This window comes from Chromobacterium sp. CCUG 30098, assembly GCF_059916605.1.
Genome location: NZ_JAUCGS010000010.1, coordinates 113731 through 171401 on the forward strand (window position 1 = coordinate 113731; position 57671 = coordinate 171401).

Genomic DNA, 57671 nt, shown 5'->3' on the forward strand with positions numbered 1-57671 from the left:
TTGACGGAGCCGGCGAAGTCCAGCGCGGTGTAATGCAGGATCAGGAAACGAACGCGTTTGTTGAAGCCTTGGACCGAGCGATAGGTATTGAACAGGATGGGCGTCATGAAGAATCTCCAGGAGGGGAATGGGAAGGGATGCGCGCCGGCCAGACAGCCGGCACATAGAGTCTGAGTCCTCCCGGACGCGGGGGTTCGGCGGGGGTGACGGGCGTCAGTTCAGCACAGGCGGGCCGCGTCCCGCTGCAAAACCGGCGTCAATCGCGTCGCCCGCCCAGCGGCCGCCCGGTCTTGGCATCCAGACCCTTGGCCGCGGCCAGCTGGCTCATCAGCGCTTCCGACGGTTTTTCCGGCGCCACATTGGCCTTGAACGCTTCCAACCACTTCAACTTGCCGTCCCAGGCCGGCAGCGCGGCCGGCGGCAATGGCACGATCTCGTCCAGTTCAGGCACCTTGGGGTGGGCGTAGGAGTAGTCGCTTAACACACCCATAATGATTAGATAACGTCGCCGACGCTCATCGTCCTGTTTTAGCCCTAGATCACTCCACTGCTTATTTTCCTCTGTAATCGCCCCGAAACCATCTCCTAAATTCAACGCTGCCGTGGAGTTTCCCCACTCAACGGCAAGTTGGAGGTACTTTACGGCCTCAGGAAGTTTTTTCTCAAAGCGCAACTGGGTACCATATTCTAAAGCGCCTTTTGCATGCCCCTGCTCTCCTGCGCACTTCAACATCTGAGTCCCAATAGCAAAGGGTCCTGGCTGCGCGATCGTCAAACCCGTTAGCTTATCCCCCACCAGATACTGCGCTTCCGGGCTGCCCAAGTCCGCCGCCTTGCGGTAATAACGGTTGGCCAGTTCCTCGTCCTGCTTCACGCCGTAACCGGCCTTCAGATAACGCCCCATATCGTAATAGCCGCCGGGAATGCCGCGGTCTATCAGCTCATGGGTCAGGTCCAGCGTTTCCTTGACTGGGTCGTCGCTGCGCGCCGTGCCCCGCCCTATCATGTCGCGCAAGTCCAGATTGGCCTTGTAATGGCCGTGAGCGGTGGCAATGCGGTAATAACGCTCCATCTCCGGGAAGCGCAACGGGTCTTCCTTCTCGATCTGCTTCTTCTGCAACCAGCGGGCGTAGCGGTATAACTGCTCCGCCTCCGGGTTCAATGCCGGCAGATGGTCTTTCTCATATACGCAGTTGAAGGCCAGCCTGGCTTCGACTGCTTTCAAGTCCGGCACTGCGCGCTCCTTGGCGTCGCAGGCGGCCAGAGCCCCCAACAGCGACAAGGCGTACAGCGTTTTAACCATGCTTGCCGTTCAGCGGCCGTCCGGTCTTGGCATCCAGACCCTTGGCCGCGGCCAGTTGGCTCATCAGGGCTTCCGACGGTTTTTCCGGCGCCACATTGGCCTTGAACGCCTCCAGCCACTTGAGCTTGCCGTCCCAAGCCGGCAGCGGGGCCGGCGGCAGCGGCACGATCTCGTCCAGTTCCAGCACCTTGGGGTGGGCGTAGGAGTAGTCGCTAAGGACATCGCTAATGATTTTGTAGCGACGGCTACGCTCATCATCCGGCCCTAAGCCCAGATCCTTCCATTTCAAACTCGGGTCTTTGTTTGAGCTGAAACCATCTTCCAAATTTAAAGCCGCCGTCTCATCTCCCCCTTTAGTACCAAGCTGCAGGTATTTAACTGCTTCAGACAATTTTTTTTCAAGACGTAACTGGGTACCATATTCAAGTGCAGCTTTTCCATGCCCCTGTTCCGCCGCACACTTCTTCATCTGATTGCCAATAGCAAACGGTTCTGGCTGCGCGTTCGTCAAACCCGTCAGCTTGTCTCCCACCAGATACTGCGCTTCCGGGCTGCCCAGGTCCGCCGCCTTGCGGTAGTAGCGGTTGGCCAGTTCCTCGTCCTGCTTCACGCCGTAGCCGGCCTTCAGATAGCGCCCCATATCGTAGTAGCCGCCGGGAATGCCACGGTCTATCAGCTCCTGGGTCAGGTCCAGCGTTTCCCTGACTGGGTCGTCGCTGCGCGCCGTGCCTCGCCCTATCATGTCGCGCAGCTCCAGATTGGCCTTGTAATGGCCGTGAGCCGTGGCGATGCGGTAATAACGCTCCATCTCCGGGAAACGCAGCGGGTCTTCCTTCTCGATCTGGTTCTTCTGCAACCAGCGGGCGTAGCGGTATAACTGCTCCGCCTCCGGGGTCAAGGCCGGTAAATGGTCTTTCTCATACGCGCAGTTGAAGGCCAGCTTAGCTTCGACTTCTTTCAAATCGGGCACGGAACGCTCCTTGGCGCCGCCGCAGGCGGCCAGGCTCAGGGTCAGAATCAGGGTCAGAAATGCGGGCTTAATCACTATTGCTCCGGGCAGGGTCTGTACGCAGAAACTCGCGAAGAGGCGCGACTGGAGGCAAAGAGTTGCTAAAAGCAGCCTTGTTTTCATTCAAGATATCTCGCCATTTTTTAAAAGCTTGCTTTGCTGATGCCTCCCTATCCATCCTATCCGGATTTGCCCCAGACCAACTATTAGTATGCCTTCCCCACAACTCCTGACGTAGCGGCTTGGAAATTTCCGGCCGGTCCAGCGCAATATTCAACTCGCTATCCACTTGCATACTGCGGGTATTGATATTGGCCGAGCCCAGCGTCAGAAAAGCATCATTGATGATCATCAGCTTGGCGTGGATGTAAACCTCGGACCAACCCACTGCGGGAGTGACCTGCGTCGGCACGGTCTTGCCAACACCGTGGTTGTAACGCTGAGCGTAAACCGCCGGCTTGATTTCGGAGTCCATCGCCACGATCGAACAAATATGGGTTTTAAGGCCGGGCTGCTCAACCTCGGACACCGGGACATCCGGCTTTTGCGCAGCCTCGTAGGCGGCCTCCGCCTGCTTGCGCCGGGCAGTGGCATCCTCCAGTTCCGTGCGGGCCTTTTCCCTTAATTTACTGGGACTAAACGCATTGGCGGTATAGATGATGCTGGCCTCGCGTTCCGCTTGCTTGGCCTGCCCCAAACGGGCTTTGACGTCATCCGCCCGTTCCTGACGCGCCACGCTGGGAATCGTATCGGCGCGCCCCAGGCTGTCCAGCATCCGGTAGGTATTGACCGTGCCGGCGCCCACGCCGGCGTCGCTGGTATTGGTGATCACGAACAGATAGATCGGATAGGGGCGACCGGCCTGCTTCTGCGCCTTGGCCGCGTCCTTGATCTTTTCCGCCAGCGGCGGCCAGCGGAAGTACTGGTTTTCGATGAAGATGTAGGAGGTGACGTTGTTGACCGCCTTCAGATACAGCTTCTTGATGTCCTGTTTCTTGTATTCCGGCTGGGTGCGCAGCAGCTGCACCATGGCGGCCTTATTGGCCTGTCCGTCCACCCGCGGCGCGTAGCCGCCGAAACCGCAGCCGGGCAGCGGCAGGTCTTCCTTGGTCTCGTCGCGCCAGGCGCGGCGGAAATTGTGGAACAGATCACCCACCGCCGGGCCGGTGATCAGGCTGGAGAAGTCCTCGCGCGGCCCCACCGTGCCGTTGCGGCCCAGATTGGGCGCTTTGGGCTTGGCGCTGTGGGCATTGGTGTCCCAGTACTCGTCCAACATATTGTGGCCCATGACGAAACCGACATGGGCTTGCGCGTCGTCGTAATCCACCAACACCATTTTCTGGTGATGGCTGGGGCCGGCAGCCAAGGTGGCCCTGGTCTTTGTTTTCAGACCTTGATCATCGTAACTCTGATCCAAGATATGGTTGCGGGTGCGAGGACCAAAGCCGCGGCTGCGGAAATGCAGGTGCTTGCTGGGGATGTCCGACCGCCGCTGATCCCGTGCTGTTTTTTCCGAGGTGCCGGCCGCCGGCTGATCCTCGTCATACCAGGAATACCACTGCGAATCGTATTTATACTGCTCCGGGGTTTCATAGCCCGGCTTGTCCTTGATGCCCACGCTCCAGCGACCCGGGGTTTGCGACTCCTCTACCGTGGCGCCGGTGCTGTTGACGTACAAACCGAGCGGTTTAGAAGCGAAACACAGCACCCGCACCTGCACGCCCTGCTTGGCCTTGTGCTCCAGCAACTTGCCTATCTGCGCCGGCACGGCTTCCGCGATGTCCGCGTACTTCACCGTGTCGGCGCCCTTGCGGACGAAGTACATGGACGGCTGGAAGCCCCAGCAGATGATGCTGACGTTTTTCTTGGCCTTGGCGATGGCGTAATGCACCGAGGCAAACGCCGCCTCGCCGTTGACCAGGGGCTGGAAGCTGCCCTCATGCGGCGCGTATTCGCTGGTCTGCAAAAACCAGGGCAGGGTCAAATTGGCCCGCAGCGGTTCTTTGACGCAGATCGGGGAGACTATCGTGTTCGCGCTCATTATTATTCTCCTGCCGGCGAAGCGTCGGCCTCGCCATTAAGCAAACGGTGGTAGCGCGCGCGCGCATGTTCGTCCGGCTCCACGCGGCCGTCCGGCGGCGCGCCGCCGGCCACCACTTTATGGAAGCCGGCGTTGGCCAGCGCTCCCTTGTCCGGCTTGCTCAGCTCATTGGCCACCGGGATATCGAACTTGACGCCGTTGGCCAGCTCCACCGTGTATTTTTGCGTGGTGACCGCATGTTTGACCGCCAGGTGGCCGCTTTCGTCAATGATGCCGCGCTCCACCTCGCCGCCGTCGGCATGCAGGGTATAGGGCATGCCGGTCCAGCTGCTGTTGCCGCCTTGCGGCGATTGATCCAGGCGCAGCGACAACGGCATCCTGGGAATGCTCTGCGGATAATCCGGATGCGTGACCGTCATTTGCGCCGGCCCGCTCATCTGATGGCTGGCGCCCTTCACCGACACCTTGCCGGGGCAATGCAGTTCGATATTGCCGCCGGCGATGCGGATGTAAGCGCCGCCGCTGACGTTGAGCAGGATTTCCCGCTTGGCCGCCACCGTGATTCTTTCCTTGCAGGAAGTCACCGTCACGTCCTTGTCCGCTGTAACCTCGACGCTGTCGCTCTGCGCCAACATCTGCACCTTGCCTTTGGCGGCGATCAGCTTCAGAGAAATCTTGTCTTGCAGGCCGGTGACGAATAGGCTGATGTGCTGGCCCACATTGTGGAGCCAGCGCCGGCCCGAGGTTTGATTGGTGTCCCGCTGCGCCACCAGGTCCAGATTGGTGCCGGCCGCCACGGTTTGGCTTTGCTGGCTCAGGCTGGCGATGCCGGCCGGCGCGGACAGTACCAGCAAGGGCTGGCGGCCCGTCTGTTCCTTGGCGGTTTTGCCGTCCTTGTCGGTGTTGCTGCCCGCCTCCCAGGCTTTCAAGGCGGCAGCCTGGTGCTGCAGATGCCCCTTATCCCCTTTCCCCGCCTTGCTATTGTCCGGATTGACCTTGTCCGGCCCGGTTTCCATCGTATCCGCCTGCTGGCCGGTGGCGGTGTCGCCCAGGCTTTGGCTCAGGGCCAAGGCCGCGTCCAGCTGGCTTTGCGCCTGTTCGCGCGCCAGTTGTTTGCCCCCAGCGCCGTTCTGCGCTTCGGTGCTCAGCAGCAGGCCGTGGCCGGCGCGGATGGCGCCGTGGCTGTCGGTTCTGAGTTCGAAGCCGTCGCCGCGCGCTTCGGCCTTGCCGTTGCTGCGCGGCTGGGTGAGGAAACCCTGGTTGAGCTGGGTTTTGCCGGGTTCGCTCGACAGTTTGGCGCGCACTTCGCCGGGGGTGTCGTCGAACAACAGTTCGTTGTACTGACCGCCCTGGTGTTCCTTGGATTTGATGCCGGACAGGGTTTTATTCGCCGGCAGCGCGCCGGCGCCGCTGAAGTCCGGCGGCGGGTGGCTGCCGTTGTAGAGCACGCCGGTGATCACCGGGCGGTCGATGTCGCCTTCGATGAAGTCGACCAGCACTTCCTGGCCGATGCGCGGGATGAATTGGTGGCCCCAGCCGGCGCCGGCGCTGGGCATCGCCACGCGCAGCCAGCAGGAGGATTTGTCGTCCATGCCCGCGCCTATGCTCGGGTGTTCGTCCATCCGTTGCCAGTGGAACTGCACCTTGATGCGGCCGTGCTGGTCGGTGTGGACTTCCTCTCCTTGCGGCCCGACGACGGTGGCAGTCTGCACGCCGCGGGACTTGGGCTTGGCCAGTTCGGTGTGGGCGTAGGCCGGGGTCAGCGGCACGCCGCGACGTTGGGCGTCGAAGTCGGCGCGGAACGGTTGCGCGTCTTTCTCTCCCGCCAACGCTTTGAGGTCAGCCGGCAGGTTGTTGCGCGCGCTTAAGCTTTGGCGGGTAACGACGAATTCGCGCTGTTCGCTGCTGTCGCCGTCGTGGGCCGGGTGCTCGTCCAGGCGGAACCACTGACCGGCGGCCAGGCCGCGCACGCTGCCGCCGCCGCTGAATTGCTTGGCGTTCAAGTCATGCGCCTGCTGGCGCAGCTGGGCGTAGTGGCTGAGTTGGTCGGCGTCGCCGGCGTAGTACAGCGATTGCGGGTCGTAATCATGCAAGGAGGATTGCAATGCCTTGCCGTTCTGGCCCTGGTCGATGCGGCTGTCGTCGCCGCTGTGCTGGGTGCTGACGGGCTGGTAGTCGAAGCTGGCCAGCGCCACCGCGCCGGGGACGATCTGGCGCTGGGCGTTCCATTCGGTCAGGCCGTCCTCGGCCTCGGTGGCGTCGCTGCGGTGGAAGCGTACCCGCTCGACCGTAGCCGGCGGCAGGCTGTAGGGGTCGTCGAAGGCGACCAACTGCACTTGCGGCACCTCGCCATCGAGGTGATCGAAGCGCCAGGCATAGCCCTCTTCGTGCAGCAGACGCACGATGAAGTCGTAATCGGATTCTCGGTATTGCAGGCAGTAGCTGCGCGGAGTTGCCGCGCCGGTCTTGAAGTCCAGCGTCTGGACGCGGGCGAACACCGGGTTGGCCTGCTGATGCTCGGCCAGGATCTGTTTGACGATGTCCGGCACCGTCAGGTCCTGGAACACTCGCGAGCTGACGCGATGGCGCAGCAGCGCGAATGGTGGCTCTATAGTCAGCTGGTAGCGGCTGAAGCCGCCGTCCGAGCCCAGGCTTTCCACTTTCGATACCACGCCGCAGCGCAGGCTCTCCGCGCCGGCGGCGTCGAGGATGCCGAGCCGGGCCGGCAGGCCGAGCAGGGTCTTGAGTTCGATCGCGCCGTCCGGGGACAGACAGGTGAGCTGGTAGGCGTAAGGCCGGGACACGCCTTCTTCGCCGGCCAGGCTGAGGGGCAGCAATTGCTCGGCCGCCACGCTGCCGTCGCCCAGGCTGAGGGTGAGCAGGCGCTGGTCCTGGTTGAAGGCGGAGGCGAAGCTGGCGAGCAGGGTGCTGAGGTCCATGGGGCGATCCGTCGAACTATCCAAAATAAAAACACCCCCAAACCGGCCTTAGGCAAAGCACTCATGGCGACGGGCTGTGGCCAGGTCTGCGGATAAGTGCCGCGAGGCGTAATGAGGGTGGGATGACAAAATTTGAGCAAAACATTTTAGATAACCGGCACTTAGCGGACAATCCAATAAAATTGCCATTTTCACCAAACTGGCCAAAAGGACAGGTTGAAACTCTTATCAATCCCCTGAGCGGCTTAAACCTTGTTTGGCGACATCAAAAAGTCCAAACAAGAAAAGTTATGGCTTGGTAAGAAAAGGTAAGAGGCGTTCAAAACCACGCTAAAGACCTGAATTGAATGTGTTTTTATCATGCCGTCTCCACTCAAGGCCCAGGCCAAGCACCTGCGCGCCGCAACCACTGGAGACCACCATGAAACAAAAACACAGCCTGCTGGCCCTGGCGGCCGTCTTTGCCGCCGCGCTTCCGCTGGCGTCTCAGGCCGCCGTCACCCAAAAGGGCAGCATCCATTTCACCGGCAGCGTCACCGCCCCCACCTGCACAATAGATAATGGTACCGGCGCAACCAGAAGCGGCACGGCCATCGCGCCCGTTCTCGCAGTCAGCATGTCCCCTATCACCATGGACAAAATCGTCGATCTGGGTAAAGCGCCACTGGAGAAACAGGCTTTTCAGATCAAGATTCAATGCAGCGGCGCGAGCAATGTCGAAGCCAAATTCACGGCACTCCCTGGATCGAGGCTTGCGAGCAACGCTACAGCCTTAGCCAATACCGCAAGCAGTGGGGCTAAAGGCGTGGGCATCGCCGTCTATAAAGGCGGCACTCCGCTGGACCTGAGCACAGGAGTCTTTCGAACCAAAGCGGCTCTCAATACCTCGGAAACCATTGATCTTGACGCCGTCTATGTCACCACCAGCGCTTTGCGCGCCAGCATGAGCGCAGGCACTGTCACCGCCGCCCTCCCCTTCGAACTGAGCTACGACTAAGCCCTCCTCACTTCCACCCACAGCGGCGGGTTTCCCGCCGTTGTCTATTTTCAGGGCCTCCATCATGAAAACCCTGCTGCAAGCCGCCGGCTTGGCGGCCTGGCTGGCCATGTCCCACGCCAGCGCCGGCATCAGCCTCAACGGCACCCGCGTCATTTTCGACGGCGCGCATCCGGAAGCCGCCGTCACCGTGCGCAACCACGGCGCGGACATCCTGGTGCAGTCCTGGCTGGAAGCGCTGGACGGCGACAAGGTCGAACTGCCCTTCGCCATCACCCCGCCGCTGACGCGGCTGCCGGCCGGGCAGGAGCAATTGCTGCGCATCCTCTACGCCGGCGCCGGCGCGGCCGATCAACGGGAAACCGCCTTCTGGCTCAATGTGCAGGAAATCCCGCAAGCCGCCGGGCAAGGCAATGTGCTGCAACTGGCGGTGCGCCAGCGCGTCAAGGTGTTCTACCGCCCGCCGGGCCTGGACGGCGACGCGCTGCAAGCGCCGGAACGCCTGCGTTGGCGGCTGCGGCGCGAGCGCGGCAGCAGCTGGCTGCAAGCGGACAACCCCAGCCGCTACCACGTGACCGTGACCGGCCTGACCCTGCTCTCCAGCGGAAAATCCAAGGAGATCAGCCGCGCCCGGATGCTGGCGCCCGGCGCCGGCGGGCAATGGCCGCTGCCCGCCGACGCCGCAAACGACGCGCGCTTGCGCTACCAGATCATCAACGACTTTGGCGCCAGCCAGGCTTTTGAAGTCCGGCTGCAAGGCGCGGCGCCCGCCCAGCCGCGCCGGCTGGAGCCCTGAGCCGGCCGCCGGACCGCAAGGCGATGAGAAGCAAGCCGCTGACGCCCCCTGCCCGCCGCAGCGCCGCGACCCCGCTGGCCTGCGCCTGCTGGCTGATCGCCTGCGCGCAGGCGCTGGCGGCGGACGCGCCCGTCTTCAACACCCGCTTTCTGAAGCTGGACGGACAGGCGGCGGACCTCAAAGCGGTGCTGAGCGCCGGCAACGACATCCTGCCCGGCCGCTATCGCGTGGACATCCTGCTCAACCGCCAGCTGGCCGACCGCCGCGACATCCTGTTCCGCCAGGAACGGGACGGCAAAGTGCGTCCCTGCCTGGACGCCGCGCTGCTGCGCAAGCTGGGCGTCAAACTGCCGCCGTCCGGCCCCGGCGACGAGGCCTGCGTGGATCTGCCCCAACGCCTGGAGCACGCGCAAGCGCGCTACGACTCCACCCGGCTACAACTTGAGCTTTCCGTGCCGCAAGCCCATCTGCTGCGCCGCGCGGACGGCTATGTCGACCCCTCGCTGTGGGACGCCGGCGTCAACGCCGCTTACGCCAATTACCAATTCAGCGGCCAATACCGCCGGGGCCAGCACGGCCGCGCCAGCCGCCAGTGGTATCTCGGCCTGCAAAACGGGCTCAACCTGGGCGACTGGCGCTTGCGCAACGACACCACCCTCAACGGGAATACCGGCCAAGCGACAGAAATACGCAGCAACCGCACCCTGCTGCAACGCGACATCACCGCGCTGCGCAGCCAGCTGGCGCTGGGCGAGCAATACACCGACGCCATGCTGTTCGACAGCTCGCGCATCCGCGGCGCGCAACTGAGCCAGGACGAGGCCATGTTGCCGGACAGCGAGCGCGGCTACCGTCCGGTGGTCCGCGGCCAGGCGTGGAGCCAGGCCACGGTGGAAGTGCGTCAGAACGGCTATGTGCTGCACCGCGCCGACGTGCCGCCCGGCCCCTTCGAGTTCAGCGACATCGCCCCCTCCGGCTCCAACGGCGAACTGGAAATCACGGTGACCGAGGCCGACGGCAGCCGCCGCGTCAGCCATCAAGCCTTCTCCAGCCTGCCGCTGATGCAAGCCCAAGGCCGCTGGAAATACCACGCCGCGCTGGGCCAATACCAGGGCGGCGAAGCGGCCCGTCCCGCGCTGGCCGCCGGCGCGCTGGTTTACGGCCTCAGCGACGACGGCACCGTGGCCGCCGGCGTCCAGCTCTCGCCGCGCTTCCAGGCCGTCAAGCTGGGCCTGGGCGCCAACACCCCGCTGGGCGCGCTGTCGCTGGACCTGAGCCAATCCCTCAGCCGCGCCCAAGGCCGCCGCAGCCAGGGGCAAAGCCTGCGCCTGCTGTACCACAAGGCCCTGCCCCGCACCCAGACCCAGCTCACCCTGGCCGCTTACCGCTACTCCACCGCCGGCTATCGCAGCTTCAACGATCACGCGGCGGACCTGGCCCAGCGCGCCAACCAACACCGCGCGCGCGCACGGATGGACCTCAGCGCCCAACAGGCGCTGGGCCGGGAAGGCCGCCGCGGCAGCCTTTATCTCAGCCTCAGCCGGCAGAACGATTGGGGCCGGCCCGGCGCCAGCCACAGCCTCAACCTGGCTTACAGCCACCGCTGGAAACAATTCCATTACCACCTCAGCCTCAGCCGGAGCCGCGACGGCCGCGGCCAAGGCGACAGCCAGATCACGCTGGGCTTCAGCCTGCCGCTGGACAGCGGGCGACATGCCCCCCAGCTCAGCGCCCAGCTTGGCCGCGACGCCCTGCACACCAGCCTCAGCGGCCAGTTGGGCGAGGCCGACAGCTACACCGTCTCCGTGGGCCGCGACAGCCAGGGCGACGCCAGCCTGAACGCCAGCGGCGTCCATCAGGGCGATGTCGCGCAGCTGAGCGCCGCCTATAGCGCCGCCCGCGGCCATCAATCCGCCAGCCTGGGCGCCAACGGCGCCATCGTCGTCCACGGCGGCGGCGTCAACCTCAGCCGCGCCGTCGGCGACACTTTCGCCCTGCTGCAAGTGGACGGCGCCCCCGGTCTGAACGGCAACGGCTACAGCGTGCGCGCCGACGCCCAGCCTTATCGCGCCAACAGCCTGAGCCTGGACAGCCTCAAACTGGGTGCGGGGCTGGAACTGGAGGACGGCGTCAAGCAAGTGGTGCCGCGCCGCGGCGCGGTGGTGAAGGCCGTGTTCAAGGCGTGCAGCGGCCGGCGCGTTCAATTCAGCCTGCGCCGCCGCGACGGCAGCGCGGCGCCGTTTGGCGCCAGCGTGGAGGACGACGCCGGCCAACCCTTGGGCATCGTGGACCCGCAAGGCCGGACGCTGCTCTTGCTCACGCAGCCGCAAGGCCTGCTGGCCGTGAAATGGAGCGACGGCGGCTGCAACGCCCGCTACCGGCTGCCGCCCGCCAAGCCGGGGCGTCATTACCTGCGGCTAGAACTGCCCTGCCACTAAGCGCCGCGCTTAATCAAAGAAAAGGATACCCAAATGCACACGCCGCCTACCCGCCGCCCGCTGCTGGCCTGCCTCGTCTTGCTATTGACGCTGGGAAGCTGCAGCCGCCCAAGCCACGCCGATTGCAAAGTGGTTTCATCAACCATCACTCCAGCGCTTCCCGATCCCTTGGTGATTCCATACCTGGCGCCCGCCGGGCACCTGATCGCCAAGCAGGTGCTGAAAACCACGGTCAAATGCGACAAGCGCAGCGCCAACGGCCAACACAACTGGTACGCCTTTTTGTCCTATGGCAACACCGACAACGGCGGCTCATCGCTTAGTAGCGTCAGAAAAACCCAAACTTCCGGCATCGGCATTCGCTGGATAAACAGCAATACCCACTCCGGAAAATCTCAGACCTTCAGCACCACAAGTCTGAACAATGGCCGTACCAATCTACGCGGCATGCCCTTGAACGATACCGTCACCATTACCGACACGATCGAACTGGTCACAACCGGCCCGGTGACCTCCGGTCGGCTCAATCCGGAAAGCCATGCCGTCAACTACAAGAACAAGAAAGGCGGCGATCACGGACAGCCGCTCTACACCTACTCCTTCAATCAGCCCGCCATCAGGGTGATAGGCTGCTCGTTCAAAAACGCCGGCCAAACCGTCCGCCTGCCCGACGCCAGCACCCGAGACTTCGCCGGCGCCGGCCGCACCGGCGATAAGCCGTTCAACATCGATCTGGACTGCGCGCCCGGCACCAGCGTCAGCGCCAAATTGAGCGACGCCAACGCGCCCGGCGCCGCCGGCACGCTGCTGAGCATTGCCGGCGGGCCTGGCAGCGCCCAGGGCATTGGGCTGGAGCTGCAGCGCCAGGGCGAAACCGGCGCCTATACGCTGGGCACCGAGTTCACCAGCCTGGCGGCCAGGCAACAGCACGCGCTGCCCATGGTGGTGCGCTACGCCGCCAGCGGCCCCGCCATCCGGCCCGGCCTGGTCAACGCCGCCGCCACCGTGGAGCTGAGCTTTAATTGAGCCCCCGGCAATGCAATAAGGCCAGCGACGCCACCCTGCCCTGCTGGCTGCTACCCGAACGGTTCACCCTCACCCAGCTGCAACGCACTTAGGAGCAGATTTTTGGCGAAACCGTGTCCCGCAGCGCTTTCCGCTCCCGCTTGGGCATCCGCGAGGCGATACGCCCCGCGCCGCGTCTCGCAAAGCGCGGCAGACTTTGAACAGGTTCCAAGGCCGGCCCGGCTGTCGTCTTGACGCTCCCGCCTTCCCCACTCAGGCTGCCATGCGCCGCGCCCGACAGCGCGGCCATGAGCCTGCCCGCGTCCTCCGCGCCGCGCAGGCGTTTCTTAGAGCAGATCTTTGTGGAGCTCATAATGAATATATTTAATTTGCACCAGCGGCATCCCCGTTTTGTCACTGTCGGGGAGGAGCGGCCATGAACGCCCAAGCCACCCCGGTCCTGCTGCAACTGCAAGACCTGTTGCAAGAGCTGCGCGCCAACGCCCAGGGCCGGCCGGAACTGGAGGCCTTGTGCCACAAGCTGGACCGCCGCTATCTGGAGGTGGACGAGGGCCTGACCCGCAGCGTGCTGCGTTTTCACTCCGCCACCCAAAGCCTGCAAGCGCTGATGTCCTTGCTGCTGAGCTGCCCGGACACCAAGACGCTGAACGGCGAGCAGATCGCGGCGCTGCTGGAGCCGGTGCGGCAGGAGTTGCAAGCCGCCCATAAGCTGATTTGCAAGGTGATGTAAACGCGACAACGCCGCGGCGGAAGCCGCGGCGTCGGTCAAACGCCCCGCATGGCCGGCAGGGCAAGGCTCAGAGTCCGCGAAGCGGATGCTCAGAACGACACGGTGCCGGACAGCAGGAAGGTGCGCGGCGCGCCCAGGCCGCCGGACAAGCCGCTGCCGTCGCCGCCGCTCCACGAACCCACCCAGTAAGCGCGGTTGGCGACGTTTTGCACCGAGGCGCGCAAGGTGATTTCCTTGGCGGCCAGCTTGGTGGTGTAACGGGCGCCCAGGTCAAACGTGGTGTAGGACGGCAAAGACAGCTGGTTGTTGTCGCGGACGAAGCGCTCGCCCACGTACTGGGCGTTGCCGGTGGCGGTCAGGCCCGGCAGGGCGGCGATATCGTATTCCACGCCCAGCTTGGCCATCACCTTGGGCACACCGGAGGCCTGCTTGCCCAGGTGCGCCGGGTCCAGCGCCTTGGTCAGCTCGGCCCTGGTGTAAGACGCGCCGCCCATCAGACGCAGGCCGCGGCTGGCCTCGCCCCAGAAGCTCCACTCCAGGCCGCGGTTGCGCTGTTCGCCGTACACGCCGAAGACATTGCTGTCCGGGCTGGTATAAGCGCTGGGCCGGGCGATCTGGAACAGGCTCAGGCTATGGGTGAGGCCGCCCCAATCCAGCTTGGCGCCCAGTTCGTACTGCTCGGTCTGATACGGCTGCAGACTTTCGCCGGCGTTCTTGGCCGTGTCCGGCGCCACGCCGCCCTGATTCAGGCCCTGGATGTAGTTGCCGTAAACCGAGAGCTGGTCCGAAAGCTTGACCAGCAAGGCGGTGGCCGGGGACCAACGGCTTTGGTCGTAGTTGGAGGTTTGCGCGCCGGCGGCGTCGTAGTTGCTGCTCTGCACGTTCTGACGCCGCGTGCCCACCGTCCACTGCACCTTGCCGTCCATGAAGGACAGCGTATCCGCCAGGGCGATGCTGCCCAGCTTGTCCTGAACGCTCCTGCCCATATACCGGAACGCCGGCATGGACCCGAAGGACGGCGCATAGTAATTGGTGTTGAAGGTGGGGCCCATTCCATCCCGGTAGCTGCGCTCCGAGGTGAAGCGCGTGGCCGCCAGCGACCACTTATGCTGAATCTTGCCGGTGTCGAAATGACCGCGCACGCCGGCCTCGCCGGATTTCTGCGTGCCCTCGTTCATCAGGCGGAACGCGCTCACGCTAAGGTCGCCGGCGTTATTGAGCAAGCGGTCGCGCGTGATGGTGGCGTCGAAGTCCGCCTTGCGATGGCCATAGGCGCCGTACAGGGTCAGCGCCTCGCTCAGCTCGTATTCGCCGCGCAGCAAGGCCACCTGGGTGGTGTTGGTATTGGTGGCCCAATCCGGCGCAAACTGGTAATCGCCTTTCTTGGGCGTGGGCACTTGGGTCACGCCCGGGGCGATGGAGAAGATGCCGAAGTAATTGATGCCGTCCATCTTTTCGCGCTGCCGGTAAAGATCCAGCGAGACGCGGGCGCGCTCTCCGCGCCAGTCCAGGCCCAGCGAGGCCAGGTTCATGCCCTGTTTCTGCTTGTCCACCGCGGTGTCGCCGTTGCGGTAAACGCCGTTGAAGCGCACGCCCCACTGCTGCCTGTCGCCAAAGCGCCGGCCCACATCCACGTGCACGCCGGGCATATTGTCGGATTCATAAGTCGCGGTGACCGAGGTCAGCGGCGTGTTGCCCGCGCGCTTGGGCACGATGTTGACGCTGCCGCCCAGGCTGCCTTCCGGCGGCATGCCGTTGAGCAGGGTGGACGGCCCTTTCAGCACTTCCACCCGCGCCGCCATCTCGGTGGAGCCGCGCAGATTGGGCGCCATGCCGATCAGGCCGTTGAAGGTGATGTCGTTGGCCGAGGTGGGGAAGCCGCGGATATTGAATTTCTCGAGGATGGTGCCCTTGCTGGCCACGTGAACCGAGGGATCGGCGGCGCCGATCAGCGCGCCTATCTCGCGCGCCTGCTGGTTGGCCACATAGTCCTCGGTGTAGCTGATGGTGCTGAACGGCGTGTCCATCACGTCCAGATTGCCCAGCACGCCCACCCGGCTATCGGTGGCCAGCTGGCCGCCGGCGTAGACGCGGCGGCCTTGCACCACCACCGGCGCCAGCCGTTCCGGCGCGCCGTTGCTGGCCTGGGCCGGCGCATTGTCCGCCGCCAGCGCCGCCGGCGCCAAGCTCAGGCCGGCGCCGCCAAAGCCCACCATCAGGGCCAGATGGGTGGCGGCGCGCAGCGTATTCAGGGGGAAGGCGGATTGCGGCGCGAGTCGGCGTGTAGTTGATATGGGGGAGGCCGACCGTTTCTGACTCAACATCCAGATTCCTTTCTACGTGAGGAGATTGTTTCACTTCACTATGTATTCCGAAGCAAAGTGCGAAACCCTCAAATAGAAATGAAAATCATTTTTGATAGCACATCGTCAAGTCAACTCGCGCCCGGCTTAGCGCTTGTCAACGTCTCGCGAGCAAGAGCAAAAACCGCTGAGAACCTGTTTACAATCTGCTGCGCGTCGGCGATACGGCGTTGAAAACGCCCTCAAAATGCTCATGTACCACTCGTACATTCCGCTTTTTCAGTCGTTTTCGCCTTGTCTCGCCTTAGCTCGCGAGATCGTAAACACGTTCTGAGAAAGCGGAATGTGCAAGGGGTAGGAGCATTTTGAACGCGCGCCTCACGACGCGCAGCAGATCATGAAAGCTGGTTTCAAGAGCTACCTTGGTGAACATAGAGACCGCTGGTGGGTATCGCCTACGGCTCCTCCCACCCTACACAGGCTTGCTCGTCATCAGTAGGGTGGGAGGAGCGCAGCGATACCCACGCGGAAATCTCTTGAAGGGCCGGGACACATCGGCTGCGCGGTTTTCCGCGTACCGCGCTGGATTTCAAAACACGGCAGCAAAGATCGTAAACCGGCTTTCAGCTGCGATAGCCCTTGATCACCTCATCCCCAATCCGGTTCAGGCAGCTCAGGCTGGCGGTGCACAGATACCAGGTTTCGGCGTCGGCGAAGATCACCTTGCCCTTGCGCCAGGCCTTGGTCTGCCGCAGCAGCGGGTTGTCCAGGGTTTTCAGATTCAGGGCCGGCCGCCGCTCCATCACCGCGGTGCGGTCTATCACGTACAAGATGTCCGGGTCCGCCTGCTGGATGAACTCATTGGAAATGGGCTGGCCGTGCAGACCACTATTGGTCTCATTGCTGGCCGGCTTCACGCCCAGGGTGTCGAAGATGTAGCCGTAGCGCGAGCGCACGCCGTAGGAGGTGAAAGCGCCGTTGTTGTGCAGCACGATCAAGGCCTTCTCTGGGCGGCCGGCGGTCACCTCGCGCACCTGCTTGATCTTGGCGTCGATCTCGCCGGCTTTCTCGCGCGCCAGCGCCTCCTTGCCCAAAATCCGGCCCAGGGTCAGCAAATGCTCCTTGGCCGTGTCCAGGGTATGGCCGGGGCGGTTGTTGAGGTCGATGTCGTAATGCAGCGTCGGCGCGATGCGGCTCAGCTCCGGATAGCTCTGCGCCTGCAGCGGGGAGATCAGGATCAGATCCGGCTTGAGCGCGTGCAGCCGTTCCAGATTGGGCTGGATGGTGGTGCCCACGTCCATCACCTTGGGGTCCTGCTCGTACTTCTTCAGGAAGCCGGCCACATAGTCCTTGGAGATGCCCGCCACCGGCGCGCCCAACTGGTCCAGCGCGTCCAGCTCGCTCATGTCGAAGGCCACCACCCGCTCCGGCCGCTTCTTGATCTGGGTGGTGCCCAGCTCATGCTTGACGGTGAGCGGGGCGTAGGCGGCCTGGGCCGCCGGCGCGGCGGCGGCCGCTTCCGGCGCGGCCTGTCGGGTGTCGCAGCCCAGCAAGCCGCCGGCCACGGCCAGCGCCAGCAGGGCCGCGCGCGGCGTCTTATGAATGCTCATACGGTTTCTCCAGTGGGTGAGGGATTGAAGTAATTGCAGACGAAGCCGCGCTCGCTGGGCAGGATGTCCACGGCCAGGCCGTAGAGATCGCGCAGCCGCGCCTGGGTGACCACCTCGGCCACCGGGCCGCAGCCGTGCACCGCGCCCGCCTTCATCGCGACGATGTGGTCCGAGTAATTGGCGGCGAAGTTGATGTCGTGCACCACCAGGATCACGGTGCGGCCTTGTTCCTCGCTCAGCCGGCGTATCGCCTGCATGATGCGCACCGCGTGCTTCATGTCCAGGTTGTTGAGCGGCTCGTCCAACAGCAGGTAGTCGGACTGCTGGGCGATGCTCATCGCCAGAAAAGCCATCTGCCGCTGGCCGCCGCTGAGCTCGTCCAGATAGCGGGCGCGCAGCGGCTGCAAGCCCAGGAAGGCCAGCGCCTCGTCCACCGCGCGGCGGTCGTCCCGGCTCAGCAGGCCCTGGCTGTAAGGGAAGCGGCCGAAACCCACCAGTTCCTCCACCGTCAGGCGCAGGCCGATATTGGGGTGCTGGCGCAAGGTGGCCACGCGCTTGGCGTAGCTGCGCAGCGGAATCCGCTCTATCTCCTCGCCGTCCATCAGAATGCGGCCGGCGCTGGGCTTCAGCAGCCGGGCGACGGACATCAGCAGCGTGCTCTTGCCGGCGCCGTTGGGGCCGATCAGCGAGGTGACTTGCCGGGAGGGAAAACTGAGATTGACGTCGCGCAGCACTTGTTTGTCGCCGTAGGCTTTGTAGACGCGCTCAAGCGTGATCATGCATGTCCTCTGCTGCGCACCATCAGCGCCAGGAAATAGGCGCCGCACACCAGGTTGACCAGGATGCTGACGGTGGTTTTGTAATTGAACAGCTGCTCCACCAGGAGTTGGGCAGCAATAAAGATGGCGATGGCGACGGCGCAGGCCAGCGGCAGCGTGACCCGGTGCCGGAAGGTGCGCGCCAGCGCGTAAGTGATGTTGGCGACGAAGACACCCATGAAGGCGGTGGGCCCCACCAGGCTGGTGGACACCGCCGCCAGCACCGCGATCAGCGCCAACTGCATGCGCACATTGCCGGGGTAATCCACGCCCAGGGAAATGGCCTGCTCTCGCCCCAGCAGCAGCACGTCCAGCACCGCCAGCCGCCGGCGCACCAGCCAGGCCGCGGCCGCGGTCAGCAGCGCGGCGAACAGCAGCGCCCCGGGCTGGACCCGGTTGAAGGAGGCGTAGCTGAAGCCCTGCAGGATGGCGAACTCGCCGGGGCTGGTCTTGAGCTGGATGAACTGGGTGAAGGTGCCCAGCACCATGGTCAGCACCAGGCCGCTCAGCAGCAGCAGGTAGAGATCGTTGCGCTCCTTGCGGAACAGCGCGCGGTGCAAGGCCCAGGAATAGGCCAGCATCACCGCGATGGACAGCAGCGCGTTGCCGTGACGGCCCAGCAACGCCAGGCTTTGCGCGCCCAGCGCCATGACCAGCAAGGACTGCAACAACAGATAGATCGCCTCGTAGCCCATGATGGCCGGGGTCAGGATGCGGTTGCCGGTCAGCGTCTGGAAGGTGAGCGCGGACACGGCGATGCAGACGCCGGCCACCACGATGGCGGCCAGGCGCAGCAGCCGGTTGGGTATCACGTAATCGAAATCCAGGCCGGAGCCCAGCAGCAGGAACGCGAGCGCCAGCGCCGCCGCCAGCGCCCAGACGCCGCGGCGGATCAGGGCGTCCCTCATTTGTGCTTCCATAGAATCATCATCAGGAACAGGACGCCGCCCACGCTGCCCGCGGTCAGGCCGATGGGCACTTCGAACGGGTAAATCAGCAGGCGGCCGATGATGTCGCAAACCAACATCAACAAGGCGCCGCAGGCGGCGACGATGGGCAGCGTGCGCTGCAGGTTTTCGCCCCAGCGCAACGCCACCAGATTGGGAATCACCAGGCCGACAAAGGGAATCGCCCCCACGGTGATGACCGTGGCAGCCACCGTCACCGCCACCAGCACCAGGCCCAACGCCGCGGTGGCCGCGTAGCTCAGGCCCAGGCTGGCGGCCATTTCCTCGCCCATGCCCAGCACGGTGAAGCGGTGGGCGTAGCAATAGGCCAGCGCGACGATGGGCAGGATCAGGTAGACGATCTCGTAATTGCCTTCGACGATCTTGGAAAAATCGCCCAGCAGCCAGCCCTGCATGCTTTGCAGGATGTTGTGGCGATAGGCGTAGAACTCGGCCACGGCGCTGAGCACGCTGCCATACATCAGCCCTATCACCGGCACCAGCACGGTGTTCTTGAACTGGATGCGGCGAATGATGGCGATGAAGACCAGGCTGGACGCGAAACAGAAGGCCAGCGCGAACAGCATCCGCCCCAGGTTGCCGGCCTCCGGCGCCAGGCTCAGCCCCACCAGGATGCCCAGTTTGGCCGCGTCCAGCCCGCCGGAAGTGGCCGGCTCCACAAAGCGGTTGCGCACGATCTGCTGCAGAATCACCCCGCACACCGCCAGCCCCACCCCCACCAGCAGCAGCGCCGCCAAACGCGGCAGCCGGCTGGCGGTGAGGGTCAGCCAGCTGTCGTCGGACAGGGCCAGCGGCCCGGTCCAGGCCATCTGCTTGGCCCCCACCATCAGGGACAGGCCGCTGCAGGCCAACAGCAGCAGCGGCAAGGCGAGTCGTTTCAAGACAGCGCCTCTGCGGCCGCCGCCGCGGTGATGCGCCAGCCCTTGGCGCTTCTGCGCTGCTCCAGGAAGTGGGCGTAGAGGCCGGAGCCCGCGCTCAGCTCGGCATGACTGCCTTGCTCGCGCACCTTGCCGTCCTCCAGCACCACGATCTGGTCCGCCATCTCCACCGTGGACAGCTGGTGAGCGATGACGATCAGGGTGCGCTTGCCGCGCAGCCGCGCCAGCGCCTGGGCGATGGCGGCCTGGTTCTCGGTGTCCAGCGCCGCGGTGGCTTCGTCCACCAGCAGGATGGGCGCGTCCTTGATCAGCGCGCGCGCAATGGAAATGCGCTGGCGCTCGCCGCCGGACAGCCGCGCGCCGCCCTCGCCCACCGGCGTGTCCAGGCCCTGCGGCAGCCGTTCTATGATTTCCTCCACGCCGGCCAGCCTGGCCGCCGCCAGCACTTCGGCGTCGCTGGCGTCCGGCTTGCCGATGCGGATGTTGTCGCCGATGCTGCCCTGGAACAGATAAGCGTCCTGGAAGATCTGGCTGATCTGGCCGGCCAGCCGCTCGCTGGACAGATCGCGGACATCCACGCCGCCCACCTTCACCTCGCCCTGGTCCACGTCGAAGAAGCGGGCGATCAGGCGCAGCACCGTGGTTTTGCCGGAGCCGGACGCGCCCACCAGCGCGGTCATGCTGCCCGGCTCTATGCGCAGGCTGAACTCGCTCAACACCTGCGCCTGTTCCGGCCCGTAGCGGAAGCCCACCCGGTTCAATTCCACCGAGGCGTCCGCCGGCGCGCCGGAACGGGCCGGCTCCGCCATCGGCTCCACCTCGAACAGCTTGGCCACCGCCTGCAGCTGGCCGCGCGCGCCGCGCAGCACCTCGCTATAGCCGGCCACATCCAGCAGCGGGTCGATGAAGCGGCTCATCAGCATCAGCGCCACCAGCGCCGGCACCACCGTGGCCGGGGTCAGGCCCAGGCCGGCGTGGTCGCTCAGCCACAGCGCGGCCACCAACAGCAGCGCGGCGAAGCTGGCCTGCACCGCCCAGACATTGAGCACCGAGGACAGCGCCGACAGCCGGATCAAGCGCCGGCCGGATTGCTGCTGCTGGGCGATGGCCTGCTCCAGAAAACGCGTGCCGCCGCTTTCGCCGTTGAAGGCGCGCAGCACCGATTGCGCCTGCGCGAACTCCACCATGCGCTGGCTGCTCTGGCCGGCGTGCTGCTGATAGGCCTGGTCCGCGCGCTGGCTCAGCCGCGCGGTCAGCCAAAACACCAGCAGCAGGCAAGGCAGGCTGGCCAAGCCCACCCAACCCATCAGCGGGTTGACGGCGAACAGCGCGCCCAACACCACCACCGGCGTCACCGCGCCGACGAACAACGGGGTGAACACATGGGCCGGCAGCTGGGCCATTTCCATCATGCCCTGGGTGGCGATGTGGTTGAGCCGGGCGGTGTTGCCGGCGCTGAACCAGCCCACCGGCAGGCTGCCCACATGCTCGGCCAGCCGGTGGCGTCCGCCTTGCAGCACGGCGATGCCGACGGCGATGCCGGCTTTTTCCACCTTGCGCCGCAGGCCCCAGCACAGCGCCACGCCCAGCGCCTGCGCCGCCAGCCACACGCCGGCCGCGCGCGCCTCGCCGGCCAGCAGATGGCTGAGCACCGGCGCCAACATCACGATGGTCACGCCGCACAGCAAGCTGTAGATCAGCGCCAGCCACGCGTAGCGGCGCAATTTGACCGCGTCGTCCCCCAGCAGCCGAATAAAAGTCTTCAACATTGCGGCACCAATCCTTCCTGTTCTGCTGCTCCGGTCTTGTCGTAATGGCCCTGCGCCCACAGCCGCGCGTAGCAGCCGCCCTGCGCCAGCAGCTCCTGATGGCGGCCGCGCTCGATCAGCCGGCCCTTGTCCACCACCAGGATCTGGTCCGCCTGCATCACCGTGTCCAGCCGGTGCGCAATCACCACCAGGGTGCGGCCGCGGGCGAAGGCGGACAGCGCCTGCTGCAGCTTGACCTCGTTTTCCGCGTCGGCCGCCGCCGTCGCCTCGTCCAGCACCAGCACCGGCGGGTCCAGCAACACCGCGCGGGCGATGCTCAGCCGCTGAGCCTCGCCGCCGGAGAACTGCACGTCCTCGCCGATCACCGCGTCGTAGCCGCGCGGCAGTTCGAGAATGCGATCATGGATATTGGCCATGCGCGCGGCTTCCTCGATTTCCGCCTGGCTGGCGGAAGGCCGGCCCAGCGCGATGTTGTCACGCACGCTGGCGTGGATCAGCCTCACGTCCTGCAGCACGAAGCCGATGCGTCGATACAGCTCCGCGCTGTCCAGCTGCCGCAGATCCACGCCGCCCAGGGTGATGCGCCCGGCGCTGGGGTCGAAGAAACGCAGCAGCAGCCGCGCCAGCGTGGACTTGCCGGCGCCGGAGGGGCCGACGATGGCCGTCACCGTGCCCGGGGCCAGCGTGAAATCGATGCCGGACAACACCGGCTCCTGCTCGGAATAGCCGTAACTCAGCCCTTCCACGCGGATCTCGGCGTCGGCCGGCCGCGCCGCGCCGGCGCCGGTTTCCAGCACCGGCGTCTGCAGCAGCGCGTGCACGCGCTGGGCCGCGCCGGTGGCGTGGTTCAAATCATGAGTGATATAGCTCAGCATCAAGAGCGGCGAACTCAGCCCCGGCGCCACCAGAGCGAAGGGCAGCACGTCCACCGGGGCGATCCAGCCCAGGCCCACCATCAGCGCGCCGAAAGCCAGCACCACGCCCAACACCGACACCGGCGCGATGATGGCGTTGGCGTTGGCCATGGAACTGACCAGCGGCCGGGTGAAATCGGTGAAGGCGCTGGCGAAGGCGTCTATCGCCGCGCGGTAGCTGCCGTGCGCCTTGTGCTGCGCGCCAAAGGCCTTCACCACCGGAATGCCGTTGACGAACTCCACCACCGCGTTGTTGATGCGCGCCATGCCCGCGCCAAAGCTCTCCATATTGGCCGCGCTGGCCTTGTGCGCCCGCGCGAAGAACAGGAAGAACAGCGGAAACGGCAGCAGCGAGGCGATGGCCATGCGCCAGTCCATCGCGAACAGATACGCAATGGACGCCAGCACCGCGCCCGCGCTGCGCCCCAGCGTGGTGTAGAAATGGGCGGTCAGGCTGTGCAGGGTGCCGATATCGTCGTGCATCGCCTGCTTGACCTCGCCCGAGGCGCGGCTGGTGAACCAGCCCAGCGGCACCTTGGCCAGCCGGCGGGTGATGGCCAGACGCAGCAGGCCGGTGATGCGGTTGTCCGCCAGATGGGCCACCACGTCGCCGGCCAGGATCAGCGTCATGCCGGCGAACAGGCAAAGCAGGCTCAGGCCCACCACCCGCCACAAGACATCGCCGCCCAAGGCGGCCGCGCCCTGACCCAGCGCCAGCTGCGCGATATGGGCGACGCCGGCCAGCGGCGCCAGGCTCAGCATGGACCCCAAACCCGCCAGCAAGCCGGCGGCGATCAGCCGGCCGCGTATCGGCGCCAACACGCGGGCGATAGGCCCGGCCGCGGCCGCCTCTCCCAAAACCTCTTCCTCAACACTCATGACAACTCCTCTACGACACGAATTAATGAATGCGGCTTGCACGCGCCCTGCCCCAGGCCGGCCTCCACGCTGCGGCGGCAAGCCTGCAGGCCGAGCGCGACGTATTTCTCCACCGACGACACCGACACCTGCAGCTCCGCGGCGATATCGCCGTAGCTCATGCCGTTGAGCCGGGACAAGAGCAGGGCCTGGCGCACCTTGAACGACTTGCCCATCAGCGCCAGGTCCACGCCCTTGATCTCCTCCTTCACCAGCGCGCGCGCCTCTTCCGACTGCGCGCGCGGCTCCGGCTGCAAGGCCTGGCTTTCCAGATAACGGGCCTCCAGCCGGCGGCGGCGCAGCAGATCAATCACCTTGCCTTTGGCGATTTGCGCCAAATGGCAGCGCGATTCGTCCGCCGGCGGAAGCCGGCCTTTCTGGATGAGGTGCAGGTAAATGTCGTGAGCCAGCTCCGTCGCATCGTTCGGATTGCCCAACTTGCGCTGCAACAAGCCGCACAGCCAGCCGTGGTGATCCAGGTACAAGCTCCGCAATTGCGACTGAAAAGTGATCGGGCCATTGTCCACGCCCCTCTCCTTTTCACTTGTATTTGCAAATGATAATCATTTTTATTATTATCACCGACATTGTCAATACGTCATACAAGACGTAATCAACCAATGTCCTTTGCATGAATTATGCCGAAAAGCCAGTTTACGGCCGCCGGGCATGACGCATAAGCGCCCCCTCAGCCCGATGGGGCCATGACTGACACGGCCGGAATCCCGCGCCTTCCATGCCGTAGACATCTCATCGCAAGAACCCGCCGCACGCATTCCCAGGGCCGTCATCTCCCGACGACGCGTCCTGTTGACTGGCGACCGTCAAAGGCCTCCCGTCGCCGCCCGCAACGATTATTGGCTGTTGAATTTCAGAAGGAGACCACTCTTGTCGCACCCCCACCCCGACATCCCGTCGCAGCGCCTGCCCCTGAGCCTTCACGAAGAACAATGCTGGCTATTGCAGCAGCAACACCCGGAACGCCTGAACCGCCTTGTCGACGCCTGGCGGCTGGACGAGCAAACGGACCTCGCCCTGCTGACCCTGGCGCTGCAACAGCTGATCCAGGCCCGGCCGGAGCTGAACGCCCGCTACCAGTTCAGCGACGACGGCGATCTGCGCAAATCCCATGTGGACGGCTGGCACCCTTGCATCGCCTTCCCGCGCATGAGCGAAGCCCAGCTGGCCGAGCGCCTGCTCGCGCTGCGCGCGGCGCCCTGGGACGCGGAGACGCAGCCGCCGTTCCAGGCCCTGATCGTCCACACCGAACACAGCGCCGTGCTGGCGCTGAGCCTGCACCCCATCCTGGAGCCGGCCCAGCCCTTCAAGGCCTTGGCGGACGCGCTGGCCCAGGGCTATCAACAACTGGACGCCGCCCGCCGCCCGCTGGCGCTGACGCCGCTGCCCTTGCAGGCCGGCGAAACCGGCTACCGCCCGCCGGCGGCCGCCCAGCCCGCCGCCGACGGCCAGGACGCGATCGCCGCCGTCATCCTGAGCGAACTGCGCGCCGTGCTGGCCGAGCCCGGCATGAAGCCGGACGACAACTTCTTCGATTTCGGCGGCCATTCCCTGCTGGCCACCCGCATCATCGGCACCCTGCAAAGCAAGCACGGCATCCAGATCCGCTTCAACGACTTCTTTGAAGCGCCCACCGCCGCCGCGCTGGCCGCGCGCGCCACCGTCAGCGAACAACGCCGTCAGGCCGCGCCGTCCGCCGAAGTGCGGCAAGCGCCGCTGGCGCTGGCGCAAGCCTCGCTGTGGCGCGCCTACGCCGCCTACGACTTCGGCACCATCTTCAACCTGCCCTTCGCGCTGGACTTCCTCGATCCGGTGGACGAAAACCTGTTCCGCCTGGCCTTCACGGACTTGCTGGAACGCCACGCCAGCCTGCGCGCCACCTTCCATCAAGAAGACGGTGCCGCGCTGCAGCGCATCGTGCCGCTGACGGAAATCGGCGGCTACAAGTGGTTCTGGAGCAGCGCGGAGAGCGAGGGGCTGACGCTGGCGGACGAAGCCGCCCACCGCTTCGACCTGAGCCGGGAACTGCCGCTGCGGATACGCTTCTTGCGCCACCCGGCCACCGGCCGCCAGACCCTGTCCTTCCTGGTGCATCACATGGCGATCGACGAATGGTCGCTCAATGTGATGATGGACGAGCTGGCGCTGGCCTACCGCGCCCGCGCCGCCGGCAAGGCGCCGCAATGGGCCGCCCCGGCGCCCTCCTTCCACGCCTTCGCGCTGGAACAACAAAGCCAGGGCGTCAACCCGCGCCACATGGACTACTGGACCGCCATGCTGCGCGGCGCCACGCCGGGCCTGCGCCTGCCGGACCCGGCCGCGCCGGCCGCCGCGCCCGACCAAGCCGCCGGCTTCAAGGCCAAATGGCTGGAGTTCAAGCCCGAGCCGGGCACGCAGGAAGCGATCACCGCCTTCGCCAAGCGTCATGACTCCTCGCTGTTCAGCGTGGTCTATACCGCCATCGCGCTGGCCCTGCATAAGCTGGGCGATCTGCCGGAAATCGTGATCGGCACCTCGTCCTCCGGCCGCACCGACGCGGCGTATTTCGACACCGTCGGCTACTTCACCACCATGGTGGCGCACCGGGTGCGCTTCGACCGCGGGCAATCGCTGGGCAGCCTGCTCAAGGACGTGACCCTGACCATCAACGACTCCATGGCCTACGCCGACATTCCGCTGGAACTGGTGCAAAACGCGCTGGGCATGACGCCGGCGGACGGCCTGCTGTTCGACGTCTACGTCCAGGTCCACGCCAACAACGCGCTCAACGGCGCGCTGCCGGCCCCGGACGGCGGCGAGATCCGCTACCGCCAGATCGACCCGGACAAGAGCGAATCCATGTTCGGCCTGCAGTTCGAGATCATGGAAGACGCGCACGACGGCTCGCTGCGCCTGGTCATCACCTACCGCGCGGAGCGCTACTCCGCCGCCCAGCTAGAGGCCATCTGCGCCACGCTGCACCGCTTGTTCGCGCTCTTGAGCGCGGGCGACGCCAGCGAGCGGAGGCTGGAAGAGCTGCTGGGCTAAGCCGCCGCTCACGGTCCGCTGCGCGTCGGTGATACGGCGCGCAAAACCTTGACGCCCCCGCCCTCAAACGAGAGCGGGGGCGTCAATTCCATTCGGCTTCAGAACCCGATCCGCGTGGGTATCGCTGCGCTCCACCCACCCTACCGCGACAAGCAGCCTTCGTAGGGTGGGTGGAGCCGCAGGCGATACCCACCAACAGCTCAGCCTGTTCACAATCTTTGTTCAGTGTTTTGAAACGACGCTAGCGCTCAGGCAACCGCGTACCCGATGCGCCCCGGCCCCGGTCCGCGTGGGTATCGCTGCGCTCCACCCACCCTACCGCGACAAGCAACCATCGTCGGGTGGGTGGAGCCGCAGGCGATACCCACGGCCGGTTTAGAACCTAGCCCTGCGGCAGCCCATAATGCTGGAACGCCGAACGCTGCGGCAGGCGATAACGCGGCTGACCCAGCAACTGATTGATGATGGCCGCGTTGCGGATCGGGCCTATGCCCAGGTCCGGCGAGCCCACCCCGTGCTGGAAAATCTCCGCGTTCTGCACAAACACCCGGCCCGGCCCCTGATCGCGGCGGCGGGCGGTGAAATCCTCCTCCACGATGCAATCGCCCTGCGCGTCCACCTCCAGCACCGTCTCCTTCAAGCGCTCAAACCACTGCGGCCAGGCGTGGGCGTAACCGGTGGCCGCGACGATGGCGTCCGTCTCCAACTGGCAACGTTGCCCCAGTTGCCGGTGATGGCAAGTCATGCGCAGCGCGCCGTCCGCGCCCTGCTCCTCCAGCGCCTCCACATCGCAATTGGAATACAGCTTCAGGCCCGGCTCGCGGCCGCCTATCGAACGCTCGTAGAGCAGATCGAAAATATCGCCGATGGTGGAGAAGCTGATGCCCTTGTACAGCAGGCCCTGGCCGGCCACCACCTCGCGGCGCTTCTCCCGCGGGATGCTGTGGAAGTACTGCATATAAGCCGGGGTGAAGCACTCCTGCCCCAGCTTGGAAAACTCCATCGGGTGGAAACCCGGCGCGCGCGTGATCCACTGAATGGACGCCCCGGCCGCCGCCTGCTCCGGGCTCAGCTCGCGGAACAACGCCAGCACGCACTCCGCCGCGCTCTGGCCGGAGCCGATCACAGTGACGCGCCGGCATTGCGACAGCGCTTGTTGATTGGGGATGAACTGGGCGGAATGGATCACCCGCGGGTGGCGGCTGGCGCGCGCCCACGCCGGCAGCCACGGCGAAGTGCCCACGCCCACCACCAGATCGCGGCCGGCGTAGCGGCGCATCCCGCCCGACGCGGACTCGCTGTCCACCACGAAACGCCCCGCGTCCGCTTCGTAAGCCACGTCCCGCACCTCCTCGCCAAAGCGGCAGGCCGGCAGCTGCTGCGCGGCCCAGCGGCAGTAATCGTCGTATTCGATGCGCGGCACCAGGGTGTTGTCGTAGTAGTAGAACTGGTAAAGGCGGTCATGCTGGTGCAGATAGTTCAGATAGCTGAGCGGATGCGTGGGGTCCGCCAGCGTGACCAGATCGGCCAGGAACGGCACTTGCAGCGTGGTGCCCGGCAACAGCAAGCCCTCATGCCAGCGGAACGCTGGCTTGCGCTCCAGAAACACCCCTTTGATGTCCGAGTGACGCGACAACAAGGCCGCCAAGCCCAGATTGAACGGCCCGATGCCAACGCCGGCAACATCTACGTTCGCCATTTCCATATGCGAAAAACTCCCAAGGTTCTATCGATTGCCCCCAAGGCGGAGAAGCCGCCCCGGGGTGAGTTGGTTTAGGGCTGCCCAGCCGCCAGCAAACGCTCCACATCCGCCACATTGCGGCAACGCAGCAGCTGCCCGGGCGACAGCTCCACGGCGAAGGTTTCCCGCATGCGCGCCGCGATGGTTTTCAGATGCTGCGGCAACAAGCCCATGCTGCTGAAATCCAGCAACTCGTCGGCCAGCTCCTGGTAGGAACGCCCCAGCACGCCCAGATAAATGTCCAGCACCGGCCGCCGGTGCCGCGTCGCCGCGGCCGGGGCCTCTGTAACCGCGACAACGGGCGCGGGCGGCGCCACGCGATCCTGGGCCGGGACATGGGCCGGCGCCTGCAACAAGGCGCGCGCGCCGCGGCGGTCCGGCTTGCCGTTTTGCGACAAGGGCAGCTGCGCCACCCGCAGGAAACGCGTGGGCACATGGGATTGCGGCAGGACGCGGCGCGCATGCTCGCGCAGATCCGCCGCGCTCGCCTCCGCGCCGGGCTTGGCCACGTAGAGCGCGCCTATGCCCAGCTCCCCCTGCCGCTCATCGCCCACATCCACCACCAGCACATGGGCCAGCGCCGGATGCTTGATCAGCTCCATCTCGATGTCCGGCAGCGATACCCGCACCCCGCGCACCTTGACGTAGCCGTTGACCCGGCTGTCGAACATCATCACCCCGTCCGGCCGGTAACGGCCGCAGTCGCTGGTGCGGAAGGCGCGCGCCTCCCGGCCGGCCTCGTCCCGCACCGTGACAAAGTCGTGCTGGGTCAGCTCGCCGTTTTCCAGATAGCCCAGCGCCAGATTGACGCCGGCGGTGTGGATGCGTCCGGCCACGCCGGCCGGGCAATGCTCGCCGCGCTCGTTCAGCAGCCAATAGCGGTTGCCGGGCAGCGGCCGGCCGTAAGGCACCTTGGCGCAATCCTCCGCGACGATGTCGTGCCAGATGCTCCAGATCGTGGTTTCCGTCGGCCCGCCCAAGGACAACAGCCGCGCCGCCGGCAGGCCGGCGCGCAAGTCCGCGATGATGGACGGCTTGATGTAATCCCCGCCCTGGGCCACCAGCCGCAGGCTTTGCAGCCCGCCTTCCCGCCGGCAAGACAGCAACATCTCCAACATGGCCGGCACCGTGCACCACAGCGTGACGCCGTGCTCGTCCACCAGCTGGTTCCAGCGCACCGCGTCCTTCTCCTCGCCCGCCTCCGGCAACACCAGCGTGGCGCCGGCGCTCAGGCTGCCCAGCACGTCGAACACCGACATATCGTGATGCAGCGGCGTCACCGACATGCACACATCGCGCGGGCTCACCTGCCAGTGCTCCAGCGTGGCGCCGATGACGTTGGCCGTGGCCCGGTTGCACAGCACCACGCACTTGGGCTTGCCGGTGGTGCCCGAGGTGTACAGGTAGTACGCCGGCGTCTCGCTCAGGGACAGCGCCTGCCAGCCGCCGCGCGCGGCCAGCGGCGCGGCCTCCGCCAACAGTTGCTCCGGCGTGGCCCGCGCATGCTCCGTCGGCAGCGGCTGGGCCGCCACCACCAGGTTTGGCCGGCAGTTGTCCAGCAAATAACGCAGCCGCTCCTCCGGCGACGCCGCGTCTATCGGCACCCACACCACGCCGCTGAAGGCGCAAGCCAGGGTGACGATGGTGTGTTCCGGGCCGCGCGGCAGGCACACCGCCGCCACCTGGCCGGCGCTGACGCCGCGCGCCTTCAGCGCCGCCATCGCCCGCGACACCGACTCGCCCAGCTCGCCGTAGCGTATCCGCCGCTGGCCGCTGATCAGCGCCACCCTGGCGTTGTCCGGGTCGAAGATCTGGGCGGCGATGCGGCCGAGGAAATCCTCACGCCGCGCCTCGGCCTCCACGCTGTTCAGCCGGTAATGGCGGTAATCCAGCACCCGCCCGGCCGGGGCCTCGAACACGCCGCTGTCCACCACTTGCTCGATGGCCCGCTCCAGCGCGCTCAGCACCGCGCCCACCAGCGCCGGCTCCAAAGCGTCGCGGGCGTAATCGATGTCAAACACCAGCGCGCCGTCCGCCCGCGCGGAAAAACGCAGATCCATCGCCACCTGCGGCGTCTGGGTCAACCCGCCGATCTGGCGCATGGCGCCGTCCGCCGCCACCGGCCACGACAGCCCATTGGTCACCACCACCGGCAACGCCGGGCCGGGGCCATGGCTTTCAAACAACATCCGCGCCAGGTCCACGCCGGAGAAGGCCAGGTGCTGCAAGCCCTCCATCACGTCCGCCTGCAAGCGGCGGCCGCGCTCCGCCAGGCTGTCCAGCCCCGCCGGCCACGTGACCGCGATAAAGCTGGAACGGTTGGAGAAACCGCCGGACGGCAGCGGCGCCACCGGTACCGCCACGCACAAGCCGCCCTCGTCCAGCCAGTGCGACAACACCTCCAACACCAGCGCCATCACCGTGGTGTTCTTGAAAAAGCGTTGGCCGTTGCCCAGCTTGCCCAGTCGCTCGAAACGCTCCGCGCTCACCGTCAGGCTTTGCCGCTCATAGCGCGCCACGCCCAATTGATCCAAGGGCTTGCGCCAAGGCAGCCGCGGCGCGCCGCCGCAATCGGCCAACTTGTTTTTCCAATACAGCGCGTCCGCCTTGCGGGTTTCCGCGGACGCCTCGGCCGCCGCGGCGGCGGCCGGCCTGCTCGGCTCCGCCACGCCCTGGAACAGCTCCAGCATCAGCGCGGCGATGGAACGGCCGTCGACAATCAAGGCATCGAAACGCGCAAACACCGTCAAGCTGTCGTCCGGCAGCAGGAACAGCGTCAGCTCCCACGGCGCGTGCTCCAGATCAAACAGCGCGTGGGCGTAATCCTCGCGCGCCGCCGCCACCCGCTCCTGGGCCGCCGCCGGCGACAAGGCGCGCAAATCCACCTCCCGCAGATTCACCCGCGGCTGCGCGCGGACCCGCTGCCGTAAACGCGTGACGTCTATCACCGTGCGCAGGCAATCGTGACGCCGCGCCATCTCGCCCAGCCGGGCGCGCAGCAGCGCCGGGTCCATCGTCCCGTGGTATTCGCGGAACTCCTGCATCGCCACCCCGCCCAGCGGCAGTTGCGCGGTGCGGCCCAACAGGTAAGCCTGCTGCAACACCGACAGCGGCGTTTCCGCCTCCGGCTGCGCCAGCGGGCGCTCCAGCGCGGCCGGGTCCGCCGCCACGGCGGTGGCCAGCGCCACGAAATCGTTGAATAGCTGCGTGATCCAGTCTTGCGGCAAGGCGTCCAGGCGGATGTCCCAATTGATCAACACCCCGCCGTCCGCGCTGACGATCTGCGCGTCCAAGGCCACCTGCGGCCCCTGCGAAATCACCCAGTTCATCGCGCCGAAAACGCGCCGCACCCGCTCAGAGAACAGCTCGCCGCCCGGCATGTCCAGCGCCGCGGTGAACACCACCGGCGCAATCTGCGGCGAGCGGTGATGGCGGGACAGATCCCGCATCAGGTTGACGCCCGGATAAGCGCAATGGCCGGCGCGCTCCAGCAACTGCGCGGCCAGGTTTCGGCACAGCGCGCCCAAAGTCGGCGCCGCGTCCAAATCCACATCCAGCAACACCAGATTGGCGAACTCCCCGATGATGCGCTCCGCGCCCTCCATCAGCGGCGGCCGCCAGAACACCGGCACGTTCAGCCGGAAGCGCCGGTCCCCGGTGGCCGCGCCCAAGGCTTGGGCGAACACGCCCAGCATCAGGCCGGACAGCGTCAGCCGCTGCGCCTTGGCCAGCCGCCGCAAAGCCTGGCGCTGCTCCGGCGCCAGCCAGGCGCACAGGCGCTGGCTGGACGCCGCGCCCGCCGGCACCGCCCGGCGCGGCAAGGACGGCGCCGGCGCGATATTGGGCAATTGCTCCCGCCACCAATCGCGGTCCCGCTCCCGCGCCGCCTTGAGCCAGGGCTCGTCCCGCGCCCGGTCGCACCACTCAAAGAAGGACGGCGTGGGCGGCGTCTCCGCGTCCGGGGCTTCGTAAAACAGCGCCAGATCCTCCATCAGCACGCGGAAGCTGGACGGGTCCACCGCGATCATGTCCGCGTCCACATGCAGCCGGCTGTCGCCCGCGCCAAACAAGCTGATGGAAAAACGAACGGCTTGACCGGTCGCCAGGTCAAGCCGCTGATGTGTCCACTGCTGGCGCTTGGCTTCCAGGCGCTGCGCCAGCGCCTCGCCCTCCAAGGCGGTGAAATCCTCCACCTCCAGATGAGGCGCCTTCTCCGCCGCCGCCAGCGCCTGCATGCCGTCCGCCGTCACGCAGGCGCGCAGCATTCCGTGTTCGCGGCCCAACCTGGCCAGCGCGGCCACCAGGCGCGGCAGATCAACGGCTTGGCCGTCGAACTCCGCATACAAATGCGCAGAGACGCCACCCAGATCGGAATGATCGCCCCGGCCCATCCAGCAGGCCGCCTGCATTGAAGTCAGCTCTCTCATTTCGCACCCATGAAAATTGACAAATGGATTTCTTGCATTTCTTCCATCTCCATATGGCATCTCTAAATGCGAATGATTATAATTTACATTTTTAGCGTGATGCAATGATCCAGGTGAAATCGTCATGACGAATGAAAAGACAAGCAGTACCACCCCGCCGCAAACCGCCAGCACGCGCCAATGGCTGCACGGCCGGCTGCGGCAATTGACGACGGAAGACGGGGCGCTGAACCCCACGGAAAACCTGATGTATTACGGCCTGGATTCCCTGCGCCTGATGACGCTGGCCGCGGAACTCAACGCCCGCGGCATCCCCGTGCGCACGGAAGAACTGAGCCGCTCCCCCACCCTGGCGGACTGGGAAGCGCTGCTGGACGCCCGGCAAGCGGGCGCTTGAAGAACGGCGGCGGCCGGCACGCAGAACCGACCCTCACACCTCAAAAAAACAAACCAAATCGGGCGCCAACCCACGCCCAGCCAACAAGGAAAAACACCAGCAATACCCACCCACCGAGGACCCATTCACGATCTTGCGAGCCAGGACAAGACAAGGTGAGACAGGGCGAGAACAGCTGAGAAAGCGGAATGCGCACAGCGTGCATCAGCCTTTCAAAGGCGTTCTCAACGCCCTGTCTAAACTATCCCGTCGACGCACAGCGGATCGTGAGCAGGTTCTGAGAAACCACGGAGCTCCCCCATGTCGCTGTCTTCTCTAGACCAAAACCGTATCGAATCTTTTTGGCAGTACTGCTTGCAGCACCAATATTTCAATCTTGCTTACCCAGAGTCAGCCGACTTCGACTACACCCCCTTGCACCGCTTCCTGAGCTTCTCCATCAACAACTGCGGCGACTGGAACGAAAGCAGCAACTACCTGCTGAACTCCTTCGACTTCGAACGCGAAGTCATGCACTTCTTCGCCGAACTGTTCCACATCCCCTTTGACGAAAGCTGGGGCTATGTGACCAACGGCGGCACCGAAGGCAATATGTTCGGCTGCTACCTCGCCCGCGAACTTTTCCCGGACGCCACCCTGTACTACTCCAAGGACAGCCACTACTCCGTGGCCAAGATCATCAAGCTGCTGCGCATCAAATCCCGCGCAGTGGATTCCCTGCCCAGCGGCGAAATCGACTACGACGACCTGGTGGCCAAAATCCGGCAAGACCAGGAACGCCACCCCATCGTCTTCGTCAACGTGGGCACCACCATGAAAGGCGCGGTGGACGACATCGGCGTCATCCAGCAAAAACTGGCTGAGGCCGGCATCCCGCGGCAGGACTACTACCTGCACGCCGACGCCGCGCTCAGCGGCATGATCCTGCCCTTTGTCGACGCCCCGCAGCCCTACTCCTTCGCCGACGGCATAGACTCCATCAGCGTGTCCGGCCACAAGATGATAGGTTCGCCCATGCCGTGCGGCATCGTGCTGGCCAAACGCAGCAATGTGTCGCGCATCTCCGTGGAAATCGACTACATCTCCGCCAAAGACCAGACCATCAGCGGCTCCCGAAACGGCCACACCCCCATGATGTTGTGGGCCGCCATCAAGAGCCGGCCGCTGGCGGAATGGCGCCGCAAAGTGCGCCACTGCCTGGACATGGCCCAGTACGCGATAGACCGCCTTCAGGCCGCCGGCATCCAGGCCTGGCGCTGCAAGAACTCCATCACCGTGGTTTTCCCCAGCCCGTCTGAACCGGTATGCGACAAACACGGCCTGGCCAGATCCGGCGGTGCGGCCCACCTGATCACCACGCCCCACCACCACGACAGCCAGCGGCTGGACCGCCTGATTGACGACATCATCCGGGACCTGGGCGCCGTCTCGACCAACACCGCTATGAACGCGGCTTAGAACCGGCTTGTGATCGCCGCGCTGCGGCGCTGCAACGTAAAAAACCGCCCGGAAAGGGCGGCTTTCTGCTGTAATCCCCACCCCCGGCCCGCCGCCGCCTTGACGCTGGGCCTGGCCCCCCTTACTCTGCCCATGCGCTGCGCCAAATAACGCAGCCATGGGCTGGGAGGCCCTCTCACACATTCGGACGAACCGCTTGGCCGTGGTTCGCCGTGTCCATGCGTTAGCCACAACCGGGCGGGCGCATGGCATTGAGCCCTCCGGGGCTGCCGCTAATGTGTCGGTCCTCCCACTTTGTCATGTGCCTGCCCACGCCTTCCGTGCGTGCCGCGCAGGCATCCCTAAAGCAATGTTTGTGGAGGCCATAATGAATATATTGAGTTTCTGCCGGCAGACCCCTAGTTTTCCCCAACCCGCCACGATGGAGCGCCAGCCATGAGCGCCGCCGTCGCCAAAACCCAAAAAACATGGCTGCTGCAACAGATGTACCAGCAGATCAAGCAGCTGCGCATCGCCACCGCCGGCCAGGACGACGCCTACGCCCTGGTTAAAGCCCTGGAGGAGTGCTACCTCCAAGCCGACGAGAACCTGACCCGCGGCATGGTCCACCTCCACACCGCCAACCAAAGCCTGCACGCCATGATGTCCCTGCTGCTGAACTGCCAGGAGAACCAGCAAATCAACTGCGAGCAAATGGCGGCCCTGCTGGAACCCATCCGCCAGGAACTGCACGCCGGCTTCATTCAGATATCCGATGTGATGTAGACGTGACAACGCCGCAGCGGGGAGGCTGCGGCGTGGCTCACTATTCTGTTACAGCAAAAACCAAAGCTAATGCCGCTAAGAGGCGGTCAATCAAACAAAGACTCTTGCCGCTGCGCCAGTTCCGGGCACGCCTGATCCAACAACTGGTCCAGAGAAAGTCCGGAAAGCTCCGCCGCCTTCTTCCGCGAAATCGTTTTACCCTTGACCAGGCCAATCTCAACGCCGGCATGCTCGGCCAACAATTGCCGATCCGCCAGATTGCCCGTCACGACGTAGTAATACCGGGCGGCAAACGACCACCAATCCTGCTCAATCACCTCCGGCTCCAACCGGTACACCAAGCCGCTTGGCGACGCGACAATCGCCGCCAAACGGTCCGCGCCGACCGCCACCAAGGCCGTGATCTTGCTGCTGTCGGACTCGCCCTCCACCTCACCGGCGCCGCCATCCTGCAAGGGCAAGCCAGCGCTCCGCATCCTAGCCAGCAAACGAACCGGGTCATCAATAGCCACTTTTGACGCCCAGCTTGCATTCTGATGATTCAAATCCACTCGTGCATTCATTGACTGTCTTTCGTATTTTTCGCATTAACACCGGCAAGCCTGCGCTCGCCTACAACATAAGCCTAATAACCACCGCTACTCGCGCTGCTGAGACCAGATAGTGCTGCCATAACAGGATCTAGGGAAGCCCGGCTTCGCAGCTCAAGCACCGGCCGGCACCTGCGGCGGCACGCTGGCCGCCGGCGTCGCATCGTCAAACCGCGCATACCACGCCAAGGTATTGGCCTTGGTAAAACCTTCCGCATCGTCCATGCCGCTATGCAACTGATCGGGGTTTGGCACACGGATCGATTTGAGCACCCGGTTCACCGCCACATAGGCCGGCGGATAGCCATCTTCCAACGCGCCGACATCCGGCAACACGCCCGCCTGAACCATTAATCTGCCGTTGTCGGTTGTCTGTACGCTGACATTGGGCAACTGAAGCTGCTCCTTGAGCGCAGCCATGCCGCCTAGCTTCTCGATATAGCGGGGTCCCAGCAGCGTCAGCCAGTTGACGCCTTTAATGCCATCTTCTAATGCCGCCTTATCCAGATGTGGCGCTGGGTCCACCATCAAGCCGCTATAACGCTGCGCCATCTGGAACTCGTAAGGCTGGAACTGATGGTAATCATAGGGAAGATTGCAAGCCAGCCCAGCATAGCCATGGTCGATATCCAGCGTCTCGCACAAATAACGTACCCAGTCCTTGAACTGTTGCTCGCCATCCGGCTCTTCCAGCAACTGCCATGGCAATGTGATTTTCAAATAGGACAACCACTCAGGATCATGGTCAATATTGCAGGTCATCGCCTGGATGGCATACTCAGCAGGCAGCTCGCCATTTCTTTCGCTTTGCAGAATCCAGAAAAACATGGCCCCATCGTCTACTAATCCGGACAGTTTTTCTTTGGCTTTCGTGATACTGGCGTTGCGCAGCGAGGTGAACCCTCTTCCGCTAAAGTCATGAAACTGCCCTTTTAGGTACGGGCCAAACTGCTCAACAAAACGGTCAAAGCAACCTAACACCTTGTAACCTATGTCCCGCTGCCCGCCATGGCGGAAGTACACGGTGCAGATCAGCCCCAGCCGGACCAGCTCCTGGCCTTCAGGGGTTACCCCTTCGATGAAGTCCACTTGCTTGGCAATACGCTCATAGGCTTGCTTGTGCGAGGGTGCTTGGGCATCTCTCATCATTTGGTCTGATGGAATCGGGCTGGCCTGCCCAGCTTTGCGCCACAACTCACCGACCGGCGCGAAAAGGGGCAAGCTTGCCGCCTGCGTCACATCATCAAACCGCGCATACCACGCCAAGGTATTGGCCTTGGTAAAACCTTCCGCATCGTCCATGCCGCCATGCAACTGATCGGGGTTTGGCACGCGGATCGATTTGAGCACCCGGTTCACCGCCACATAGGCCGGCGGATGGCCGTATTCCTGAACGCCGACATCCGGCAACACGCCTGCCTGAACCATCAGTCTGCCGTTGTCGGTTTCCTGCACGCTGACATCGGGCAACTGCAGCTGCTGCTTGAGCGAGGCCATGCCGCCTAGCTTCTCGATATAACGAGGTCCCAGCAGTGTCAGCCAGTTGACGCCTTTGATATGCTCGGAAAGGTTATCCCCATCAATCAGCGCAAACGAATCGACCATCAGTCCGCTATAGCGTTGTGCCATCTGGAATTCGTAAGGCTGGAATTGATGATGGTCATAGGGCAGATTGCAGGCCAGACCTGCATAGCCATGGTCCACATCTAGGGTTTCACACAAATAACACACCCAGTCCTTGAACCGCTGTTCCCCGTCCTCATCCGCCAGCAGTTGCCAGGGCAATATGATCTTGACGCAAGACATCGCACCATAGGGGTCACTTTCCGCATTGGACGTCAACGCTGAAATCGAATAGCTTGCAGCTACCTCAGCTGTTTTTTCACTTTGCAGAATCCAGGAAAACATAGCTCCCTCATCCACCAGTCCGCGGAGCTTCTCCTTGGCCTTCACGATGCTGTCTTTGCGGAGGCTGGTAAAACTACGACCACTTAGGCTATGAAACTGTCCTTGCAGATGCTCGCCAAACTGCTCGACAAAACGGTCGAAACAGCCCAAGACTTTGTAACCGACATCCCGCTGCCCGCCATTGCGGAAATACACGGTGCAAATCAACCCAAGTTTAGCCCGCACCTCGCCTTCCGGGCTTACACCATCAATATAATCCGCCTGATTGAGAATACGGCCATAGGCGTTCAGATACCTTAATTGCTGCTCATTTACATTTTCGTCCACTACACCGCCACCACATCGTATTAGATATTGGTTATGCAGTGTATTAACGGTGGAGATAAGTAATGCCGTGGAAGGCGCAATCGCTCTGACAAAAAAACTTACATTGCGCTCTTCATTAGAGCAGGCCCATTCCCTACCTAGTTTCTTCCACCCCGCTTGACCTTGCCAGTCCTTGAAACACCCCAATAATTTCTTTGCGGGCATGTACACAAAACAAACAGTCTGCGTTCCATTCGCAGTAAAGCTGTCATCGTCCAGACTCAATAGCTGCTTAAGCTGGGCTTGTAGCTACGCCACGGTCTCTATACGGAAATTTTTCACAATTCAATCTCCAATGATTGGACTCGCTATAACCCACAGCCCTCACTAGCCTTGCCGCCAGTACAGATCACCTTGCTCCGGAGACCGGTTCTAGATACCAGATCGTACTGCCATACGTTGAGCGCGAGAAATCAGGCATCAGCTCGCCTTGGGTGAAATATTGCCGCGAGTTCTCCATAGCTGGAGTCCACCAATGTCCGCTCTCAGGGCAAGGTTTACCTGCTTCGCACCGACCTCCATGTTCTGATTGTATTGGTAGCGGCTCCGCCGCCGGCAACGGGCTACCGTCGAAGCGCGCATACCAGCTTACGGTTTCGGACTTGTCGAATCCATTCTGTTGAGGCAAGTGGTAATGCAGGGAGCCGGGTTCCGTGGTGCGTATCGACCTCACCAGGTGACTGACCACCACGTAGGACTCCGGAGGGCTAGCATTAGGAGCGCCCAAGTCAGGGTAAGGGCCTGCCTGAATCATCAATCCGCTTGCATATCGGTGTATGGAAATATCTCGCCAGGGCGCTAGCTTGGCGCGGATAGCCTCTTCGCCATCAAGCTGCTCTACGAACTCATTTCCCAGAATCGTGTACCAGTCTGCCCCCTTGATGTGACTCTTCAGTTCAAACCCTCCGGCACTGAAGGACCGAGTATCAATATTCAAACCGATAAACCGCTGCGCAAGCTCATACTCATTGGGCAAGTACCGATGATAGTCATATGGCAGGATCGGAGACAGGCCACCATAACCATGAACCGGTTGTAAGGCATCACAGATGAAGGCAAGCAACTGTTGGTACTGACCAAGGCTTGCTTCATCGAACACTGTGGCCGCGGGCAGCACGATTTTGAAAAAAGATTTGTCGCCCCAGCCTTCGTGAATGCTTTGCTGCGTCAAGCAGGAAACCGAGTATTCCGGAGCCAAGTCCGGCACTGTTTCACTACTGACAAACCACTCAATCCGCTCATGTGGATCGGTGATTGCCAATATCTTGTTTCTGGACTTCTCATAATCAGATGCGCCCATTCTCCTGGTTTTGGCATCCATGTACTTCTGCCCCTTTAGCTTTGCGCCAAAGAGAGAGTAGAACCTGTCGAAGCACTCGACGAGCTTTGCTCTGACCTCAACCGTGCTGCCCTTTTCAAAGAAAAAAGTGGCAATCAAGCCAGGACGGATGACGATACCCTCGTCGGACTCCAAGTTCCACGTCAGTTCGTCTTGGTATGTTTCAAGCCGTTGCAATTGCTGCGGCATTTCTACCTGTTCCATTTCTCAATTCCTAACTCATGCCATCAGTGGTTTATCGTTGCTTGAAACCGTAGCGCCCCCCAGTATGGCAACGCAAGCAATAAAGGCCGCTACCAGTTCAGCAGGCAGCGCCATCACCATCAAGGCGGCGGCTGCCACCACCAGCACGATGCCCACTACAACCTTGCCGACATTGAGCAAAATTTGCCCCCACTGGATCTGGCTAATTTCATTCCAGGCGATGTCGCAATAGCGCTCAATTTTGGCCCACGCGGCTTTCAATTGCTCCTCGCTCCAGCGGACCAGCGCTTTCCCTTGCGCATTGACCCAAGTCCAAGTTTTTTCGGACTTATCCCGAACCCAGCGGCCTGACTCTAACAGCCAAGCAGCCTCTTTTTCCAGCCAGGCTTGAGTATCTTCAGCCAAGCCTTGCATGCCTTTCTTCGCATCCGACCATACTTCGGCAACCCCACGCTGCAACTGCGTGCCCCAATCCTGGAGATAGCCTGGAGTCTTTACCGGAACCGGGCTGTAGATCGGCGCGGGTACTCGTTGGGTTTGCGATTTGGGCTTGGCTTGTGGCTGCGGACTGAAGACTGGTACTTTTTTAGGCTCAGGGACTCTCTTTTTCCTTTTGTCGATAACATCCAAGACGGTAAACCGGTCATCTCCACCGGCAATGCGCTTGTAGGCGTCCTCCTGGCCTCGACTAAGTTCATCCCCAGGGAATTTCACCTCCGCCACCCGAGCCAAATTATCCCCATGCGGCACGCCGTCATGGTCAGGGGCAGCTCGCCCCGGCCAGCGGGTCTCCTTGTCCTTCACAATCACCAAGTCCGGCCGTCGTAAATAGCCCTTCGACAAGCCTTTGGGGAAGGGAGTGATAGTGTGTCGCCGGTTTGCCCCATCTTCTCGGCGGCTTGGACTCAGAAAAGGCGTCGGGGGGTTACGAGTCATGTCGAAATTGACTTCCGCCTTATAGAACCACTTGTAGTCGTGGCTGCTTTCATCGAGACGAATCAGGATCGACATAGTGATTTGCCGCATATTGAGCTGGTAAGTGCGGCCAGTCTTTTTACTGGTCACCCCTACCGATTTGGGCGACAGAATCGCCACGTCAGCCTTCTCGGTCAGGTAGGGCTTATTGCCCGGGTGAGGCAGCATTGCATACTCGGGCCGCTCTTCCACGATGGTCATCGTGCCGCCGGCGGGTTGATAGTTGGCCATCAAGCATCCTCTCCATTGTCGTCTTTCAATTGCAGCCCGCGCTCCGCCTGACCAGTGCCGTAGCCATACAGGGTGTACTCCTGCTCGATAGGAGGCTTGGGCGCCTCAAGCTTGACCGGCTGGGAACTCGGAGTGAAGGCAGTGCTGGTTCGGCCTTCCCAGTCGGTGTAACCCGGAAGCACACGGCCATTCGGCAGCTTGAGCCGGTAAGCCTTGTCCACCAGCGGTTCGCCCGTCTTTTCGTCCTGCAGGATATAGCTGCGTTGGTAACCTTTTGGCATGGCCGGCATGGGCATGGAGACGCTGGCCGGCCCGCTCAGTGAATGACTGCTGCCCTTGATGCTGACCGTGCCCGGGCAGTGCACTTCGATATCGCCGCCTTTGAGGCGGATATAGCCGCCGCCGCTGGTCAGCAGAATCTCTTCCTTGGCCGCAATGGTGATGCGTTCCTTGCAGGAGGTGATGGTGACGTCCTTGTCCGCCGTCAGCTCAATGCTGTCGCTTTGCGCCTGCAACTGAATCTTGCCCTTGGCGGCTATCCACTTCATCGCCACCTTATCCGCCACGCCGGCCACAAACAGGCTGATGTGCTTGCCTACGTTATGAATCCAGCGCCGGCCGCTGCTCTGATTGGTGTCGCGCTGCGCCACCAGGTTGAGATGAGTTTCCGCGGCCAGGGTCTGGCTTTGCCCGGACAGGCTTGCGATGCCGGCCGGCGCGGAAAGCACCAGCAAAGCTTGCTGGCCGGCTTGTTCTTTGGCGGTTTTGCCGTCTGGATCGGTATTGCTGCCGGCCTCCCAAGCCGCCAGCGCCTGCAACTGGTGCAGCACGTGGCCTTGTTCCCGTTTGCCGCTGCTGGCGTTGTCGTCGCCTATGCCGTCCGGCCCGGTTTCCATGGTGTCGGCCTGCTGCGTGGTGGCGGTTTCGGCCAAGGCCTGGCTCAAGGCCACCGCCGCTTGCAACTGGCTGCTGGCCTGCTCCCGCGCCAGTTGCTTGCCTGCGCCGCCGCCTTGCGCCTCCGTGGACAGCAGCAGACCATGAGCGGCGCGGATGGCCCCGTGCTGGTCCGTCCGCAGCTCAAAACCGTCGCCGCGCGGCTGGGCCTGGCCGTTGCTGCGCGGATGGGTGAGAAAGCCTTGGTTGAGCTGGGTCTTGCCCGCCTCGCTGGACAGCTTGGCGCGCACCTCTCCGGGGGTGTCGTCGAACAGCAGCTCGTTATAGCCGCCGCCCTGGTGCTCTTTGGATTTGATGCCGGACAGCGTCTTATTGGCCGGCAGGCTGCCGGCGCCGCTGAAGTCCGGCGCGGGATGGCTGCCGTTATAGACCACGGCTTTGACCACCGGGCGATCGATATCGCCTTCGATAAAATCCACCAGCACTTCCTGGCCGATGCGTGGCAGGAACTGATGGCCCCAGCCGGCGCCGGCGGATGGCATCGCCACCCGCACCCAGCAGGAGGATTTGTCGTCCATGCTCGCGCCGATGCTGGGATGCTCTTCCGGACGCTGCCAATGGAATTGAATCTTGATGCGGCCGTGCTCGTCGGTATGCACTTCTCCGGGGCTCTCCGCCCCGGCATCCCCGCTGGCCGGCCCCACCACCGTGGCGGTTTGCACGCCCAGACTGGTGGGCTTGGCGTGAGCGGTGCCGGCATAAGCCGGCGTCAGCGGAATGCCACGGCGCTGGGCCTGGATGGCGGCGCTGAACGGCGCGGCGTCCGCCTCCGCGCCCAAGTGTTGCGCCAGATCCCGCGGCAGATTGTTGCGCGCCTGAAAGTGCTGGCCGGTAACAACAAACTGGCGTTTCTCCTCCGCGTCGTCCTCATGCGCGGGGTGATCATCCAGACGGAACCACTCCCCCGGCAGTAAGCCGCGCACCGCGCCGCTGCCGCTGAAGGTTTTGGCCTGCAAATCGTTGGCCTGCTGCCGCAGTACGGCGTAACGGCCCAGTTGCTCATCGTCCCCGGCGTAATACAGGCCCGGCGCATCGTAATGGCCCAGGCTGCTTTGCAAAGCCTGGCCAAACTGGCCCTGCTCCACCCGGCTGGCTTCCCGGCCTTGCTGGGTGAGCACCGGCTTGTAATCGTAACTGGCCAGCGCGCTGGCGCCAGGCACAATCTGGCGCGCGGCTTCCCAGCCCGTCAGCCCATCCTCTTCCTCAGTGGCATCGCTGCGGTGGAAGCGCACCCACTGCAACGGGGAAGCCGGCAAGGCGTGGGCATCGTCAAAGATGGAAAGCTCCACCCGCGGTCCGTCCGCCTCCAAGTGGCGGAAACGCCAGGCGTAACCCTCTTCATGCAATAGGCGGACGATGAAATCGTAATCGCTCTCGCGGTACTGCAGCGCATAGCGGCGCGGCAGGCTTGAGCTGCAAGGCCAGCGTTTGCATGCGGGCGAAGACGGGGTTGGCTTGCTGATGTTCGCTGAGGATCTGTTTGACAATGTCCGGCACCGACAGGTCTTGGAATACCCGGGAGGTCCTGCGGTGGCGCAGCAAGGCAAACGGCGCTTCCACTGTCAGCTGATAGCGGGCAAAGCCGCCATCCGACCCCGCCAGCCGGGCCTGACTGACCACGCCGCAACGGATCGCCTCGCCCCCCTCCGCCCCCTGGATACCAATACGAGCCGGCTGGCCCAACAGCGTCTTCAGCGGGATATTGCCGTCCGGCGACAGGCAGGTCAGCGTATAGCGATAAGGCTGGGAAACCCCCTCCTCGCCCTCCAGGCTGAGCGGCAGCAGCTGTTCCGCGGCAAACTGCCCCTCCCCAAGTTGCAAGGTCAACATCCGGTTGTCTTGGCCAAAGGCGGAAGCAAAGCTGGCCAACAGTGCATTCAGGTCCATCGGCATTCCAAACGAAAACACCGCCAAGCTGCGGTATGACATTGAAAATAAGCCTGAAATTTTATGAAGTTAGGAAGACAGTCACAAGCCGGCGTGGTCTGGGAACGTGTTCTCTTGGACTAAAGGACAGGTTTAGGTGTTGGGAATGCACGAGGCCGCGTGGAGGGCTGGGGGTGGGACGTGGTGGCATGACCGCATTGGCTATGGGTTTGCCAGCGGAGCGATGTGTATGTGGAGACTGGGCCTGTGGCGTTACTTGACTCGTGGCAGACCACACTGGCTTGTCGCACTCACCATGATGGCAACATAGTCTAGCTATTTCTTATTGCTTGTTTAGGGGGGACCACCATGACCCTACGCGCCATCATCCGAGAAGGAGACACCACCTCACACGGCGGCACAGTACTGGGATATTTTTCAACCCTGTTTGTTTATGGCAAGTACGCATCTGGCGTGGGGCATCTGGGTTATTGTCCGAAGTGCGAGAAAGAATTCCTTATCCTGCCTGGCCCCCGCACTTTCAACTACCTTGGCCACGATGTGGCGGTGGAGGGCATGCAAACTTCATGCGGCGCCACTCTAATCGCCTCACAATCCAAGTTCACCCTTAGCATCCAACCAGGTCCGGTTAAATATTTGCCAGGCCCATTAAGCGCCTTGATTCAAACCCAGGATGCCAACGTAGCTTGCCATGCGCAAATTCGCTTTCTTACCGCAGATGGCCAGCCTGTGGCCAATACCACCTACAAGCTAACACTGGCAGACGGTTCAACGGAGGCAGGCAAAACCGATGCAGATGGCCATACCCAGCGCATTGCAACAGATTACGAAGTCGCCATCACCAGTGCCGAATTTTATCCAGACTGGTTTTATGGCTGTGAGTGCCAGGCAGAGCGCCTGGCATGCCACGGCGGCCGCTCACCTTCACCCACGATGAAAGTCACGCTCACCAAACTGCATACCAAAGAACAAGGTCCAGACTCACCTCCCATCCAACACACCTTGCCACAGGCAAGCAGCACCCGAGACCTGACTGCTGGCGAGATTGCCATGGCGCAAATCCTATTCAAAGACGCGATTGATTACGGCAAAGTCAAAATTCATCGTGGCGGCTTGTTTGGCCAACCTAACCGCTCCCAAAACGCCATGACGCCGAGAGGCGAAATCCACTTCCCGGACCAATACTTCAAAGCCGATTACTCCGCAGAAGATGCCCCTACCCTCATGTGGTTCATTCACGAAATGGTTCATGTCTGGCAATACCAATTGGGGTACAACCTGATCTGGAATGGCTTCAAAATCGGCTTGAAAGGTGGCTATGATGCCAACGCCAAAGCTTACTATTACGACCTCAAAGGTGCGGACGCCGGCAAGCAGTTGCATCAGTTCAATATGGAGCAACAAGGCCAACTGATTGCCAACTATTTCGGTGCGGCTGAACTGGGAATGGGAAAATACCAAGAAGAACTTCAGGAGTTGAGAAGGGTACTGAAAGACTTTTTGGTCCAACCCAAAGACCCTACGCTGCTACCGTACACTACGGAATTCACTAAGCCATGAAACCTACTCTATGGAGTGGCATGCTGCTGGCCACAAGCATCAGCACCACCCAAGCCACCAGTCCCCGGCCTTACGACTTTGACGCTCAAGCATTAATCGTCAACAACGTCCCCTGCTTCTATATCACTAACCCGAAAGCAGATCGTCCTTATGCTGGCACTGAGATATTGGTGTACGAAAAGCAAGCAGGAAGGCTAAACAAGATATGGCAAGTTTGGCTCAAAGGCCGTGTCCGACCCATCTCACCGGAGAGCTGTGTTCCATATGGAGAGGCCAGCACAAGCCCAGCCCCTCTACGCCTGAATCAGCTTTACCATGTGGTGATAGATGCTGGGTTTCCACAAGTGATGGAGTTTTGCCTGAATAACAGTGAGGGCCATCTTATTCTCACTAAAAACACTAACAAGCCTTGCACTCAATAGTGGAGAATATGTCAGCAAAAATCATCTACCAGACAAAATAAGGGAAGATTTGTTTTTCAAATCATACGAACCCCCAAAGCCACCCCAAAAATAACCACAAAAATACCAAGGGCAATAGAAAATCCTTTCCACCCCCGAATGAATGCCATGCGAACTTGATTTGACAACCCTGCCTTTCCCTCCAACTTGCCTAGCTCTTCCAGCCGGTTTGACACCTTCCAAACAATAACACACTCAAAAAGAGATCCTTTTGCACACCAAATCGTAAAAAAAATTCCAGCCAAAGTGGCCAACATAACCCAGGGCACAAGAAAACCATGCTGAGCCCCCACTTCAATTCCAACATAGGACCCATAAAAAATGATCAGAAAACACATGCAAATCGCAAATATGGCATGAAACACTTCCACCAAACCAATCTGAACCCTATACCTCCCCTCTGAATATTTTTCCACAAAGGTAAAGAGATGCTTCAAATCTGAACATCGTATTGAAACCATTGAAAATATATCCAAAAGCTCTTCTCGATCTTTCTTCCTGACTTCCAACCCTGTCATTCTAAAAAAAGCTTCCTGCCGTTTTCTTTCCTCATTGAGAATTTCAAGCATCCTATCCCCAACAATCATTGATTCAACAATCTCTAAGCCTTCATTTTTACTGCTTTGCCCTTCTGACTTTGTCCTGTAATAAAGCCCTTGGACCTTTTCAGCGATAAGAAGAAAAGCCCATACACACCCCAAAAGAGGTACAACCCAACTTAGAGATACCGGAAAAAGTTTTGCCAATTGCAGCAACTCTGTCATGCAATCCCCTCCAAGCCAAATTGAATAAACAATTCAAAAATATTCAACACTAAAACAAACTTAAATAGGCGTGCTCAATTTGCTCAACCTCGCCACCGCAGTTCCAAACAAATGCCTGAGCCTGCACTCCTCCACGGTACGCCCACTCCGCCACGCTAAGCGAGCACCTCTGGTCTGAGACAAAGCCCAACTGTGCTAATAGCACACCCTGCTCAGCGCCATGCCTGGAGAGATGCGCCAGCCAACGTTCCAAATGTGACTTGGCGGCCAACATGTCTCGCTTGCTACGGTTGCATGCCGCATGTGCCAACACAAAGTTATGCGCGGTGTCCCGCGGGTAACGAGACCAGGGAATGAAGTGATCCACCTGCGCCTTGCCCTTGATGGGCTGCTGGCAATAGAAACAACACTGCTGCTGCAAAGGGCCCAGCACCTTGGCCACCTCGCTCAAATCGGCGCGGGCAGAGCCGAACATGAAGGTTTCCAGATCATCCCGCATCCCCAGAATCACCCGGTTCAGCTTATTACTGCGCACATGCTCCAGCCAACCGGCCTTGGCCAGTTGCTGCACCAGCTCTTGGTAACGACGCAGATTGAACGCCACTCCGGCATTCAACACCACCCGGTCAGGTGGACATGGATAGGTATAAAGGAAAGGGTCCAACTGACCACCCAGCATCTGTAAATGCTTCAAGGGCATATCTCGCACCGTTTGGCAGATAGCCTTTAGGCACGCCGGCCAAACAGACAAAGCCCGTACTTGCGACCACTGGCCATAGCTCAAGGCATGCAGTTGTCGCAAAGGCCGCATGATCGCCACCACCGAGCCCTTGTTCTGATGCAGCGTCTCGCCAACCGTGTCCACCAAGCCAGAGGAATACGGCGGAACTTGCCGCCAATACAGCTCGGCAAACTTCTCCCCCACCTTGGCCATTGGCAAACTCAAGGCCGCACCACTGTCGTCCCCGTACTCCACCGCCAGCTCGGCCAGGGTCAACAGCAAGGCAAACTTGTAGGTGGCGCTGAACTCGCCCTCACTAAACAAACGCTGAAGCTTCAGGATGAAAGCGATTTGTTCCTGCGCGGTTGGCGCCGCCATCATCGCAGCGACCAGTAGTCGGCTTTTTCAGGAATGATCCAACGCACCCCACCACGCGGGTCCTCCCGGTCTCCATCAAAACGTGGGATCAGGTGGATGTGCAAATGCGGCACCGTCTGCCCCGCTGCCGCGCCATCGTTGATACCAATATTGAAACCATCTGGCTTAAGTTCCTCCAACAACTGCTGGCGAGCCTGGTCCAGCAACACCATCAGCCCTTCTCGCTCCGCAGGCTCCAGCTCAAAGAATGAGGCAATGTGCCGGCACGGGATGATCAACGTGTGGCCAGGGGAAATGGGAAAGCCATCCCGGATCACCACACCGTGAGTGTTGGCGAACAGGTGGCGGTCCGGAGACAGAGAGCAGAAGGGACAAGTGGACATGACAGTGCGATTAGGCTGAATCATTCAGCTGGATGGTGAAGCCTTTGAGATTATATGCTTTTTGCCTATCAAGCTGGAGGCAGAACAATCAAACCAGCGCTGATCCCTCAATTGACTAAGACGCTTTCCGTTTGACTTGGTACACTTTCAGAAGAGCTGATTTTTTGAAGAAACAACACATATGACAACTTTTGTGGACCTTTTCTGCGGGGGAGGCTTTGGAGCACGAGGAGCCGTCCAAGGTGGAGGGGTCCCCTTACTAGGACTGGATGCCTGGGAGCTGGCCACCCGGACCTATAAGGCCAATTTTCCACATGCCGAAATCATTACCAAGCGGATCGAAGACGTTGACATTCCTGATCTCGGCAAACATTACCAACCCGATGTTCTACTCACCTCCCCTGAGTGCACCTCTCACTCGATTGCTCGTGGGGCTAAGCCTGGCCTTGAAAGCAGCCGTGAAACCGCTATTGGGATTATTCCTTGGGCTGAAGCCCTGTCTCCCCGTTGGTTGATCGTTGAGAACGTGAACCGGATGAAAAAATGGAATCGACATGATGAACTGGTTCAGACCATTTCTGGCCTGGGTTACAAGGTAAGCGACCTACTGTTGAACTCTGCTGACTTTGGCTCTGCTCAGGCTCGTAAACGCATGTTCCTGATCTGTGACAAATTACAGACATCGGTGAGCGAAGAAGAACTGAAACAGTTTGGTATCCGGAAACTCCTCACTGCAAACGACATCATCGATTGGAATGCCCACTACCCTTCTACCCCGTTGTATAAGGAAGGCCGCGCAAAAGCAACGCTGGAACGAGCCGAACGGGCCATTACTGCCTTGGGCGCGGGTACACCATTCATCATTGTCTACTACGGCTCAGACTATGCTGGCGGCTGGCAGTCAACTACCGTGCCTCTCCGGACTGTCACAACAGTAGATCGGTTTGGGCTGGTCACATGGAAAGATCAAATGCCGTATCTGCGGATGTTGCAACCTGCAGAACTGATCAAGGCCATGAGTTCGCATCAGGACCACCTCCTCCCATTTGGTAGCCGCAGGGATAAGGTAAAGCTGTGTGGGAATGGAGTCTGCTCAGATGTGATGACTGCAATTTTCCGCTGGATAGGCGCTACTCAGCAACGTTCACCTGGAGAACATCAAATTCATCAGAAGTCCACACCAGTGCTCGCTTAAATCCCTAGGCATTCTTAGAAACTGATATTTTCATATGGACCAAACCTTCACAGCCTCCACCCTTTTGGAGCGTTATCTTGAGGAGTGGTTAGACAATATCCTAAAAAAATTCGGTGGGCATGAGCAGAGAATGATGATCGAGTTTGTCAGATCCGCTGACCTACATGCGTACTTTCGGCATTTCTTTGACCCCACCGAACTCGGCCCCACCCTCGCTCAACAGTGCTTATTTATTAAACAAGGGATTGGTCCAATCCTCCATGCCTTCCTTCCAACACTGGATCAGTTTGGAGATGGGATTCCATGGGTTCCATCCAATAGGAAAACTGCTGAATGGGCTGACAGAATTCTTTCAGAAACCGGTCAGTTGGCAATACTCCGCCGACTTGCTAACTGCGAGCATTACGGCTTGGTCCGTTGTGAGCTCCACTCGGAAAACCATATCTCAATCCATGTTCTAGTTAAAGATCAAGAATCTGAGGACGCACAAGATTACGCTTGGCTCATCAGCCAGAAATTGGACCATAGGTCAGCGTATCAGGCTTGTCTTAATCAACAGATACAGGGTTGGGCAAGAGATAAGATTGACCAATATGTTGATATCCACCTGGATCACTTTATCCAATACGACTCCGACTGGGAGTTACATAAACTATATCAAGAGCAAGCATATAGCTCTTTGATCACCTCTCCAGAAGCAGATGCTCTGCCTGATGATTCAATCATTGGCCCTCGTACCTTTGGCGAATGGAAGATGTTGGCGATCACCGCTGTCGCGCGTGCGATGTTGCATCTCTCATTTGCAACACGCCTTATCGCAAAAAATCGAGATAAATTAAACCTTAGAAATCTGCTCACTGTACCTGTTAGGTATGAAGATCTGCGAGCAGTATGGAGTCAGCAAACGAAAATCACTGATCCTGATGACTTGGATGAAATTGCAGATATCTTTTTGCTAACACCCAAGCACACTGAAGAGTACTACTCTAGTTACGACTCCCCTCTTCCTTACAATATCAAATTCGGAAAATTTTTCGCCCTATTACCTCAATTTGGTTATATCGGCAACACATGTACTTTTCTGGTAACCGAACTAAAACGAAAATATCGCAAGGATTGGGACAAAGCAGTCAACCAGCGTGAAGCCCAATTTCAACAAGATCTGTATGCTTTACTTCCTGAACCACGGTATGTTCGGGGGCGAGAAAACATCACACTACGTAGTTCCAGCGGCGCGATTGTAACTGACATCGATGCGGTGCTATTTGATACAACAGCCAACTGTTTGTATCTGTTTCAACTGAAATGGTTTGATGTATTTGGATTAGGCCTCAAAGAGCGTCAAAGCAAACTGACAAATCTACTCAAAGCCAACAAGTGGGTGAATCAGGTCTCTTCCTGGATTTCCACGTTATCTCAATGTGAGCTTTTTATCCGCCTTGATCTTCAAAAGCACCAACCCGAGATTACAGCTGAAATCCGGCTCATTGTGCTCACACGCAACTCTGCACGATTCAGTGGCTCTCATAAGTATGACGAGCGGGCGGCCTGGATTGCTTGGCCTCGACTTATCCGACTAGTCACCGAGGGCTCTAACCACTTGGCGCCCATGGAAGAAGCTTGGCTCTCTGCCACAGAAGACATCCACCAGAAACACCAACCATCTGGCAAATTTACAAAATATGAATTCCCAGGTTTACAGATAGATGTCCACGAATGAAAAACCCACATAGTTTGAGCAATATAAAAACCATACTCACATACCCCTTAAAATAGCTTGAATATTATAGAATGAGTAATAATTTCAGCCTGACCCTACCTTAGCCTCCAACTGCCACCCCATCCAACCACACATTTGCTTGTGCTGGATTATTTACTCCAACTGAGCGCAATAGGCCAACAATATCCTGTGCCGTTACCAGAATCACCGGATGACCATCATCAGTCACCTCTTGATATGCCTGCCGATCTACATAAGAGGTTGTCACGAGCACGCCGAATTCTCGATGTTTGATACGACTGATCAAACGAGATACTTCTCTTACTCCGACTGCGTTGTTCACACCATAGCACTTCGCTTCCAGGGCGAAATCAACTTCGATCGCAGCAGGACTCCGTCCAATGCGCAGCCGGCCGATACCGTCCCGCCCACCATCACGCCATGGGCGGGTCAGATCGAGGCGCGTAGCATCAGGTAGCAGCAGTCGGGTGAGCGCTCCTGCGCAGGCTTCGAACCCATAAGCATTGTCCTTGTAGCGCCACCGGATCACATCGATCAGCGCCTGATCCTCTGGTGTTGCAGGCAATTGCTCTGCCTTGCTACGTACCAGGAGAGCACGCGGGGCCATGAGTGGCCGGATAGCCCCAGCCGTAGTCCATGCCTTCCATGCATCCGGCACAAGCTCCGACACTTCACCACGCCCCACGGCGTGAATCCAGGCCCTAGGAATCACTGCCTCATCAAGGATCGTGAACACTGCCTTGTAGTTCTGAAAGCGCTGCCCCTCAATTGTCTTCCACAACGCAACCAGATCTTCCGTTGCCGACAAAGCTGGACTTCCCGGAACTGCCAGTCCCCGAAACCTGAAGGCCCGACCGGTAGCCACGGTGGTGAAGACAAGGATGGGCGGAACCAAATGACGCAGCCCCAGATGTGACCAGGCGAAAACTTGGCACAGCAATTGATTGCCGAATCGGGGAGTATCATGAAGCAGCCGCCCCGGATAACGGTTGTCGCCGTAATAGATGAAGCTACCAGTGGTCTCATCCAGCTGATCAGGCCATTCTGGTTCGGCTAGGTTAGAAGTCAGCACCAGCAGAGTCGGGCACTCCTTGGTACCACGGTAACGAAAACCACCTTGTCGACTTACTCCCACCAAGGAAACCAAAGGGTCGGCCATACCTCCACGTTCAGTCTTGTAGCCCGCGTAGACTGCATCAATGATCAGATCAACCTGCCCCAACTGCTCACCACTGAAGAAGGTCATCCCCTCGTTTCCTTCACCTTGCCAAGCATTACTGCGATCCGCTCCGCACAGTCTGTAGGAGATGCTGCGATCTCATGCTCCCAGAAACGTAGCACCCTCCAACCCTCTGTCTCCAGCCTCTGTGTGCTTTCCACGTCACGCTCACGATTACGCCTAAGTTTCTGCTCCCAGAAGTCCTGGTTATTCTTCGGCATCGTCGAGTGCAATGGGCAGCCATGCCAAAAACAACCATCGACGAATACGGCCAACTTTGAACCGATGAATACCATGTCAGGACGTGTCCGACCAATCCGGTATTGCAACCTGTAGCGCAGGCCAAGTGCCCATACTTTGCGACGCAGACTCAGCTCTGGGCCGGTGTCACGCCCTTTGATACGGGACATCATTCGGCGACGCTCATCCGAAGTTTCAAGGTTCCCCATGTGTTAGTCAGAAAAATGCAATCTTTCCTGGGCGGCGCATATGTGTGGCATAGTGATGAGCAATTTCTGATATGACCTCCTGTCGCATCCTCGTGGCAGCCGTACCTTCAACTGTTCCTTGATAAGGTCTCGTCAGGAATATCCGACATGAAATCAGAAGTCTGCCTTGTATACCTCCCAACGTGATTTCAGGGGTCACATAAATTGCATCATTAGCCCCTTTGTTATTTTGATAGAAAGGCTTTGGATCGCTCGACGGTACAAAAAGGGAAAGCAGAAAACGATGTGATCTTGCTTTATCTTGTGCGTAATCACAGTCAGCACTTAGCTCGACAGCATAAATGTTATTCGGCGCTAATTTTGCTTTGAAGGCTGTTTCATTTTCTGTAGATGCATTGGAGAATTGGTGTGCAAATTCAATACAGATAGCTTTTCGCCAATCCCCTTTGGTTTCTGCAAGCCCAATTTCTTCTACTAGACCACCTTCCTCATTTTCTAAAAAATCTTTTGGCAATCTAATAACTATACCACGTTCAGTAGTTTTCAGATCTGGTTGCTCAGAGTGGATAAAAAAGTCGTTGAGAAGACTTGCAAGTTTGGGTTTTCCTGTAACCTCTTTAGGAAGTTGAGTTTTTCCCCTACTCGTCAAGCCAAGAAATTCGTCAAGTGCGCCCTTTGCGGCCTCTTGGTTTAACCAGTCTTGAGCAATTGGAGCTAATGCTTGATATACACCTTTTGTCGGAGCATTCGGAGCATGTGGTAAGCCGAGAGCCTCTTGTGACATTCTTTTCAGAGTTGCCTTGACCGCATCGCAATCTGTGAATGGAATACCACCTTCATCCAGCTTGCTGATTAATTCGTTGCTTGTGGCTGACGCAGCACGTGAGGCACATGATTCCCACTGCATCAGTGATTTCAATTGTGGGAAATCATCAAATATTGCTTTGATACTTGCTTTTACATCATTAATTGCTGGAACGGAAATTTCTTCATCGTCGTCAGAGATATTTTTTACGGCTATTTTATCCAATACCCGATAGGCAAATGGGATTAAATTTTTCTCTTTCATTGCTGTCAGTCTTGAAACTAGGACACTCCAAGCTTGTGCTGCCTCCTGAGGATATGCAGACCAAAAAACAATCAAATATGTAGATGGACTGATCAACTGCCGAATAAAGGTTGCAAGTGCCGATACATACTGCTCTGGTCTGCTTTGCACGGGACCGAGTACATGCAGATCTGTAAATAGAATCCGGACTCCTTCATGTGGTTCTGCAGGTAGACGCTCAAGTTTTCCATTGACAATCAAATGAGGCATGATTGGTAGCCCGCATACACTTAACCCGTGTGAAATTTCCCAGAGTTCTTGTCTAACGTCATCCAGGACAAGTACTGGACAAGAATTACCAATCACTGTGTCTACTCCTCACCTTTGAAATTCATTGCTACCGCTGCGCCATCATATACTTCAGGAATTTCAATGAGGTCACGAGCTTCTCCAGTTGAGAGTAACTGCAGGCCTCCTCCAATATTCTCCATCACCAACTGGCAGTAATACAAACCCAGCCCCATACCACCTATACGTTTGGTGACAAATGGCTGAATTGCATCCGCAGAACTAACTGTAAAACCCGTACCGTTGTCCACGACAATGATCGTCCCTCCGTCCTCTTCTGACCATACGCTCTTGATCAGCAAAGCAGGCTTATGATTGGGATCCTTATCGCGTTGATTCCTATACCCAGCCCAGTAGATCGCGTTGTCGATGATGTTGTTCAGCGCGCTCAGTATAAGGTGCTGTGGTGCTGTAACGAAAAAATCCGGACTCTCGCCAGTGATGATTGGAGAGGACACAATGACACCATGGAATTCGAAGCGGACTTCGTTCAGTTCAATGGCCTGCTTGACCAATTCACGCATCGATAGCTTGCGTGCTTTGCCCTGACGCAGGAGAACAGATATCGAATCTAGCATCTTACGGAGGTCGCCTAGACCTGTGCGTAGGCGTTCCGGAGGAGCGCCTTTCTCTGCCAATGACGTCAAGGTGCGGATGGAGCGGTCAATTTCATGGAACACTAAGGCCAAGCCCATTCCTGCCATGCCTGCACTGAGCATTACCGACCGGACCTGCTCGACCTCTTTTTCAATTGCCTTCACATATGGAGTGAGAGTCTTGGAAAGCTCCTTATCCTTTTCGCAAACGCCTTTCAGTCCATCGATTGCTTCTTGTAACTTTATCGTCGAACCGACCTGGGTCCCATCATCCTTCAAAGCTGCATCTATGGCCTTACGATCATGCTCATGCAATTTCTCGAAGTGCTGGATGATACTCAGTACAAGCAGGCGGAATCGAGAGAAGGTTTCGTCCTCATTAAAACCTTCTCGGTTTGTTTTTTCCTGTAGCCCTGCGCTATCCAAAAGATCCAGCTCAATAGCAGCAACAACTTGATGTGTGCCTAACTTCTCAGCCGGTCGATTGATACGTCGCGCGTTCAATCCCAGCCAGTCGTCATCGGGCTCCCCGTAGTTGTAGACCCTGATCCCGTCTCGGAAAACACGAATACCTGCTTGGTCTTTGAGCCATTGTTTGGTCTGACGGATATCCCCCCCCATCAAGCGCAGGATCTCGTCTCGACGATAGAAAACATGTAGCCGACCTTTGATCGTCCCGATATCTGTCAATGCCATCTGAGGATCAATGAATATCGGAACGTCCGCAGCTTTTTCGGCCTTTGCTTTAGCTTCACGGTACGCTTCATCTGACCACTCGATCATTCCAGGCAAGGCAGAGCTCTCTCTTTTCGCTTGTAAGCCTTTAAGCTTCGGTGGGCTGAAATAATATTTCCACGTAAACTCGGTTTCAGAAAGCTCAAACTCATAGACCCAGATTGAACGACGAAGAAGCTCTTTCAGATCAGGAACGTCATCGATATCCTTTTCACGACCAGGTACCGTGAGTGAGACATGAAAGGATCCGTTCGTCTGGAATGGGCTTTCCAACGAAACCACCAATCTCTTGAGATCTCGCAAATCCTTTCTCGCCCATTCTTTGCGTGTCAGTTCTGAGATCTCGATGAGAGTGCCATGTTGATCGTCTGGGAAGTCAATAGCTTCCGTACGCTCCGTGATCAAGACCTGCAATCCACCATCTACATAGTCTGAAGAATCGATGAGATCGAACCATCCCAGCTCCACTAAAATCTCCGGACACCCTTCAGAGCGAGTAACCATCCGGAATCTACTACCCAGTTTCTGGACAGCCAGACGTCCTACTCCTTTTTCCCCCAACGGTACACGGCCGTACCTTCGACTACGTGCTCGGTTCGCTCCCCGTTTGGAATCGGTACCAATGTCGAGCCAGCGATTCTTGACAATATCGGAGGTCATCCCACACCCATCATCCCGGACGGTGATTTTTTTGGCACGAAGGTCAACCATGACATCGACCTTTTCCGCATCCGCATCATAGGAATTTTTGACCAACTCGAAGATAGCCAACCTGTCATGTCCAACAAGCTGGTCACCCAGCAACCTGAGGATATGGCTGCGAACACGGATGGGGACACTTTCTGTGGTATTTGTTGACACAGCAGAATCCTGATTGAGATTGAAAATATCTCGTAAATATAACTCTAATCATGAAGCATAACAAAGTTGCTCCAGACCATTTGATTGGTCTGACACTACTCTGAGCATAATTACCACCTAGTTGCCATAAAAAAAAATGGCCTCCAGGTTTGGAGGCCATTTGCCAATCTAAGTACAGCGGACAGAATCCCAAAAATCTAGATCTTCGTGGGACCCTACACCCTTACACGTCGATATTCCGCGCAATCAAGGCATTGCCTTCGATGAAGTTCCGGCGCGGTTCCACTTCGTCGCCCATCAGGGTGGTGAACACGTCGTCCGCGCTCATCACGTCTTCAATGCGCACCTTCAGCAGACGGCGCACGGTGGGGTCCATCGTGGTTTCCCACAGCTGTTCCGGGTTCATCTCGCCCAGGCCTTTATAGCGCTGGATGTTCATGCCCTTCTTCACTTCCGCCAGCAGCCAGTCCAGCGCTTCGCCAAACTCCGCCACCGGTTTCACGGTTTCGCCGCGTTTGACGTGGGCGCCTTCGCGCAGCAGGCCGCTGAGCATGTCGCCGGTTTTCTTCATTTCCGCGTAGTCGCCGGATTCCAGGAAGTCCTGGTCCATCACCGTCACCATCACGTTGCCGTGCAGTTTGCGGATGATCTTGATCAGGTGGCCGTCGTTCTTTTCATCGCGCAGCAGTTGCAGTTCGATGGCGTCCGCCGGCAGCAGCGCGCTCAGTTTGGCCAGCGCGGCGTCCGCTTCTTGCTGGCTGCTGAGGGACAGCGGGCCGGTTTTGAGCATGGCTTCCAGCACCAGCGGGTCGATTACGCGGCTTTCGCGTTCAATCACGGAGCGGGTCAGCAGGAACTGGCGGGCAATTTCGCCCAGGGTGTCGCCGGACAGCGCGGCGGCGCCTTCCGCCGGGATCAGTTCGGCTTTTTCCAGCGCCAGTTGCAGCAGGAACTGGTTGAGCTCGGAGTCGTCCTTGAGGTAGCGCTCTTGCTTGCCCACTTTGGCCTTGTACAGCGGCGGCTGGGCGATGTAGATGTGGCCGCGCTCCACCAGTTCGCTCATCTGGCGGTAGAAGAAGGTGAGCAGCAGGGTGCGGATGTGGGCGCCGTCCACGTCGGCATCGGTCATGATGATGATGCGGTGGTAGCGCAGCTTGTCCGGATTGTACTCGTCCTTGCCAATGCCGCAGCCCATGGCGGTGATCAGGGTGGCCACTTCCTGGCTTTGCAGCATTTTGTCGAAGCGGGCGCGTTCCACGTTCAGGATCTTGCCTTTCAGCGGCAGGATGGCCTGGAATTTGCGGTCGCGGCCTTGTTTGGCGGAGCCGCCGGCGGAGTCGCCCTCCACCAGGTAGAGTTCGCACAGCTTGGGGTCTTTTTCCTGGCAGTCCGCCAGTTTGCCGGGCAGGCCCAGGCCGTCCATGATGCCTTTGCGGCGGGTGATTTCGCGGGCCTTGCGCGCGGCTTC

At 60.7% G+C, this 57671-nt stretch carries 39 protein-coding genes and 1 pseudogene (2 of these 40 only partly in view); 12 read left to right on the forward strand and 28 right to left on the reverse strand.

From position 1 onward, the window contains the following. From QUG03_RS19840 to QUG03_RS19860, 5 genes are all read right to left on the reverse strand, one after another. Positions 1-107 carry the 5' portion of an N-acetylmuramoyl-L-alanine amidase gene (locus tag QUG03_RS19840; RefSeq protein ID WP_500820757.1) on the reverse strand. Its footprint begins 688 nt before the window's first position, so only the first 107 of its 795 coding nucleotides appear in the window; it begins with the start codon at positions 105-107; the stop codon falls past the left edge of the window. A 149-nt stretch (positions 108-256) separates the two neighbouring features. Beyond that, positions 257-1303 (reverse strand): SEL1-like repeat protein, encoded by a 1047-nt coding sequence (locus QUG03_RS19845; protein WP_500820758.1) that lies wholly within the window; start codon positions 1301-1303, stop codon positions 257-259. Then, a complete protein-coding gene (locus QUG03_RS19850) occupies positions 1296-2348 on the reverse strand; it encodes an SEL1-like repeat protein (RefSeq protein ID WP_500820759.1) in 1053 nt (350 codons plus the stop codon). The genes QUG03_RS19845 and QUG03_RS19850 overlap by 8 nt, the downstream gene beginning before the upstream one ends. Continuing rightward, complete coding sequence (locus QUG03_RS19855) at positions 2341-4353, reverse strand: phospholipase D-like domain-containing protein (RefSeq protein ID WP_500820760.1); 2013 nt, start codon at positions 4351-4353, stop codon at positions 2341-2343. Before QUG03_RS19855 ends, QUG03_RS19850 begins: the two co-directional genes overlap by 8 nt. A gap of 2 nt (positions 4354-4355) precedes the next feature. Continuing rightward, positions 4356-7292, reverse strand: a complete 2937-nt coding sequence (locus QUG03_RS19860) for a type VI secretion system Vgr family protein (RefSeq protein WP_500820761.1) — start codon at positions 7290-7292, stop codon at positions 4356-4358. 421 nt (positions 7293-7713) lie between these two features. Between QUG03_RS19860 and QUG03_RS19865 the strand changes: the two genes are divergently transcribed. From QUG03_RS19865 to QUG03_RS19885, 5 genes are all read left to right on the forward strand, one after another. Next, positions 7714-8289, forward strand: a complete 576-nt coding sequence (locus tag QUG03_RS19865; protein WP_107801065.1) for a fimbrial protein — start codon at positions 7714-7716, stop codon at positions 8287-8289. A gap of 64 nt (positions 8290-8353) precedes the next feature. Beyond that, positions 8354-9085 carry a fimbrial biogenesis chaperone gene (locus tag QUG03_RS19870; RefSeq protein WP_500820762.1) on the forward strand — a complete coding sequence of 244 codons (732 nt, stop codon included), beginning with the start codon at positions 8354-8356 and terminating at the stop codon, positions 9083-9085. Positions 9086-9108: 23 nt separating this feature from the next. Next, entirely contained in the window at positions 9109-11523 is a 2415-nt protein-coding gene (locus tag QUG03_RS19875; protein WP_500820763.1) for a fimbria/pilus outer membrane usher protein, read from the forward strand. Positions 11524-11556: 33 nt separating this feature from the next. Then, the gene (locus tag QUG03_RS19880) at positions 11557-12549 is read left to right on the forward strand and encodes a fimbrial protein (RefSeq protein ID WP_500820764.1); all 993 of its coding nucleotides are present in this window, start codon (positions 11557-11559) and stop codon (positions 12547-12549) included. A gap of 415 nt (positions 12550-12964) precedes the next feature. Next, positions 12965-13279, forward strand: a complete 315-nt coding sequence (locus QUG03_RS19885) for a hypothetical protein (protein ID WP_107801069.1) — start codon at positions 12965-12967, stop codon at positions 13277-13279. A gap of 89 nt (positions 13280-13368) precedes the next feature. On the opposite strand, the gene QUG03_RS19890 is transcribed toward QUG03_RS19885, so the two are convergent. The 8 genes from QUG03_RS19890 to QUG03_RS19925 form a co-directional block, all read right to left on the reverse strand. Further along, entirely contained in the window at positions 13369-15603 is a 2235-nt protein-coding gene (locus QUG03_RS19890) for a TonB-dependent receptor (RefSeq protein WP_500820765.1), read from the reverse strand. 602 nt (positions 15604-16205) lie between these two features. After that, positions 16206-17192 (reverse strand): siderophore ABC transporter substrate-binding protein, encoded by a 987-nt coding sequence (locus tag QUG03_RS19895; protein ID WP_500820766.1) that lies wholly within the window; start codon positions 17190-17192, stop codon positions 16206-16208. Continuing rightward, positions 17189-17971 carry an iron ABC transporter ATP-binding protein gene (locus QUG03_RS19900; protein ID WP_227106188.1) on the reverse strand — a complete coding sequence of 261 codons (783 nt, stop codon included), beginning with the start codon at positions 17969-17971 and terminating at the stop codon, positions 17189-17191. The genes QUG03_RS19895 and QUG03_RS19900 overlap by 4 nt, the downstream gene beginning before the upstream one ends. Beyond that, positions 17968-18918, reverse strand: coding sequence for an iron chelate uptake ABC transporter family permease subunit (locus QUG03_RS19905; protein WP_500820767.1), 951 nt, complete (start codon positions 18916-18918; stop codon positions 17968-17970). Before QUG03_RS19905 ends, QUG03_RS19900 begins: the two co-directional genes overlap by 4 nt. Continuing rightward, on the reverse strand, positions 18915-19859 hold the full coding sequence (locus QUG03_RS19910) for an ABC transporter permease (RefSeq protein WP_500820768.1): 945 nt from the start codon (positions 19857-19859) through the stop codon (positions 18915-18917). The genes QUG03_RS19905 and QUG03_RS19910 overlap by 4 nt, the downstream gene beginning before the upstream one ends. Then, positions 19856-21625, reverse strand: a complete 1770-nt coding sequence (locus tag QUG03_RS19915) for an ABC transporter ATP-binding protein (protein WP_500820769.1) — start codon at positions 21623-21625, stop codon at positions 19856-19858. Before QUG03_RS19915 ends, QUG03_RS19910 begins: the two co-directional genes overlap by 4 nt. Then, positions 21619-23418, reverse strand: a complete 1800-nt coding sequence (locus tag QUG03_RS19920; RefSeq protein WP_500820770.1) for an ABC transporter ATP-binding protein — start codon at positions 23416-23418, stop codon at positions 21619-21621. The genes QUG03_RS19915 and QUG03_RS19920 overlap by 7 nt, the downstream gene beginning before the upstream one ends. Further along, positions 23415-23984, reverse strand: a complete 570-nt coding sequence (locus QUG03_RS19925; protein ID WP_253314688.1) for a sigma factor-like helix-turn-helix DNA-binding protein — start codon at positions 23982-23984, stop codon at positions 23415-23417. Before QUG03_RS19925 ends, QUG03_RS19920 begins: the two co-directional genes overlap by 4 nt. Positions 23985-24345: 361 nt before the next feature. Between QUG03_RS19925 and QUG03_RS19930 the strand changes: the two genes are divergently transcribed. Continuing rightward, positions 24346-26502, forward strand: coding sequence for a condensation domain-containing protein (locus QUG03_RS19930; RefSeq protein WP_500820771.1), 2157 nt, complete (start codon positions 24346-24348; stop codon positions 26500-26502). A gap of 382 nt (positions 26503-26884) precedes the next feature. On the opposite strand, the gene basC is transcribed toward QUG03_RS19930, so the two are convergent. Both basC and QUG03_RS19940 read right to left on the reverse strand, forming a co-directional pair. Beyond that, positions 26885-28201 (reverse strand): putative histamine N-monooxygenase, encoded by a 1317-nt coding sequence (basC, locus tag QUG03_RS19935; protein WP_500820772.1) that lies wholly within the window; start codon positions 28199-28201, stop codon positions 26885-26887. Between the two features lie 74 nt (positions 28202-28275). Beyond that, positions 28276-32670, reverse strand: a complete 4395-nt coding sequence (locus QUG03_RS19940; protein WP_500820773.1) for an amino acid adenylation domain-containing protein — start codon at positions 32668-32670, stop codon at positions 28276-28278. Between the two features lie 124 nt (positions 32671-32794). On the opposite strand from QUG03_RS19940, the gene QUG03_RS19945 reads away from it, so the two are divergent. From QUG03_RS19945 to QUG03_RS19955, 3 genes are all read left to right on the forward strand, one after another. Next, positions 32795-33067: a phosphopantetheine-binding protein gene (locus tag QUG03_RS19945; protein ID WP_500820774.1), complete on the forward strand. Its 273-nt coding sequence runs from the start codon at positions 32795-32797 to the stop codon at positions 33065-33067. Between the two features lie 300 nt (positions 33068-33367). After that, positions 33368-34525, forward strand: coding sequence for a histidine decarboxylase (locus QUG03_RS19950; RefSeq protein WP_500820775.1), 1158 nt, complete (start codon positions 33368-33370; stop codon positions 34523-34525). A gap of 435 nt (positions 34526-34960) precedes the next feature. Then, positions 34961-35290 (forward strand): hypothetical protein, encoded by a 330-nt coding sequence (locus QUG03_RS19955; RefSeq protein ID WP_048415165.1) that lies wholly within the window; start codon positions 34961-34963, stop codon positions 35288-35290. Positions 35291-35376: 86 nt separating this feature from the next. Here QUG03_RS19955 and QUG03_RS19960 read toward each other — a convergent pair whose 3' ends face one another. The 5 genes and pseudogenes from QUG03_RS19960 to QUG03_RS19980 all read right to left on the reverse strand — a co-directional run bounded on the left by QUG03_RS19960 (position 35377) and on the right by QUG03_RS19980 (position 43744). Then, positions 35377-35853, reverse strand: a complete 477-nt coding sequence (locus QUG03_RS19960) for a hypothetical protein (RefSeq protein WP_500820776.1) — start codon at positions 35851-35853, stop codon at positions 35377-35379. A 141-nt stretch (positions 35854-35994) separates the two neighbouring features. Next, positions 35995-38379 (reverse strand): type VI immunity family protein, encoded by a 2385-nt coding sequence (locus QUG03_RS19965; RefSeq protein WP_500820777.1) that lies wholly within the window; start codon positions 38377-38379, stop codon positions 35995-35997. Between the two features lie 124 nt (positions 38380-38503). Further along, the gene (locus tag QUG03_RS19970; protein WP_500820778.1) at positions 38504-39697 is read right to left on the reverse strand and encodes a type VI immunity family protein; all 1194 of its coding nucleotides are present in this window, start codon (positions 39695-39697) and stop codon (positions 38504-38506) included. A gap of 15 nt (positions 39698-39712) precedes the next feature. After that, on the reverse strand, positions 39713-40903 hold the full coding sequence (locus QUG03_RS19975; RefSeq protein WP_048415162.1) for a VRR-NUC domain-containing protein: 1191 nt from the start codon (positions 40901-40903) through the stop codon (positions 39713-39715). After that, a pseudogene (locus tag QUG03_RS19980) lies at positions 40903-43744 on the reverse strand (type VI secretion system Vgr family protein). The gene QUG03_RS19975 and the pseudogene QUG03_RS19980 overlap by 1 nt, the downstream one beginning before the upstream one ends. Before the next feature lie 348 nt (positions 43745-44092). Here QUG03_RS19980 and QUG03_RS19985 point away from each other — a divergent pair. Continuing rightward, on the forward strand, positions 44093-45304 hold the full coding sequence (locus QUG03_RS19985; RefSeq protein ID WP_500820779.1) for a PAAR domain-containing protein: 1212 nt from the start codon (positions 44093-44095) through the stop codon (positions 45302-45304). Positions 45305-45782: 478 nt separating this feature from the next. Here the strand turns inward: QUG03_RS19985 and QUG03_RS19990 are convergent, their stop codons facing one another. From QUG03_RS19990 to QUG03_RS20000, 3 genes are read right to left on the reverse strand one after another with little or no spacing between them, the layout of a single operon-like run. Beyond that, positions 45783-46529: a hypothetical protein gene (locus tag QUG03_RS19990; protein ID WP_500820780.1), complete on the reverse strand. Its 747-nt coding sequence runs from the start codon at positions 46527-46529 to the stop codon at positions 45783-45785. 49 nt (positions 46530-46578) lie between these two features. Beyond that, the gene (locus QUG03_RS19995; protein ID WP_500820781.1) at positions 46579-47631 is read right to left on the reverse strand and encodes an HNH endonuclease; all 1053 of its coding nucleotides are present in this window, start codon (positions 47629-47631) and stop codon (positions 46579-46581) included. Further along, on the reverse strand, positions 47628-48035 hold the full coding sequence (locus QUG03_RS20000) for an HIT family protein (RefSeq protein WP_500820782.1): 408 nt from the start codon (positions 48033-48035) through the stop codon (positions 47628-47630). The genes QUG03_RS19995 and QUG03_RS20000 overlap by 4 nt, the downstream gene beginning before the upstream one ends. A 157-nt stretch (positions 48036-48192) precedes the next feature. On the opposite strand from QUG03_RS20000, the gene QUG03_RS20005 reads away from it, so the two are divergent. Together QUG03_RS20005 and QUG03_RS20010 are read left to right on the forward strand one after the other, a co-directional pair. Continuing rightward, on the forward strand, positions 48193-49206 hold the full coding sequence (locus QUG03_RS20005) for a DNA cytosine methyltransferase (RefSeq protein WP_500820783.1): 1014 nt from the start codon (positions 48193-48195) through the stop codon (positions 49204-49206). A gap of 34 nt (positions 49207-49240) precedes the next feature. Then, on the forward strand, positions 49241-50926 hold the full coding sequence (locus QUG03_RS20010; RefSeq protein ID WP_500820784.1) for a hypothetical protein: 1686 nt from the start codon (positions 49241-49243) through the stop codon (positions 50924-50926). Between the two features lie 100 nt (positions 50927-51026). Here QUG03_RS20010 and QUG03_RS20015 read toward each other — a convergent pair whose 3' ends face one another. The 5 genes from QUG03_RS20015 to gyrB form a co-directional block, all read right to left on the reverse strand. Beyond that, positions 51027-52193 (reverse strand): restriction endonuclease, encoded by a 1167-nt coding sequence (locus tag QUG03_RS20015; RefSeq protein WP_500820785.1) that lies wholly within the window; start codon positions 52191-52193, stop codon positions 51027-51029. Continuing rightward, positions 52190-52615, reverse strand: coding sequence for a very short patch repair endonuclease (locus QUG03_RS20020; protein WP_500820786.1), 426 nt, complete (start codon positions 52613-52615; stop codon positions 52190-52192). The genes QUG03_RS20015 and QUG03_RS20020 overlap by 4 nt, the downstream gene beginning before the upstream one ends. Before the next feature lie 7 nt (positions 52616-52622). Further along, a complete protein-coding gene (locus QUG03_RS20025) occupies positions 52623-53933 on the reverse strand; it encodes a hypothetical protein (protein WP_500820787.1) in 1311 nt (436 codons plus the stop codon). Positions 53934-54034: 101 nt separating this feature from the next. After that, on the reverse strand, positions 54035-56113 hold the full coding sequence (locus QUG03_RS20030; protein WP_500820788.1) for an ATP-binding protein: 2079 nt from the start codon (positions 56111-56113) through the stop codon (positions 54035-54037). A gap of 313 nt (positions 56114-56426) precedes the next feature. Next, a protein-coding gene (gyrB, locus tag QUG03_RS20035; RefSeq protein ID WP_500820789.1) for a DNA topoisomerase (ATP-hydrolyzing) subunit B crosses the window boundary here: on the reverse strand, positions 56427-57671 show its 3' portion. It continues 1146 nt past the right edge of the window; 1245 of the gene's 2391 nt are visible here — the last part of the coding sequence; its start codon lies off the right edge, out of view; the stop codon is at positions 56427-56429.

What these genes read in the sequence shown, in the direction of transcription:
- QUG03_RS19845 (WP_500820758.1), bottom strand. Translation starts at nt 1,303, where the DNA reads ATGGTTAAAACGCTGTACGCCTTGTCGCTGTTGGGGGCTCTGGCCGCC.
- QUG03_RS19855 (WP_500820760.1), bottom strand. Translation starts at nt 4,353, where the DNA reads ATGAGCGCGAACACGATAGTCTCCCCGATCTGCGTCAAAGAACCGCTG.
- QUG03_RS19860 (WP_500820761.1), bottom strand. Translation starts at nt 7,292, where the DNA reads ATGGACCTCAGCACCCTGCTCGCCAGCTTCGCCTCCGCCTTCAACCAG.
- QUG03_RS19865 (WP_107801065.1), top strand. Translation starts at nt 7,714, where the DNA reads ATGAAACAAAAACACAGCCTGCTGGCCCTGGCGGCCGTCTTTGCCGCC.
- QUG03_RS19870 (WP_500820762.1), top strand. Translation starts at nt 8,354, where the DNA reads ATGAAAACCCTGCTGCAAGCCGCCGGCTTGGCGGCCTGGCTGGCCATG.
- QUG03_RS19875 (WP_500820763.1), top strand. Translation starts at nt 9,109, where the DNA reads ATGAGAAGCAAGCCGCTGACGCCCCCTGCCCGCCGCAGCGCCGCGACC.
- QUG03_RS19880 (WP_500820764.1), top strand. Translation starts at nt 11,557, where the DNA reads ATGCACACGCCGCCTACCCGCCGCCCGCTGCTGGCCTGCCTCGTCTTG.
- QUG03_RS19885 (WP_107801069.1), top strand. Translation starts at nt 12,965, where the DNA reads ATGAACGCCCAAGCCACCCCGGTCCTGCTGCAACTGCAAGACCTGTTG.
- QUG03_RS19890 (WP_500820765.1), bottom strand. Translation starts at nt 15,603, where the DNA reads ATGTTGAGTCAGAAACGGTCGGCCTCCCCCATATCAACTACACGCCGA.
- QUG03_RS19895 (WP_500820766.1), bottom strand. Translation starts at nt 17,192, where the DNA reads ATGAGCATTCATAAGACGCCGCGCGCGGCCCTGCTGGCGCTGGCCGTG.
- QUG03_RS19900 (WP_227106188.1), bottom strand. Translation starts at nt 17,971, where the DNA reads ATGATCACGCTTGAGCGCGTCTACAAAGCCTACGGCGACAAACAAGTG.
- QUG03_RS19905 (WP_500820767.1), bottom strand. Translation starts at nt 18,918, where the DNA reads ATGAGGGACGCCCTGATCCGCCGCGGCGTCTGGGCGCTGGCGGCGGCG.
- QUG03_RS19915 (WP_500820769.1), bottom strand. Translation starts at nt 21,625, where the DNA reads ATGTTGAAGACTTTTATTCGGCTGCTGGGGGACGACGCGGTCAAATTG.
- QUG03_RS19920 (WP_500820770.1), bottom strand. Translation starts at nt 23,418, where the DNA reads ATGAGTGTTGAGGAAGAGGTTTTGGGAGAGGCGGCCGCGGCCGGGCCT.
- basC (WP_500820772.1), bottom strand. Translation starts at nt 28,201, where the DNA reads ATGGCGAACGTAGATGTTGCCGGCGTTGGCATCGGGCCGTTCAATCTG.
- QUG03_RS19940 (WP_500820773.1), bottom strand. Translation starts at nt 32,670, where the DNA reads ATGAGAGAGCTGACTTCAATGCAGGCGGCCTGCTGGATGGGCCGGGGC.
- QUG03_RS19945 (WP_500820774.1), top strand. Translation starts at nt 32,795, where the DNA reads ATGACGAATGAAAAGACAAGCAGTACCACCCCGCCGCAAACCGCCAGC.
- QUG03_RS19950 (WP_500820775.1), top strand. Translation starts at nt 33,368, where the DNA reads ATGTCGCTGTCTTCTCTAGACCAAAACCGTATCGAATCTTTTTGGCAG.
- QUG03_RS19955 (WP_048415165.1), top strand. Translation starts at nt 34,961, where the DNA reads ATGAGCGCCGCCGTCGCCAAAACCCAAAAAACATGGCTGCTGCAACAG.
- QUG03_RS19960 (WP_500820776.1), bottom strand. Translation starts at nt 35,853, where the DNA reads ATGAATGCACGAGTGGATTTGAATCATCAGAATGCAAGCTGGGCGTCA.
- QUG03_RS19970 (WP_500820778.1), bottom strand. Translation starts at nt 39,697, where the DNA reads ATGGAACAGGTAGAAATGCCGCAGCAATTGCAACGGCTTGAAACATAC.
- QUG03_RS19975 (WP_048415162.1), bottom strand. Translation starts at nt 40,903, where the DNA reads ATGGCCAACTATCAACCCGCCGGCGGCACGATGACCATCGTGGAAGAG.
- QUG03_RS19985 (WP_500820779.1), top strand. Translation starts at nt 44,093, where the DNA reads ATGACCCTACGCGCCATCATCCGAGAAGGAGACACCACCTCACACGGC.
- QUG03_RS19990 (WP_500820780.1), bottom strand. Translation starts at nt 46,529, where the DNA reads ATGACAGAGTTGCTGCAATTGGCAAAACTTTTTCCGGTATCTCTAAGT.
- QUG03_RS19995 (WP_500820781.1), bottom strand. Translation starts at nt 47,631, where the DNA reads ATGATGGCGGCGCCAACCGCGCAGGAACAAATCGCTTTCATCCTGAAG.
- QUG03_RS20000 (WP_500820782.1), bottom strand. Translation starts at nt 48,035, where the DNA reads ATGATTCAGCCTAATCGCACTGTCATGTCCACTTGTCCCTTCTGCTCT.
- QUG03_RS20005 (WP_500820783.1), top strand. Translation starts at nt 48,193, where the DNA reads ATGACAACTTTTGTGGACCTTTTCTGCGGGGGAGGCTTTGGAGCACGA.
- QUG03_RS20010 (WP_500820784.1), top strand. Translation starts at nt 49,241, where the DNA reads ATGGACCAAACCTTCACAGCCTCCACCCTTTTGGAGCGTTATCTTGAG.
- QUG03_RS20015 (WP_500820785.1), bottom strand. Translation starts at nt 52,193, where the DNA reads ATGACCTTCTTCAGTGGTGAGCAGTTGGGGCAGGTTGATCTGATCATT.
- QUG03_RS20020 (WP_500820786.1), bottom strand. Translation starts at nt 52,615, where the DNA reads ATGGGGAACCTTGAAACTTCGGATGAGCGTCGCCGAATGATGTCCCGT.
- QUG03_RS20025 (WP_500820787.1), bottom strand. Translation starts at nt 53,933, where the DNA reads ATGCCTCATTTGATTGTCAATGGAAAACTTGAGCGTCTACCTGCAGAA.